The sequence below is a fragment of the Streptomyces sp. NPDC057486 genome, from assembly GCF_042802415.1.
Lineage (GTDB): Bacteria > Actinomycetota > Actinomycetes > Streptomycetales > Streptomycetaceae > Streptomyces > Streptomyces yanii.
In genome coordinates this window covers 1-53745 of record NZ_JBHVEE010000063.1, presented here as the reverse complement: position 1 = coordinate 53745, position 53745 = coordinate 1, and the positions used below count along the sequence as shown (strand labels likewise).

The following is a 53745-nucleotide window of genomic DNA, read 5'->3' as shown; positions in this document are numbered from 1 at the left end:
GGCCGGGGGGGTGGGGCGGGCCGGGTGTGCCCCCCCCTGTGGGGGAGGCAACTCGCGGACGGTGAGTCAGTTGCCGTTGTCGCGCGGGTGGCGGGCGGCCAGTGCGTGGAGCGTGCCGTCGTCGGTGAGGGCGATCACCCAGTCACCGCTGACGGAGAGCGCCGAGGCCACGCTGGCGCCGAGGTTGTACTCGGTCAGCCGCTTGCCGGTGGCACGGTCCAGGACGACCAGGCGGCCGTCCCGGGTGCCCGCATACACCAGGTCCTTGGTGACCAGGGCGTGCATCGCGGGCGAACCGGGACCCTCGGTGCACCCCTGGGCGACCCGCCACTTGTCGTCCATCGGGCTCCTGCCGGGCAGGTAGCCGACCTTGGTCTCCCAGAGCGGCTTGGACGGGTCGGACGCGCTGGTGTCGAAGGCACGGATGACGCCGTCGCGGCCCGCTGTGTAGGCGATGTCGCCCCAGATGGCGGGGCTCGTCAGCGGGGCCTTGCCGGGCTCGCAGGTCCACGGGTCGTTCGCCGCGGACTGCCACAGGACGTTGCCGGTCTTGAGGTCGTGCCCGCGGGCACCGCTCGTCGTCACCGTCACCAGCTGCGGGTCTCCCTGGGCCGGATCGGTCAGGGCCGGGGAGGAGTGGCTGTCGATGCCGCCGTCGGTGCCCTTCGCCCACAGCTGGCGGCAGCCGACGAGGTCCATGGCGACCACGGTGCTGCTGGAGTCGGTGTGCAGGTAGGCGATGTCGGAACCGGGCCGGCGGACAGCCGTGCTGTGGAACTGACCCCAGTTCGTCGCGCCGTTGAAGCCGCCCAGCAGGTCGCCGGTCTTGGCGTCACGGCACTGGATCTTGTTCCAGTCCTGGTAGACGGCGACCGTGCGCTGCGCGTCCTTCAAGTCGAAGACGGTGACCGGACCACCGGCGCGCCCATAGCGGCGGACGGTGTTGCCGTGCTGCTCCTCCTTCTCCACCGCCTGCCAGACGACGTGGCCGTCCTCGGCGTCCAGCGCGTAGATCCGGCCGACCGCGGTGGTCAGATAGACCTTGCCGTCGTGGAAGGTCGGTGCCGACTCGGCGTCACCGTCCAGGTAGGTACGCCAGATCTCGCGGCCGGACTTGATGTCGTAGGCCAGCATCATATGGTTCGGCGAGTCGAACGCCCTGGAGGAGACGATCACCTTGCCGTCCACCACGACCGACCCGTTGAGGTTGAACTGCTCGCCGGTGTTGGCCGCCCACTGCAGGTCGAGCTCGGTGCCCGGGTTGTCGCCGCTGGCGGAGCGACCCGCCTCGTCCCCGCCCTGACGCAGCCAGTCCTGACCGGTCTTCGGGGTGGCCAGCTTGCCTTCGGGCACCACCGTGAAGGTGTTGGTGATGGTGTGCCACGCCTTGCCGCGGGTGTCGACCGCGGTCATCTCGGCCGTGTAGGTGTCCGGCCGGAGGCCAGGGAGGTGGTCGCTGACCCGGGTCCAGGAGGTCCGGGTCTCCGGGCAGGGCTCGGGAGTGGTGCTACCCGGAGGCGTGTAGCAGTTCTCGATGCCGGTCTTGCGGACTCCGCTGCCGAACTTCATACGCTCCTCGTGCCAGGCGATGTGGCCGCGCGAGTCGCGAAGGGTCAGCGAGGCCGTGGCCGGGGTGCGCCCGGCGTCCTCGGCGTACAACTGGATCGGTATACCTGCGCTGTTGCCGTGCACACTGCCCTGGGCGGGACTGACCAGCGCGACAGCGTTGCGGACGTCGAACTGGCGGTGGGTGCCCATCACATAGCCGGTGTCCTCGTTGCGCTTCGTGCCCGGGTCGTCGTAGATGCCCTTGAAGTCGAGGATCTTGTAGTCCGGGTGGGAACCGTCGATGCCGTACTTGCCCTGGTTGTTGATCTCGACCGAGCGGTCGAAGGCGCCACGCCGGTACTCGGCCTGCTGGTTGTGGCCCGCGGCGAACATCCGCACGTCGTACTTGGACAGCTCGTCGATGGTCGGCTGCATGCCGGCCCCCGGACCCCACTGGGTGAACAGCGACCGGTGTGCGAAGACCAGCACCTGCTTGCCGGCCGCGTGGCGCTTGAGATCCTCACGCAGCCATTCCAGCTGCGGCTTCAGACCGCTGGAGTCGTAGTTGTCCTCAAGGACGACGATGTGCCGGCCGTTGCGGTCGAAGCTGTACCACTCCGGGCCCATGTTGCGGCGGAAGTACTCCAGGCTGCCCGCATAGCCCTGGGAGGTGGCGGTGCCGCCTATGTCGTGGTTGCCGACCACTGGGTAGAAGGGCATGCCGAGCCTGCCGTCCACCAGGCCCTTGCGCAGGAGGTCGTAGCCAACCTGTCGGCGGGGCTCCGAGGCGTAGTCGGTGACCGTCAGGTCGCCGGTCGCGATCACCATCGACGCGCCGTCGAGTTGAGACATCGCCTCGACCTGGCCGGTCCACTCCGGCAGCGTGCTGCGCGCGGCCCCGTCCGAGGTGTTGGACACCTCGCCGTCGGAGTCCATCAGCCACTTCTCGGTGGGGTTGGCGGCGTTCTTGTCCGGCACCAGGGCGAAATCGATGCCGGTGCTCGGACCGCCCTCGGGCACCTTGTGGAAGTACTCCGGGACGTAGTCGTCGCGCAGTGCGGGGGTGTAGCCGTTCGGGGAGACGATGCTGACGAGGTCGGTCTCCCGGCGGGTCGGGTCCATCTGCAGGGTGTAGGAGCCGTCGGGGCCGGTCGTCGTCCAGATGGCGCCGTCCGTGACATCGACCCCGGGCATCGCAGCCTCGCCCGCGTCGCGCTTGCCGTTGCCGTTGGTGTCCTCGAAGACGGTGCCCGTGACAGCGACCGTGTTCGCGGTCGCCGCTGCCCCCTCGGCGAGCGGCGCCGCCGAGGCCACTTGGGGAGCCAGGCAGGACAGCGTCACCGCGCCGACAGCGGCCAGCTTGACCCGCCCGCGGCCGGCGCGCACCCTGGCGACCAGCTGGGCGAACTGGAGGCGCCCGGTGCGGATCCGCCACACCACGAGCAGCAGTGCAGCGGCCGCTGCGATGCCGAGCGCCACCGCTGCCCACGGGAAGGTGGGAAGCGCGTGGGCACCCGACGCGTCGACGACGGGGGTCTGGGCGTTGGCATTGACCGTGGTGCCGTCGAACTCGGTGACGACCTGGGTCAGTCCGCCCTGCTGCAGCATTGCGCTCAGGTCGAGCTTGTCGACGTGGCAGCTCCACGCGAGCTCGACCACCACACCGCCGGGAACGCCTCCGCCGTCCCCGGCGACGCCGGAGCCGGTGGCAGGGCAGCTCGCGCTCAGCAGGTGCGACGCCCAGACACCTGCCTTCTGCGGTGACACCACGTCATGATGGACGATCAGCCGCCCACTGGTGACGTCGTCCTTGGTCGAAATGACGAGTTCGGCGTGCTCCGGTGACACATGCGCCGCAGCGGGCTGTGCACAGAAGCCCAGGATGAAGAGGAGCAGCGTAAGGCCTAGACCTGCTGCTCTGCGAAGGAATCTCATAGGCAAGGAAGCTAGCTTGACTGGACAACTTCTCGGTCTTGAAAGCGACAGTCTTCATCGAACGGTCTGCCGGAGTTCATGCGCGGGCGCGTGAGGTCTCCCATGGCGGCGCCGCTGCTCCGTTGCGGAAGACCTTGAAGGACACGCGATACCGCCCGGAGACAGGACGGAACAGCGGCGCGCATCGTGCCGACTCGGGTTGCTGCACACACGCGGGCGCAAACGCCGTCGCCACCGCCGGCAGCGGCTGGACCAGCCCGCCGAACAGGTTCCGCCCCTCCACTCCTTGCAGCAATCAACCGCGTTGCTCGGACCGCTCCACCACTGCACCCGCAGCATGAACCCCCGTGTCCGCACTCCGGGGGGCGCCTCGCAGCGGACTCACCTGCCTCAGCCACCAACTCGCAGCCCGAGCGCCGAGTTGAGCAGCAGAGTCCTCTGCAGGGGCAAATACGTCAGATCAGTGGCGTGTGGCACCGCGTCGGGGCAGGCGGGACCATCCCGTCGGCCCGGCAGTGGAGCGGTCCGCGGCTCTGGTGGCCGAGGCAGGTCAGAGCGGTCGGGTCGTGGCGACCAGGCGTCCCGCATGGTCCAGCACGGAGATGAATCGGATGTCGGGAAGATGCAGGGCGCTCGCCCCCGTCACGGCGGCGGTGCCGTTGGGGGTGATCGCCCAGGTCGCCGCCTGCTCCTTGCGGCCGTCTACCGAGGAGACCTGGAGGACGAAGGGTCCTGATGCCCCTGCGGGCAAGTCGGCCAGGGTGACGCTCACCGCGGTGCCCCAGGGCTTGGCTGTGAGCGTGGCACGGCCGGACACGGAGTACCCGGCCGCCGCGGTGAAGGCCGTGGCCGGGCCGGTCGAGTGCCGGAACGGAAGCATCAACCCCAGTCCGAGCCCGGCAACCACGATCAGGGCCGCAGCCAATGCCAGCCACTGCCGACGAGCCCGGCGCCTGCGTGCGACATCGGCGGCACGGACCTGCTCCAGCAGGCGGTCGAGCCCGCCCGACGAAGCCGGGGGCGCCGCATCGGTGTCGGCCTCGCGCGTGGCCTGGGGGCGGGTCGCGGGCATACTCGGGGCACGGCGCAACAGTCCCGCCAGCGGGGCCGAGCGCGCGAGCTCGTCACGGCATTCCTGGCACATGGGCAGGTGGGACTCCAGAACTCGGCGGTCGCTCTCGCTGAGACCGCCCAGCACATACGCGCCGATCAGCATGCGCACGTCATCGTGGTCGGTGCTCACCGTAGAACTCCCATTTCTTCAAAGGCTGCGCGCAGGTTGCGTACGGCGTAGTAGGCACGGGACTTGACCGTTCCCTCCGGGATCGTGAGCCGTGATGCGGACTCGGCGACGGTCAGCCCCTCGAAGTAGAGCGCCTGGATCACGTCACGATGCTCGCTGGACAAGCGTTCCAACGCTGCGGTAACCAGGTGCCCCTCCAGCGCCGACTCCACATCATCGGCAGAAGGTACAGCCGCGAGCGCCTCGTTGTCGTAGAGCGGTTCCGGACGCCGCTGCTCGGCGCGCCAGCCGTCGGTCAGCACGTTGCGCGCGATCGTGAAGAGATAGGAGCGGACGGTGGCGTGGCGTGGATCGATCCTGTCGATGCGGCGCCACGCCCGCAGCAGCGTCTCCTGCACGACATCCTCCGCCTGCTCAGGACTGCGCACGTACCTGCGCACGAAGGAGAGCAGCACATCGTGGTGCTCCGTGTACAACGCAGTCATCAACTGCTCGTCCGGCGTCACGCTCGATGGCCTCGTCTCGCAGGTTGGGGTCGCTTGGAGCATCGTCGGGCCCGGGCAGCGGGCGGTGGACAGTCCGCGCCCCGGGGAGGCGCGGAACCGGATCCGATCCATCCGACTCACTTCCATACCTGACCGCACCGACTGCGCCGTCTTCGAGGACGGCTGCGACGTGCGGTTTCTTGTGTCCTGAGGCACTGGTCGCGTGCCCTTGCGACTGCGTATACGACGGGCTGGGGGTTCAAGTTCACCCGCAGGCAGCGGACGAAGTCAGAATTTCGCCGTCTGCTGGAGCGAAGGCCCGTCAGCGCCCTTTGCAGCAGGGGTGTGCACGGTTGCGCTGACACGGGGGCGGCATCGAGATGAACGGGCACGCTGGTCGGCATCCTCGTCCCGCAAGCTCGGTGGACGCCGGACGATCCAACCCTGTGCTGTTGGATCCGGCAGGTTGGCAGGTTGTGGCCGGTCGGCGCAGGGTGACGAGCCCGGTCTTCAAACGCGACTGGCGGGGCTGCTTCCTCGTTGTCACCGCGGAACTGGAGCGTGTTTCACAAGCGGCGCCGTGCGACTCAGACCTCGGGAAGGGACGGATCGGGTGTCCAGGGGTTTGGTGCGGTGATGGACCAGCGTTCGTGGTCCCGCCAGCCCCCGTCGATGTAGAGGTAGGAGGGCGAAACCCCTTCGTAGCGGAAGCCCAGCCGCTGAACCAAGGCCAGGGATGCTTTGTTCGCCGGCTGAATGTTGGCCTCCAGCCGGTGGAGCCGCAGGTCGGTGAAGGCGTGCTGGAGGGTGACGGCGAGCCCTTCGGTCATGTACCCGTACCCGGCGGACGGGGCGAAGGCCGCATAGCCGAGAGACGCGCCCTGGTAGCGGCCCCGGATAATCGAGTTGATGTTGACCATGCCGGCGGCTGTGCCGGTCTCCCGGACACGGACCAGAAAGCCCCGGTTGGTGCCGTCGTCGAAGCGGCGCATCCAGAGCTGGAACTCCTCCGCGGTCGCGGGTAGCTGCATCCATGGCAGGTGCAGCTCGGAGCTGGCCCGCACGAGCGTGCAGAACTCGTCCTGGTCGGAGAGGGTGAGCGGGTGTAGTTCGACCCGTGACGGCATCTTGAGCATGCACCAACGTTAGGGCCTGCGAGGAGTGGTGACCCACGTAACAAGAACGTGCAGCCCTGGAAGCCGACATCCGAGCATGGGTCAAGAGCCGGAACGAAGGCCCCAAGCCGTTCATCTGGACCAAGGCAGCCGAGGAAATCCCCGATTCCCCCGGCCACTTCCACCGACGAATCTCCGGCGCAGAACACTCGTCGGCCTTCCGGCTGAACCGGGTGCCACAGGTGGTCGTACACATGGCCGCAAGCCTCCCAACACTCAGGAGAACAAGTCATGAGGAAGAAGAAGCTCGGCTGGTCCCTCGGCGCGGGTGCGGCCGTGATCCTCGGCCTGGGCACCGCCGCCTCCGGGCTGTTGTCCAGCGCGAATGCCTCGAGCCTTGACACGTCCGACTCCACCGCAACGCACCCGGTCGAGGTGAAGGTCTTGGCGCCCAAGCACGGCGACGACGCGGGCGTGGAGGGCAAGGGCTGGTTCGTGGACCTGAAGCTCTCCTTCCGGGGCAAGACCCTGGCCCAGACCGGCTTCAACGGGCTCCAGCTCACCGGCCCGGCCGCGCACAACAACATCGCCCCCTTCCCCGGCACGTTCTCCACCGGCCAGGACGACAAGATTCCTGGACTGGTCGTGCTGGACTCCACCACCAACAGCACCCTCCCCGGCTTCTCCGGGCCCGGCACCAACCTGGCCAACCTGTTCAACCTCTCCGGCGTCACCAACCGCACCCCGAACAAGACCGAACTGTGGGACACCTGGATCGTCGGCGCCCCCATCGTGGGGCAGGGTGTCGACACTTCCCTGAGCGTCGCCGTGGTCGACGACCTCGACCACGACGGCATCTACAACGACGCACCCAGCGTGGTGAAGGACCTCAACGGCGACGGGAAGATCGACGCCAAGGACCTGAAGCTGATGGGCGTCGCCTCCAACATCGTCACCGTCCCCTTCCACATCAACGCCGACCCCGCCTGACGCCGCCAGCTCAGAAGGGCACCGCTGCTGGACCTGTGAACTCCTGCGCGTGTGCCGCAGTGCCCCCCGGCGGCTGATGAGACGGAGCGACGCCGATGCTGTCCCGGCTGTCTTCCCCTGCTGCGTACGTGGGCCCCTGCGGACACCCACTGCTCGGCTGCAGACATGTCTGGGCACTGCCTGGACTCGCCGGCTCCCCGGATACATCACCGTCGACGCACACCCGGCCACGCCGAAGACTGCCCCTGCCCGTAGCGGCACCCCTGGTGCCGGCAAGCTTTGCCCCGTCGCGCCGCCCAGCACGCACGCTCGCCGCGTCGGCCAAAAGCCCTGGTAGCTCCGCTACGAGGACTTCCGGCCGCCTTGCGATCGCATGCATGCGATCGCACGCACTGGACGACGCTCCTCATGGGGCACACATTGCCGGTCACGGCACCGGTCGCGGGCAGGGCGTCCGGACCGACACGGCACCCGTACTCCGCAGGTTCCCGGACACAAGGCCCCACAGCCTCGGTCCGGGAACCTGCTGCGGCCAGTGCGAGGTCCTCAATTCTCCGCGTCCCGTCGCACATGACTGCCGCACGGACGTGCCAACACCTGGCCCCACCCATCATGAGGAGCTACTCCCTTGAACTCCCCGAAGACCCTTGCGGCCCTGGTGGCCTCTACGGCACTGCTGGTCGCCTCCGGCGCAGCGCCGAGCGTGGCCGCAGCCCCTCTGCCCGGGCGCGACCACACCTCCGTGGCACTCGCGTGGTACGACACCACAGCCGACGCAATCGCGACGGCCGGCTCATCACTCCCCCAGGTTTCCAACAGCCGTACCTGGGCGATCAGTTGGATCGCGGCGGCGCGGTCCCTGCAACACGTGCCGTCTGAGGTCGACCGCAGGGACTACCAGGACGCGGCGCTGGCTGCCGCGGTGCACCGCGCCCTGGTCGAGCTGGTGCCCACCCGTGCCCCGGAAGTGGATGCCGCCCTGCAGCGGACCCTGGATCAGATCCCCGACGGCCCGGCCGAGTCCTTGGGCGTCGCAGCCGGCGAACACCAGGCGCTGGAGGTCCTGCACGACCGCGAGGGGGACGGCCTGGATGCGGCCTCGGTGAACACCCCCTTCACCGTGCCGCCAGCCGCGCCAGGCGTCTGGCGACCCACCCCGCCCGCGTTCGCGCCCGCCATCCAGAACGGCAGCCGGTTCGCCCGGCCGTTCCTGCTGAAAAGCGGCAGCCAGTTCCGGCTGCCCGCGCCTCCCGCACTGACGTCCAAGCGGTACCAGGATGACCTCAAGGAGGTGCGAGACTTCGGCGAGCTGAACAGCACCGTGCGCACCGCGCAGCAGACCGACACAGCCAACTTCTGGTTCGACTCCTCGCTGGCCCTGTGGACCAAGCCGATTCGCGTCGCGCTCGCCGCCAGCTCCCACCAGCCGCTGCTCAAGCAGGCCGAACTCGTGGCCCTGGCCAACGCCGCGCTGGTGGACACCCAGATCGCCACCTCCGACAGCAAGTACACCTACCCTCTGTGGCGCCCCGTCACCGCGATCCGAACCGGCGTCGGCGAGATCCCCGCCGCCCCGTCATGGACCCCACTGCACACCACCCCGGCGCACCCGGACTACCCCAGCGGCCACAACACCTACGCAGGCGCCGCAGAAGCCGTGCTCACCGGCCTCGTAGGACCGCGCACAGCCCCGTTCACCCTGACCAGCGCCACCGCACCGGGCGTCGTCCGCACCTACACCGCATGGCACCAGCTCACGCATGAGAACACGGACGCGCGGGTCTGGCTGGGCATCCACACCCGTCTCGCGGACGAGGCCGGGGTCGAACTGGGAACCGATGTCGCCAGGTACGTCCTGGACCACGCCCGGTCGCTGTTCCAGGAGCACTGAATCGGCCGTGCGAACACCGCCTCGACTGTGCGCAAGCCGCTGCTCCGCTGCCAGTCGCCTGTGGACCCCGCCCGGCCAGAGACCGGGCGGGGTCCACCGTCAGCCGCTCCTGGCCGACTGCCCTGGCGCTCCCCCTGCGTCCGGGCGGCCACCCCAGTGGGTCCAGAACCTGCGACATGGACCAGGCGCCGTAGTTCGGGTGCTCGGTGAATGCCTCGGGCGCGACGATCCACGAGGTCTCGGGCAGTTTGCCGGCCTTCACATCGGCACGGAGGCTGTCGAAGACAGCTCTCGCGCACCTCGATAGGCGCTGCGCATCTCGAGGGAGGCCCGGAGCACGGCACTCCGAGTTCGTGAGCACCTTTCAGGAGGCCATGGGCGGGCTGGAGTTCCGCCTCCCTGAGTGAAGCGTCTCAGTTCGGTGTGCGCGGACCCGCACGCAGCAGGTCACCGATGCCACGTCGGCGTCCTGGCAGCGAGCCTGTCCATGCCCTGGCGGACGGTGTGGTTGTCGGTTGCGCTCGCCGGTGTCTCCTCCAGGGAGTGCCGGCGCGCGAATCCGGCTGCACGGGGGCGTGTCCGGCGTCGCAGGACGGGCGGGACGTCACGGCCATGCCTGGGCCCGGAGGTCGAGGCCCTGTGCGGCTCCGGTCCGGCGGCCACCGTCTGCCTTCGTCGGACTCACGTCGCGCCCGGACCCGTCTGACGGGCCAGTGGGTTGTTGCCTATCGAGTTGTGGACGCTGAAGCTCACCGCATCGGAGCGGTACCGGTCGTCGGACCACTCGACCGGGCGGCCCTCGCGGGTGGTTGTGACCCGCCGCACCCGCAGCAGCGGACTCGTGCGGCGCACACCCAGCAGTTCGGCGTCCTGCGCGCCCGCCGCGACCGCGTCGATCAGATGCTCGCCGTACGCGAATACCAGCCCCGTGTCCGCGAACAGCCGTTGCGTCACCGACGGGCAGTCCGCCTCGATGCGCTCGACAGCCGGGGCGATCCAGTCCGCGTACACCGTCCGTTCCAGGAGAACCGGTTCCCCGTCCAGGCCGCGCAGCCGCAGGACGTGGAGCACCGGAACGCCGGTCGGCGACTGGAGGCGCGCCGAGTCCTTGGCGGTTGCGGGGCGGTACTCCGAGGACACCACCCGGCCCGTCGCCGTACGCCCCATCGCGCGCGCCCATTGGGCGAAGCTGCGCAGCTCGGCGAAGCTCTGATTGCGGCGGCTGGCGAGCACCACGCGTCGCGCGCCCTGCCGGGACCCGATCAGCCCCTCCGACATCAGTGCGGCGATGGCCTGGCGGACGGTGCCGCGCGAGACGCCGTAGCGGGCGGCGAGTTCCGTCTCCGGGAGCAGTCGGCTGCCCACCGCGTATTCCTCGCGATCGATCGCCCGGCGCAACTCCTCGGCAATCTCCTCGTGTCGGGCTGTCATGGTCCCCTCTCGTGCTGTGCGCAGTGTGCAGATGAACCAGCCTAGACGAGACGGGAAGGGGACCGCTCCCCCGGAAGGGCTCCGGCGAGTGTCCAGAAGAATGGGGGTCGGAGTTGCCTCCCAGTTCACCGAGACGACATGGAGGGCGTGCCTACTGAGGTCAACTTGTTCAAACAAGTCCTCTGTCGAGCCCCCGCGGGAACCGCCGTCCGGGGCGCCACCCCAGGAGAGATCGTGACCGTGTCCCTGCCCAGGATCGCCGTCCTCACCGGCGGCCTCGCCGTCGCCGCACTCAGCCTCAGCGCCTGTGGCGCAGCCACCAGCCAGTCCGCTGCCACCCCCGACGGCAGGACGGCCGCCACCGCAACCTCCGCGACGGACTTCGGCGGCATGGACAACCTCGTCGCCGCGGCGAAGAAGGAGGGCACGCTGCACGCCATGGCTCTGCCCCGTGACTGGGCCAACTACGGCGCGCTGATCGACGGCTTCACCAAGAAGTACGGCATCAAGGTCGAGGTCGAGAACCCGGACGGCAGCAGCCAGGACGAGATCAACGCGGTCACCTCGCGCAAGGGCCAGGACCGTGCCCCCGACGTGCTGGACCTGGGTAGCTCGTTCGCGCTGAGCGGAGCCCAGCAGGGGCTGTTCGCCCCGTACAAGGTCGCCTCGTACGACGACATCCCGGCCGCGCAGAAGGACCCGCAGGCGCGCTGGTACAACGACTACGGCGGCTACGTCTCCATCGGATGCGACGCCAAGCGCGTCAAGCACTGCCCCACCACCTTCAAGGACCTCCTGAGGCCCGAGTACAAGGGCCAGGTCGCACTCAACGGCAACCCGACCAAGTCCGGCTCCGCGTTCGGCGGCGTCTACGCGGCGGCCCTGGCGAATGGCGGCTCCCTCGACGAAATCCAGCCGGGACTGGACTTCTTCGCCGAGCTGAAGAAGAACGGCAACTACACGCCGGTCGAGTCGACTCCGGCCACCGTCGAGAAGGGCGAGACGCCCATCAGCATCGACTGGGACTACCTCAACGCCGGCTACGCGGACGAGTTCAAGGGCAAGGGGGTCGACTGGAAGGTCGCCGTCCCGTCAGACGGCCAGTACGCGCAGTACTACTCGCAGGCCATCACCAAGGACGCGCCGCACCCCGCCGCCGCCCGCCTCTGGCAGGAGTACCTGTACAGCGTCGAGGGACAGAACCTCTGGCTCCAGGGCTACGCCCGCCCGGCGCTGATGCCCGCCATGGAGGAGGCCGGGACGCTCGACAAGGACGCCGCCGCCAAGCTGCCCAAGCTCTCCGGCTCGGTCACGTTCCCGACCGAGGCCCAGCAGAACAAGGCCAAGGGCATCATCGCCCAGGGCTGGGGCAAGGCCGTCTCGGGATGACCTCCGGCATGACTGTCACTTCTGTGCCTGCCCGCGTCGACGCCGCGCCCGCCGGTCGGCGGCCCCGGCGTGCCGGATGGCTCGCCGTCGTTCCGTTGCTCGTCTTCGTCGCGATCGCCTTCGGGATCCCGGCCCTGGCCATGCTGAACGGCGCTTTCACCGTCAAGGACCCGGCCACCGGCGCCACTTCCTACACCACCGCAAATCTGACCGGGTCGCTGCACGGCGCCTATCTGACGGCGCTCCTGGGCAGCGTCAAGCTGTCCGCCGTCTCGGCGGCCATCGGTATGCTCCTCGGGCTGCTGCTCGCCCAGGCCGTGGTGGTCTCCCGCTTCCGCGCACTGCGCGAAGCCGTACTCACCGCCTCCGGGGTGCTCGCGAACTTCGGCGGCGTCCCGCTCGCCTTCGCCTTCGTCGCGACGCTCGGCAACTCCGGCGTCCTGACGAGCCGTCTGGGCCTGGCCGACATGGGCTGGACCCTGTACAGCTTCTGGGGCCTGACCCTCACGTACCTCTATTTCCTGATCCCGCTGATGGTCCTCACCATCACGCCCGCCCTCGAGGGGCTGCGCTCCCAGTGGCGCGAAGCCGCGCAGAACAGCGGCGCCACGGCTGCGCAGTACTGGCGGCACGTCGCCCTGCCGGTACTCGCGCCGTCGCTGCTCGGCGGCCTGGTGCTGCTGTTCGGCAGCGCGTTCGCCGCCTACGCCACCGCCGCCGCGATGGTCGGCAGCTCGGTCCCGCTGGTCACGCTGCAGATCGCCGACGCCATCTCCGGCAACGTCCTGGTAGGCCAGGAGAACGTGGCGCTGGCACTCAGCCTCGACATGGTCCTCGTCGCGGGCCTGGTGATGGCCGTGTACCTGCCCCTGCAACGACGGAGCGCACGATGGCTCGCCTGAACACCACCTTGCGCCCCTGGCGGGTCGCGGTCCTCGGCGTCGCGGCGCTGTACTTCCTGGTGCCGCTGGCAGCGTCTGTCATCTTCACGGTCGACGTGCCGGGTCAGGGCCTGAACGTCGATGCGTATGCGCGGATCCTCGGCACCGAAGGCTTCCTGCCCAGCCTGGTGCTCTCCCTCGAACTGGCCGCCGCCACGATCGCGGTCGTTCTGCTGCTGATGGTGCCCGCCATGGTCGCGCTGCGGCTCGGCGCGCCCCGGCTGCGGCCCGTCGTCGAGGTCGTCTGCTCGCTGCCGCTGATCGTCCCGCCGATCGCGTACGTCGCCGGGATCGGAACGGTCCTCAAATGGGGGCCCGAGTACCTCTCGGCGACGCCGCTCTTCCAGACGTTCGTCACGCTCCAGAACCCGGACTTCCCGGTCGTGCTCGTCCTCGCCTACGTCGTGATGGCTCTGCCGTTCGTCCACCGTGCCCTTGACGCGGGGCTGCGCGCGGTCGACGTGCGCACGCTCGTCGAGGCCGCCCGCAGCTGCGGCGCGGGCTGGCCGCAGGCCCTCGTCCGCGCGGTGCTGCCGAATCTCCGCGGCGCGCTGCTGAACGCGGCGTTCCTCACGCTGGCGCTCGTGCTGGGCGAGTTCACGGTCGCCCAGCTCCTCGGCTTCCAGCCATTCGCCGTCTGGATCTACAGCATCGGCGGCTCGCAGGCCCAGATGTCCGTCGCCGTGTCCGTGCTCAGCCTGTTCATGACCTGGGCACTCCTCCTGGCCGTCGCCACCCTCGGCGGCCGCCGTACTCCCTCCCGTACCGCCTCCCAGGGATGACCCCCACCATGACGATCACCACGCTGGAGAAGGCCGCCACGACCGGCGCCGCAACCGTCGAATTCCGCGGTATGCGCCGGAGGTTCGGCGCGACCGTCGCCCTCGACGGCCTCGACCTGACCGCGCGGCCCGGTGAACTCCTCGCCCTGCTCGGCCCGTCCGGCTGCGGCAAGACCACCGCACTGCGCCTGCTCGCCGGGTTCGAACACCCGGACTCCGGCGAGGTCCTCGTCGACGGCGAGGACGTGACCCGGGTGCCGGCCCACCGTCGCGGTGCCGGGATGGTCTTCCAGTCGTACAGCCTCTTCCCGCACCTCAGCGCGGTCGACAACGTCGCGTTCGGGATGCGCATGCGCAGGATTCGAGGAGTCGAGCGGCGCGCTCGTGCCGGCGAGCTGCTGGAGCTGGTCGGCCTGGGGGACAAGGGCGAACGCTTCCCGCACCAGCTCTCCGGCGGGCAGCAGCAGCGCGTCGCGCTCGCCCGCGCGCTCGCGCTGCGCCCGCGAGTCCTGCTGCTCGACGAACCGCTGTCCGCGCTCGACGCCAAGGTCCGGCTGACACTCCGCGAGGAGATCCGCCGCCTTCAGCAGGAACTCGCCATCACCACAATCTTGGTGACGCATGATCAGGAAGAGGCGCTGTCGATGGCCGACCGGGTCGCCGTGATGCGCGCGGGGCGGCTCGAGCAGTGCGCGGCCCCCGCCGAACTGTACGCGCGACCCGCCACTGCCTTCGTCGCTGAGTTCGTCGGCACCATGAGCCGGATCCCGGGCGTCCTCGACGCCGAACGCACGACGGTGGCGGTCCTGGGACGACGGTTGCCCGTGGAGGGCGAGCCGGGCGGAAGCACCGACGTGCACGTTCTCGTACGACCCGAGGCCGTCCAGCTCACCGCAGACGACACCGGCGATGCCCAGGTCGTCGCCACCGCCTTCCTCGGCGCCGTCACTCGCGTCACCGTCCGCCTCGCCGACGGCACCGAGATCAAGGCCGACCTGCAGACGCACGAGGCAGCGGCACTCGCCCCGGGCGCCGCCGTGACCGTGGCCCTCCCGGACCGGCCGGTGCTGGTCGCGGCGCGACGCGGCTGAGACCCGGCGCCCGCCGCATCCGGAATGCCCGCCGGACCGCTGGTGCTGCGACCGGAAAGATTCACCGGCTCGCGACGCCCGGAACGGCACCTCGCCGCGTTGTCGCCTCACCCGAGCACGTCCGGTGCGCGGGCAATCCTCCGCCCTGCGATCCACCGCGCCGGACGCCGCGAGCTTCCCGGCAAACCTTTCCGGTCCGCAGCACCAGGTAGTTCTGCCCTGCCATACGCCAGCACCCGCACTACGCCGAACCTCTGAAAGAGACCTCCGTGAAGCACTCCCGCGCCACCCCCGTCCAGTCACCCGCGCTGGGGGCCGTGCTCTTCGACATGGACGGCACCCTCGTGGACACCGAGCAGCTGTGGTGGGGGGCCGTCGACGAGGTGGCCGCCGGGCTGGGGTACGCGCTCACGGCAGTCGACCAGCCGGATGTGCTGGGCCGCCCCGTGGAGCACACGGCGATGGTGCTGGGCCGGGCCGCCGGCGCGCCGGTCGGCGCGGTCGCCGCTGAGCTCCACCGGAAGTTCGCGGCCCGGGTGCGTGCCGACGTCGTGCCGCGCCCCGGCGCAGTCGAACTGCTCGTGGCACTGCGCGGCGAGGGCGTTCCCACCGCCCTTGTCACGGCCTCACCGCGGCACGTCGCCGACACTGTCGTGAAGGCCCTGGAGTCGCTGGGCGCAGGCCGGTTCACCACCACGGTCACCGCCGACGACACGCTCCGCACGAAACCCGACCCCGAGCCGTACCTCGCTGCCTGCCAAGCCCTGGGCGTGGTCCCGGCCGCCTGTGTAGCCGTGGAGGACACTCCCACGGGCGTCGCTTCGGCGGAGGCGGCGGGCTGCCACGTCCTCGCGGTCCCGTCCGTTGCACCGATCGAACCGGCGGCCCGGCGCACGGTTCTCGGGAGCCTCAAAGAGGCGTCCCCGGGTCTGCTGACTGCGCTGGTGCGCGCCGGGGTGCCGGGGCCGCGTGCGCTCGGCGAGCCGACGCCGGTTCAGGGGACGCATGTCCCGGGCGGGCCCGACGACGGATCCGCCCCTGCCCCTACCGCAAGGCGACGGCAGGCCCCGCCACCGCACCCGCGGCCGCGAGTGTGACCCGGCCTTCGACGCCGCCCTCCCCCGGTGCCCGCGCTTCCTCGACGACGAGCTCACCACCCGCAGGCATGGCGCACTGCCCGAGCAGCGTACGTCTGCGCAGTTCGACCGACGCGGCTCCGGGTTACGAGCGCTGACCGATGCCCGCGACGCCGCGGTCGTCGCGGACGCCACCCGCACCATGCCCCACGCCCTGCGCTCGCCGGAGCTCGGCGACGAGGTCACCGCCGAGCTGACCGTCCTCGTCGGCTTCGACCAGGACTTCGCAGCCGAGGCCACCCGCACCAGCAACCGCATCCGCGGGATTGCCCCCGCATCACCGAGTCCCGCTCCGGGGAGCCCACGCGTCCCTCGGCACATGGCGACACCGCACACCCCCCCGACCCGCATCTATGGCTGTCCGCCCCATGGGGGAGCTCTCCCGCACCGCCCTACTGTGGCGGACCTGGACCACCGAGCCCGCCCCTGACCGGAGAGCCGCGATGCGCAGAGTAACGAGCACCCTGCTCGGCCTGCTTCTCACACTGCTGAGCCTCGGAGCAGCCACCACACCGGCCCACGCCGCCCCACCCACCTACCTCACCCTCGAAGCCACCTACACCACCGTTGCCAACGGCTGGGATCGCGTCGACCGCTACCTCGACACCACCAGCGGTTTTCATTCCGAGCAGTACCCCCCGGACGGCCGAGGCGACCAGGACGGCCAGCGACGCACCTTCTTCAACGGCGTCAAGCAGCCCTACTCCGGCCGTTTTCTCCTCTACTCCGCCCCCGGCTGGAACAGAGGCAGTCACCCGACCCCCGTCCTCCTCGTCCACGGCGCCAACGACAACGCCGACCGCGCCTGGGCCAACCCCGGCGAATCCGGTGGCTACGGCTGCGGCACCATCTCCTGCCCCAGCACCGGACTCATGCAGTACCTCGCCGACCGCGGCTACCGCGTCTTCGCGATCAACTTCGCCCATAAGCAGGGCGACAACCTGATGCAGGCACAGCAGGTCGGCGACGCCATAGCCGTCATCAAGGACCGGCTCGGCGTCAGCCAGGTGGACCTCGTCGGCTGGAGCAAGGGGGAGATGTCCACCCGAGCCTACGTCTCCTCGGTGCACCCCACTTGGGGACGTCCCTACGCCGGAGACGTACGCCGCCTCATCACTCTCGGCGGCCCCAACGGCGGCTACGACTACCCCTACGCCCACGGCTGGGCCCACGACTTCAGCGTCTGGCCCCAATGCGGCGGCAGCGTCAACGCCCCCTCGCCCCACCTCTACATGACCTGCTACGGCACCTACACCGCCCACCCCGAATTCGCCTTCGCTCCCACCAACGGCTACGACGCCTATCCCGGACAGCGCCAGATGCTCGCCCGCTGGGACACCGCCTACGGCATCGACATGACCCAACAGGACTGGTACACCACCTACTACGGTGGCCAGGGCTTCTACACCTCCGGCAGTGGCATCCAGGCCGCCATCGACGCCGGCTCCCTGATCACCCCCCTCCACAAGGCAGGCATCCCCGGCACCGTCGCCACCTATCTCCTCGCCGGCGGATCCCCCAACGTCCTCGGCATCTACAACGAGAACCGCGGCCCCAGCGACGGCGTGGTCTTCATCAACAGTGCCCTCGACCGCACCGGCATCGCCAACGTTGCCGGCACATCCCTCATCACCACCGCCAACCACCTCCAACTTGGCTGGCACTCCTCCGCCTGCGCCCAGATCGCCGCCTGGCTCGGCTGACCTGCCACTCCTCAAGGACGGACCATGACCGCGCCCGCACTCCTCCCCGGCATCCACGCTCGACTCATCACCACCCCCCGGCTCACCCTCAACCTCCTCGAACTCCCCGACCGGACCGGTGAACCCGTCCTCTTCGTCCACGGCAACGTCTCCGCCGCCACCTTCTGGCAGCAGGCCATGCTCGACCTGCCCCATGCCTACCGCCCCCTCGCCGTCGACCTCCGCGGCTTCGGCGGCACCGACCCCCTTCCCATCGACGCCACACGCGGCCTCCGGGACTACAGTGACGACCTCACCGCCCTACGCGACGCCCTCGCCCTCGACCGCATCCACCTCGTCGGCTGGAGCATGGGCGGCGGCATCGCCCTCCAGCACCTCCGCGATCACCCCACCGCCGTCCGCAGCCTCACCCTCGTCAACCCCGTCTCCCCGTACGGCTTCGGCGGTACCCACGGCCCCGACGGCCGACTCAACCACCGCGACGGCGCCGGCTCCGGCGCAGGCACCGTCAACCCGGAATTCGTCCGGCGCCTCACCGAAGGCGACCGCAGCGAGGACTCACAGCTCTCCCCCCGCGCCGTCCTTGCCTCCAGCTACGTAAAGCCGCCGCTCCGCCCCGCACTCGAGGACGCCTTCGTCGACGCCATGCTCTCCACCCGCACCGGTGACGACCACTACCCCGGCGACACCCGTCCCAGCGACCACTGGCCCGGCACCGCCCCTGGCTCCCGAGGTGTCCTCAACGCCATGGCCCCCACCCACTTCCGTATTGACGACCTGCACCGGATCGACCCCAAACCGCCCATCGGCTGGATCCGCGGCACCGACGATCTCATCGTCTCCGACACCTCGCTCTTCGACCTCGCCCACCTCGGTGCACTCGGCGCCGTACCCGGCTGGCCCGGCGCCTACCACTGCCCTGCCCAACCCATGCTCGCCCAGACCCGCCACGCACTCGACCACTACGCCGCCGCGGGCGGCCACGTCCGCGAAACTGCCATCCCTGACGCCGGCCACGCCGTACACATCGACAAACCCAAGGAGTTCACCGCCGCCCTTCTGGACACCCTCACCGCGGGCCGGTGAAGCGGCCGAGGGATTGCCTTTCAGCCAGGCGGTCCCCATGCCGTTGAGCGCACCCCAGACGATTACGGTCGGCGGCCGGCGTACGAGGACCGACAGCAGGAAGATCACGCCGAGGGCGAGGCTGCTCAGCGTTCGGACGAGCACTGTGACACCCCTGCGACACGAGTGAAACACGTTTCGCACACAACTCCCGCGCATCTATATATGGTTAACCGTGTTCACATCGCAATGCGCTTGTTAACGGTTAACAAAAAAAGGGGGGTCAGGTGTCCCATCACCTGCGCACAACCAGCCGTACCCGGCGAACCCGCTCCACCGCCACCGCCGCAGCCATCGCCGCCGTCCTTGCTGCGGGGCTGACAACCGTACTGCCAACCACGGCTCACGCGGCTGAAGCGATCGAGCTCCTCATACCCGCGCCCGATGCCTACAACAACGGGACCGAGACGTTGCTGGCCACCGGCAGCCAGGGCATCTTGCACCGCGAGGGCGGCGGTTACCTCTGGACAACGACGTACAACCGCACAACCAAGCCTGTACCGGCCCTCGACGGCGTTCCGCAGGACGCCATCGTGCCCACCCACGACGAGTTCGACCGTGTCATCTACACCAAGCCACGCGAGGACGGCGGCACGGACGTCGTGCGGGTCGGTATCGAGGACCCCGGCTTCACCAACACCATCAGCCTGCCCGCCGGATACCTCAACCCGCGCGTCGCCAACGGCTGGGTGCTGGCCACCGTCGACCAGGGCGACGGCACGTACCAGCTGCGCGTGGCGCGCGGCGGGGCCCCGGCGAACGACCCGGTCGTGCAGCTGCCCGCCGGAGCCACCTCCGGCGCCGAGCCCGTGCTGCTCGGCGCCTACTCCAACCAGCTCGTCATCGGCTACCGCACGGCCGACGGCACCCCGGGCTACGGCATCCTCACCGCGTACAACGGCAGGGTGGCCCCGCTGGCGGTGACCGGCGAGGCGAGCAGCTTCCGGATCACGCAGAACACCGTCAGCTGGTTCTCCCGCAGCGGGGAGCCAGGCGTGCGTGTCATGCCGCTGGGCAGCACAGCCGTCCCACGTATCGTGCCGCTCGCCACGCAGTCCCCCGACAGCAAGGTCACCTCCTTCGTGGTGGGCGACAACGTGCTCTGGTACGAGGGCGACGGCGGCCGGCTGCACCTCACACCCTTCGCCGGGGCGGAGACCGAGCGGACTCTGCTGAGCGACGTCGAGCAGGCGTTCCTGCGCTCCGAGGGCTCCGGTTCGCTGGTTGTGGTCGGCAAGGACACCGACGGGAAGCGCGCCGTGCACCTGTTCAGCGTGGATGGCCTGGGGCTCGTCGCCGATCTGCCGTTGCGGGAGGTGCCGCAGGTCAAGACGGCGGACGGCGCGATCGAGGCGCTGAGCCTCGACCGCGGGAGGCTGCGGTACGTCAACTCCCTCGCCGGTACGAAGACGTTGCACGGCAAGGACATCGGCACCGGGCTCGACCCGGCGGACGGCGCGGAGCTTGCCGACTTCCCTGGCATCGCGGCGGGCCGCTTTGCCGACGGCACCGACGAAGGGCTGGCCAGACTGGTCGCCGACCCGGACACGGGCGTCGACGTGCTGGTGACCGGTGACGACCCGGAGCACCCGACGGACAGCTTCCCGCTGCCCGGCACGGACGGCCGGATCCTCGATACGGCACCGGAGTTCGTGCTGTACGAGGCAGGCGGACACCAATTTGTCGTGGACACTGCTCGCGACCTCATCGTCCGCGAGCAGCCGGCGCAGGCCGCCGTACTGGAGCAGAAGAGGCTGTTCAAACCGGCGCTGAACAAACCTGGCACCGTGAAGACGATCAACCTGCGCTCCGGCAAGCTGACCGGGACCATTGATCTCGGCTCCGCCTGCATCCCCAACGAACTGCAGTACAGCGGCTCCCTGCTGTACTGGAGCTGCGCATCGCAGGAGACGGCCGGTGTACGCGACCTGGCGACCGGGCACACCTACCCCGCCCCGACGTCCGGCGTGCTGCTGGGCGACCGCTTCCTGGCCCACCGCGACGCGTCCGGCGATCTAGGCCTCACGGCCCTGCAGACGGACGGCAGTACGGCCGACCTGGGCACCGTCACGGACCTGAAGCAGCCTGCGGACGGCGACGGTCGCGGCACCACCTGGACCCTCGACGCGGGCCTCGGCAAGCTCGTCTGGGTCGACGCAGACGACACCGTTCACGTCACCGCGCCGCAGCACGCGGTTTCTCCGCTGCGCGTCGCCCGCACCGCAGCACCCCCAACGACGGCCGGTGAGTGGGCTGCCGCGTGGTGGCTCTCCAAGCCCGCAGCGTCCTGGCAGGTGACGCTCACCCACCGCGCGACAGGCGAGATCGTCCGCACCTGGACGGGCAAGGACACTCTCAGCGCAGTACGGGTCGCCTGGGACGGTACGTCCGAGTCGGGCACCCCGGTGGCGACTGGCGCCTACACCTGGCAGCTGACCGCCACCCCGGCGGACGGCACGGGCCCGGACGCGACGGCCTCGGGCGTCGTGAAGGTCACTGGCTGAGCACAGCGCCGCACGGAAGTCGGCTCCTTCCCCGAGGCCGCCTCGGGGAAGGAGCCGGAGCCCGGTACACCGTCAACCCCCACGCCGACGGGTGGCGGTGCTCGTCCTTCGGGCGCTCTGCTCCCCTGACCTGAGGATGTCCAGGGGGTCTACCCCACCCCACTCCAGGGGGCTTGTCGGAGTGCCTGGGACCAGCGTCTCGTGATCCGCTGTCCGCACGGACAACATGCGGCAGAAGGTGGAGAGTTGAGGCATCGGATCGGGTACTCCGCGTGGATCGTGGGTGTAGTGCAATTTTTCGTCATCCACGGGATTGCGGAGTCGGCTTGGGCAAGACCGTACAGCTGGGCGCGGAACAACATCAGCGACCTGGGTAATGCTCACTGCGCCCTGCAGACGGAGCCCGAGCCGCGGTACATCTGTTCCCCTGAGCACGACCTGATGAACGTTTCGTTCATTGCTCTGGGGACGCTGCTCGTCGTCGGTGCTGCCCTGACCGGTGGTTCTCTGTGGCGCAGAGGTTCGGCCGCGACCGGGGCCCGCTTGCTGCTGGCCGGTGCCGGTGTGGGATTCGCGTTGGCCGGGCTGGCCCCTGCGGACATCAACGAGAACCAGCACATCCTGGGTGCCATCCTCATCATGGCAACGGGCAACATCGGCCTCCTCCTGGCAGGATTCGGCTTGACCGACCGCGTTCCGAATCCACTGCGCCGGGTGACCACCCTGATGGGTATCACAGCGATCACGGCCTTCGGGCTCTTTCTCTCCCACCACTACCTCGGGCTCGGTATGGGGGGCATGGAACGGGTCGCGGCGTTTCCCCTCTTGGTGTGGGCGCTGGCAGTCGGCGTTCTTGGACTGATCCGTCAGGCACCCGCACGCCGGACGCCATGGCCGTAGGCCCAGACCTTGACCTCTTGCCGGCAGGCCTTCTGATGGATCTCGGTGAAGTTGAGCGTGCCGGTGTGCCCGGAGACGACCAGGTCCCATATGTCCGGCGTGCTCCTGGGAGTGCGCCGGACCCAGGCCAAGAGCCACGCCAGTCGCTCCGAGGATCCGCACGGCTGTCCTCGATCCCTTGGCAACTCCCCCTCACCAAGAGCTGCACCGCATCGGTGTCGGGGGTGAATCGGCCTACCGCTCCTCACCCGGCCGCTCCTCGGTGAACGTCAGCAGCGTCTCGACGAACGCCTGCGGGTTCTCCTCCGCGATCCAGTGGGCGGTACCGGGCACGATGGCTCCGGTCACGTCTTCGGCCACCTCACGCATCATTTCCTCGACGAGCGCCCCGGTCGTGCTCATGACGCCACCGACCGCGAGCACCGGAACGGTCAGCCTGCCGTCCCGCTTCAGCGCCGCGCGGTTGTCCGCAGCGTCCTGGTCGAAGGCCCGGTACAGCTCGAAGCCCGCGCGCATCGCTCCCGGCGCGGAATAGGCGGCGACGAAGACGTCGAAGTCGTGTGTGCCGATCGCCGACGGATCGGAGTTGCGTACGGCGAAGAAGGCCTGGAGATACTCCCGTTCACGCCCGGCGACCAGCATCTCGGCCACGTCGCGTGCGCCGTGGAACGCAAAGTGCCAGACGCGCGGATCAGTACGGACCCGGTCGAACACTTCGGTGCCCGGCAGCGGCGCGTCCATCACCACCAAGTGGGACACGTCGTCGCGGAACTGACGTGCGTAGGCATGCGCGACCATCAGCCCGATGTCGTGGCCGACGAGGACGAAGGGGTCGTGGACTCCGAGGTGCTCGTGGAGCAGCCGGTGGAGGTCGCGCGCCATGGTCTGCTTGTCGTAGCCGCCGGCGGGGCGCGAGGAGTGGCCGGCACCCCGGTAGTCGGGGGCGATGATCCGGTAGCCGTTCTTCACCAGGGGCCCGATCACACGGTGCCACTCCCACCAGGTCTGGGGAAAGCCGTGCAGGAGCACGACTGTGCGCTCGCCCTGCCCGGCGGTCACGCAGTGCAGGCGGAGCCCCGGCTCGATGTCGGCCATTTTGTGCGTGACGAGGGGGATCTGTGGGTCCTGGAGGTCGTGGTCGAAGGGCACGATCGGTTCTCCGTTTTCTGGGCCGGGCGGGCGGTCGGGGTGGTCGGTGGCGGTGCTGGTGGGAAGGGGCCGCTTGACTCGTACGTGCTTGGTGTTGCGCCTCGGCCCAGCGGGCACCCCCTTGGGGACGACTCTGCTCGGCAGGTCCTCCCCCTTCAGAGGCTTGGCGCCCGGGCGCCGAGCCTTGCCTCGTTCCTCAACGGTGCGTCAGAAGACACAACAGGACAAGTGAAATGATCTACAGCGGTTGTTAACCTCTCCTGCATGCTTGATGTGAGGCGGATGCAAGTCCTGCGTGCGGTCGTCACCAGTGGATCGGTCACCGCGGCCGCGGCGAATCTCGGCTATACCCCGTCCGCCATCAGCCAGCAGGTCGCCGCGCTGGAGAAAGAGGCGGGGACAGCGTTGCTCGAACGGGTCGGGCGAGGTGTCCGGCCCACCGAGGCCGGCCGCCTGCTGACCGGGTACGCCGCCACCATCAGCAAGGTCGTCGCCGAGGCCGAGACATCACTGGCCGATCTGCGCGAGGGACGCACCGGATGCCTGACGGTGCGCTACTTCGGCACGGCCGGCGCTGCCCTGGTGGCCCCCGCACTGGCCCGTCTGCGGGTCACGCACCCGGGCATCCGGATCGACCTCGCCGTGACCGACCGGAACGACCCGCTGCCCGAGGTCAAGGAGGGCCGCGCCGACCTCGCCGTCGTCGTGCGGCCACCGGACCGGGTCCCGTCCGGTCTCCGGCTCGACCACCTGCTCGACGATCCGTACCGCATCGTGCTGCCCCGGGGGCACCGGCTCGCCGAGCAGGAGGTGATCGACCTCGGCGATCTCTCGGACGAGGCCTGGGTCGGCAGTGAACGGGCGTCGGACCCTTGCCTCGGCATCATCCTCGACGCCTGTGCGGCGGCTGGTTTCAGCCCTGGATTCGTGGTCGAGAGCGGTGACTACGCCACGGCGCTGGCCTTCGTCGCGGCCCGTCTCGGTGTCGCCCTCGTTCCACGGATGGGGCTGGGCGGCGGTCACCCCGACGTCGTGGTGTGCAAGGTCCGGGGGCCCGAACCGGTCCGGGCCATCTGCGCTGCCGTCCGCGAGGCGACGTGGGACCAGCCCGCCTTGCGCGGCCTGCTCGACGCGCTCGCCGCGGCCTCCGCGCCGGCCCCGGCCCGGACCTGACCACAGGCGTCGGTGGGTGCGGCCAGGACTTGCTCGACGACTGCGGTCCGGACCTCCCGGAGGCAGCCGTTCCTGCCGGTGAACAACGGTTGGTGCGGACGGTTGCGTGATCACCGGCAGGTGATCGACAGGGTCTTGCACCGGGTACGGACCGGCATTCAATGGCGCGACCTGTCGGATCGGTTGGGACCGTGGAAGTCGGTCGAGGAGCGTCACGACCGCTCGACGGCCTGACGCCACTGGCCGGCACGGCAGTGGCGCCACGAGCGAAGCGCTTGACCCTCACGTGGCGTCATGCCGCATGATCGAGCGCGTGGAAGAGCACCTGACCGTGGGACGTGTGGCCGAACTGGCCGGCGTGAGCGTCCGCACGCTGCATCACTATGACGGGATCGGCCTCGTGCAGCCGTCCGCGCGGACCGCGGCCGGGTACCGGGCCTACTCGGCGGGCGACGTGGAGCGACTGCGGGAGGTGCTCGCCTACCGGCGGCTGGGCTTCGGATTGCGCGAGATCGCGGATCTGGTCGACGACCCGACCACCGACGCGGTCGCGCACCTGCACCGGCTGCGTGGCCTGCTGCTGGAACAGCGCGACCGCGCTGCTGCCATGGTGACGGCCATGGACAGGGAACTGGAGGCACGGGCCATGGGGATCAGGACGACGCCGGAGGATCAACTTAAAGTGTTCGGCGCGCAGTTGTACGAAGCCATCGGGTCCGCTTACCCAGCGACGCGGCGCACCGAGCCGCGCATCGCCGCGAGGATCTGGGATGCGCTTGGGGACGCACGGACGGTATTGAACGTCGGGGCCGGCACCGGCTCCTACGAGCCCTCCGACCGCGACGTGACCGCGGTGGAACCGTCGGCGGTCATGCGGGCACAGCGTCCCGCGGGCGCGGCGCCGTGCGTGGCCGCCAGTGCGGAGAGCCTCCCCTTCGAGGACCAGTCCTTCGACGCCGCGATGGCGGTCAGCACCGTTCATCACTGGCCGGACCCGGTCGCCGGGCTGCGCGAGATGCGGCGCGTGGCCCGCCGGGTGGTGGTGTTCACGTACGACGCCAGTGCCACCGGCTGGCGTGAGCGGTTCTGGCTCACCCGCGACTACCTGCCTGAATTCGCCGACCTTCTCGTCGACTGGCCTTCACTGGCCGACCTGACCTGCGCGATCGGGGGCCGCGCGGAGCCGGTGCTCATCCCGTGGGACTGCGCTGACGGCTTCTTCGAGGCCCACTGGCGCCGGCCCGAGGCGTACCTGGACGAACATGTGCGCCGCGCGGTGTCGGTATGGACGAGAGTCGGGCGGGGGGCAGAGGAGCGGGCGGTGAACAGTCTCCGCGACGACCTTTCCTCAGGCCGGTGGGCCGAGCGCAACCGCGACCTCGTCGCCCTGGACGCGGCAGAGCTCGGCCTCCGCCTGCTCGTAGCCTGAACCATCGCGCGCGAGAACGCCGCAAAGCCGCTGACCCGCCGGAATCAGTGGACGTTGCCGCATGGGGGCAGTCCCGTCATGCTGTCAGCGGCGGTTGGTGGCCTGAGCGCCCCATGGCTTCACGTTGATCGCGTCCACGAAGACGACCGAATGGACGCGGTCGACCGGATGGGAGTGCCGTGCGGTCGTGCCGTCGATCACCGAGTCGGTGATCGTGGACACCGTCTGCTGGGACACGCTCGAGCCATGGACCACCGCCGAGTGTGTCTCGAGCCATGGACCACCGCCGAGTGTGTGGAGATCCCCCACGGGCGAGTCTCTACGAGGACAACCGAGGACGCATACCGGGTGGTACGGAGTGTGTGCCTTGCCCGCCTCCACTGCCTCACTATCGCACCTCACTTTCTGGGATGGGTCTGTGACCGTGCGCATACGATCAGCCCAGGATTTGAAGAGCAAGCGCAAAATTGACCTATGCGCGGATTTCGAATCCGACCCAGTCCTTCCCCGGACGCTCGGTTCATGGGTGGTGTCGCCGGCAGCCGGCGAAGGGGGCCGTCTTCGGTGCTGAGTGTCCGTAGCGTCGTCGGCCAGATGTTCGTCCTGCAAGTGGCGGTCGTGGTGCTGCTTGCCGTCGGGGCCGTCGTGATGCTCGCGCTGACGTCCCAGCGCGAGAGCACCCGCGCAGCCGGCAATCAATCACTCGCCGTCGCGCAGGGCTTTGCCAGCTCTCCGGGGCTCGTGGGAATCCTGAAGTCACCCCACGCCACCGCAGTGCTGCAGCCGCGGGTCGAGGAGGCCCGGCAGGGCTCCGGCGTGGACTTCGTGGGCGTTCTGAACCGGGACGGAATCTACTACGCCCTTTCCTCCCGTGCGGGTCGCCCTGGCAGCCACACCGCTACGGACATGGCTCCTCTGTTGGCCGGCCGAACCGTACGGGAGGAAGGTGTCGGCTCTCTCGGCCCTCAGATCCGGGCCTATGTCCCCATCAAGGAACCGACCGGGTCGGTGGTCGGCGCGGTCGGAGCCGGGATTACGGTTGAGCACGTCAGCGCCATGGTCACAGCGCAGTTGGTAGCCGTGGTGGGCGCTGCGGCCGGCGCGGTGGCCGTCACCACGGGCGGAGCGGCGGTGCTCAGTCGACGGTTGCTGCGCCAGACCCGCGGCCTCGGCCCGGCCGAGATCACGCGCATGTACGAGCACAACGACGCGGTACTGCACTCGGTGCGGGAGGGCGTGCTGATCATCGGTGGGGACGGGCAGCTGCTGCTGGCCAACGACGAGGCACGACGCCTGCTCGACCTGCCTGCGGACGCGGAACGCCGCCATGTCACGGCTCTCGGCCTGGAGCCGTCCCTGGCCGCATTGTTGATCTCCGGGCGCGGGGCGACCGATGAGGTGCATCTGGCGGGCGACCGTCTGCTGGCGGTGAATGTGCGGCCGACCGCCCCCTACGGAGGGGTTGCCGGGAGCGCGGTGACGCTGCGGGACACCACCGAGCTGCGGGCGCTTGCAGGCCGGGCGGAGGCGGCCCGGGAGCGTTTGAAACTGCTCTACGACGCGGGAGTGCGGATAGGCACCACACTGGATGTGGCGCGCACCGCCCAGGAGCTCGCCGAGGTGGCGGTCCCGCGCTTCGCCGACGTCGTCACCGTCGAGCTGCTGGAGCCGGTTCTGCGGGGCGAGGAACCCCCCGAGGGGAGCACCGCAATGCGGCGCGCGGCCGTCAGCGGCGTCCGGCAGGACTCGCCGTTCCGCCCGGTGGGTGAGCTCATCACACTCGCGCTCGTCGCTCCGGCGGTGTCGGACGTGGCGAGCGGCCAGGCGGTCCTCGAGGTCGACCTGCGCACGGCGTACAGCTGGCAGGCACGGCATCCCGAGCGGGCCCGGCAGATCCTGGACTACGGCGTCCACTCGCTGATCAGCGTGCCGCTGCGGGCCCGCGGCGTGGTGCTGGGGCTGGCCGACTTCTGGCGCGCCGAGACCCCCAAGGCCTTCGGGGAGGACGATCGGTCCTTTGCCGAGGAGCTGGCCGCCCGGGCGGCGGTGGCCATCGACAACGCCCGTCGCTACACCCACGAGCGCACCATGGCCGTCGCCCTGCAGCGCAGCCTGCTGCCGCGGGGGCTGCCGGACGTGAGCGCGCTGGAAGTCTCCCACTGCTATCTGCCCGCGCAGGCGGGGGTGGGCGGGGATTGGTTCGACGTCATCCCGCTGCCCGGCGCCCGGGTGGCCCTCGTCGTCGGCGACGTCGTAGGTCACGGGGTGCACGCGGTGGCCACCATGGGCCGCCTGCGCACCGCCGTGCACAACTTCTCCGCCCTGGACATGGCCCCTGACGAGCTGCTGGCCCACCTGGATGAGCTGGTCGCCCGAATCGACGCCGACGAGGCCGCCGAGGAGGAGGGACAGCAGATCACCGGCGCCACCTGCCTGTACGCGATCTACGACCCGGTCTCGGGTGTATGCACCCTCGCACGCGCCGGCCACTTCGGTCCTGCCGTGGTCCAGCCCAACGGCACTGTCGCCTTCCCCGACACCCCCGTCTCGCCGCCCCTCGGCCTCGGTGGCACTCTCCCGTTCGAAACCGCCGCACTACGGCTGCCCGAGGGCAGCCGGCTGGCCCTGTTCACCGACGGGCTGCTCGAGGACCACAACCGCGATCTCGACACGAGCCTGGGCCTCCTGCGGGACGCCCTGTCCCACCGCGACCGCACCCCGGACCAGACCTGCCAGGCAGTCATCGACGCCCTACTGCCCGAACGCCCCCGCGACGACGTCGTCCTGCTCATCGCCCGCACCCGGCTGCTGAACCCCGACCAAGTCGCCGACTGGGACATACCCTCCGATCCGAAGGCCGTCTCCCGCGTCCGCGCCGGCGTCACCCATCGGCTGGAGACCTGGGGCCTGGACCAGCTGACCTTCACCGCCGAACTGATCGTCAGCGAGCTGGTCACCAACGCCATCCGGTACGGCATCCAGCCCATACGCCTGCGCCTGCTGTACGACAGCAGCAATCTGATCTGCGAGGTCGCCGACGACTCCAGCACCTCGCCGCATCTGCGTCGAGCGGCGGCCACCGACGAGGGCGGCCGGGGGCTGTTCCTGATCGCCCAGTTCGCTCGGCGCTGGGGCACCCGGTACACCGCCCACGGCAAGATCATCTGGGCGGAGCAGGCCTTGCACGACGGATCCGCAGAACCCGGCACCGACCTGGCCGACCTCCTCCTTGACCAATGGGACGAATGAGCAGGCCCAGCCGCACAGGCGGCAGCGGTCGCCTCGTGAAGCGGCCCGTCGCAGTAGCAGCGCCCGCCCGCGTCCTGCTTCGTTGCGGTCTGACTCCGCACGTCGAACGGACAGTCCCGCCCGCAGTGCCATCCGAAGAGACCCACCGGCCACCCGTCACCCAACAGCGGCGGGCAGACGGGGGTGGACCACCCGCAGTTCCAGTGCCCCTCCCGGCCAGCTTTGCCCCGTCGCGCCGCCCGGCACGCCCTCCTCCGCCCCTTCCCCACGCTCTCAAATTCGTTCGAGCGGGGCAGACCTCATCCAAGGACGTCCGGCCGCCGTGCGATCGCACGCACCGGACGACGCTCCTCGCGGGGCAGACATGGCCGGTCACCGCACCACGGCTCGCCCGAGCGCCCAGCCGTTCGGCGGACATGGGGGCGTGATGCCGTGAGGATCGGGCAGTCGGGCGGGCCGCAGAGGAACGCGTTCGCCATAACCCGGGGTGCGGCTATGCGTGCGCCTCATCCGGCTCTCCGCCGGGTCCCGCCACTGCAGGTCCTTGTCGAGATCGGGTTCGCGTGCCCCAGCGTTCAAGCGCTGGACCGACGGCGCCCACAGCGGCGAAGAACGCGCCGAGGAGCAGCCAGCCGGCCGTGCCCAGTCCGAGCACGACGGTGGTGAGGATGGCGGGGGCGAGCGCCTGGCCTGCGCTGAAGCCGAGCCCGAGAAGCCCTTGGTACTGGCCTTGGGCATGGTCCGGTGCCAGGCCGAAGCCAAGGGCGAAGCCTGCGGAGGACTCCCATATCTCCCCGAGGCTGTGGACGAAGATCGCTGCGACCACGAGGCCGGCGGCCGCCCACATGGGAGCGTGCGCGGTCAGGGCCGTCATCGGACAGCTGAGGATCCACGACCAACGTGAAGTAGAGCGCCGACGCCGTGTTGAAGAGCCCATTGCCGACCCGGTTCACGAAGCTGGCCAGGATCAATACACGCTCTGACCTGTTGCCCCCGCTATGTGAGCTATTCGGCCGGGCGATCTCCCCTTGATCATGGGCGCAGGCTAGCAGCGGTCGCACACACCGTCAGAAGTGCGAAGTTGCCGGCCGTCCACGACACCGCCTCCGCGCCCTTCAAGATCCAGGATGCGGCTTTTCGTTGCTCGGCATCCAGGTGATCCATTTGCTGGGGCGGCGATCTTCGGCATGCTCCGTAAGGGCACGCTCCCCCGGATCCCTCAGGAGCACTGCAGGAGCCGGGGCTGGAGGTTTCGCTCTTCCCCCCGCTTGAAGCCCCCCCGGAGCACGGCCGACGAAAACTCCGTGCCGCGCCCGCCCGTGCCGGTGCAGAATCGCCCCATGGCTGACATACGAGCGTTCCGGGACGCGGTCACCGGCTGGGCGGCGGGCGGCCCCGGCGGGCCGGCGAGTGAACTGGCCGTACGACTGCGCGTGCGGACCGTGGTGCTGCTGGAAGGACCGAGCGACCTCGCGGCCGTCGAGACGCTGGCCGCGCGCAGTGGCCGGGACCTGCCCGCCGAGGGGGTGTGCGTCATGCCCATGGGCGGAGCGATGAGCATCGGCCGCTACGCCGGCCTCCTCGGGCCGCCGGGGTTGGGTCTGCGGCTCACCGGACTGTGCGATGAGGGCGAGCAGCGCTTCTACGACCGCGGTCTTGAGCGGGCCCGCGCGCCGCGCCAAGGGTTCTTCGTGTGTGTGACGGACCTGGAGGACGAACTCATCCGCGCGCTGGGCGTGGCACGGGTTGAGGAGATCGTCCGGGCTGAGGGCGAACTCCAAGCCTGGCAGACGTTCGTGCGCCAACCCGCACAGCAGGGCCGGCCCCCGCACCAACAGATGCGGCGCTTCCTCGGCACGAAGAAGGGCCGCAAGATCCGCTACGGTCGCCTCCTGGTCGAGGCCCTCGACTCCGAGCGGGTACCTGCTCCCCTCGACAATCTGCTCGCGAGCCTGTGACCGAAGCACGGATCGAGGTCGGCAGCAGCGGCAGGTCCGGCGCCAAGAACGCAGGCTCCACAAAATATCGAGCAGCATCACCAACGCCCGTTCGGCATTCGTCACGCAGGCCAACGACCGGCCCGACGAACCGGCAAGCCACGTCTCAAGCCGGCCGCCGTCGATCCGCTCCCTCAGGACCTCGAGTGCCGCCCCGGACGACACCCCCAACCCGTGTCACTTCAGGCCCGTATGCGCGAGTCCCTCCACGAACTGGCGCTGGGCGAAGACGAACACCACGAGTACCGGCAGTGCGGTGAGGGAGGCTGCGGCCAGTTGGACGTTCCACATGGGTCCTCCGTAGGCGTCGACGTACTGGGTGAGGGCCTGCGGCAGGGTGAACATGTCCGGGGTGGAGAGGTAGACGATCGGCTCCAGGTAGAGGTTCCAGCTGTGCAGGAAGGTGAAGATGGCGACCGCCGACAGGGCTGGGCGGGCCAGTGGCAGGGCGATCCGCCAGTAGATGGCGAAGCGGCCCAGGCCGTCCATCCGCGCGGCCTCCTCCAGTTCGTGGGGCAGCGCGATGAAGAACTGCCGCATGATGAACGTCGCCAGCACACTCGGTGCGCCGAGGACCGGCACCAGGATCAGCGGCCAGTGGGTGTCGATCATCCCCCAGTCGTGGAACATCTGGAACAGCGGGACGATGGTGACCTCGCTGGGGATCAGCAGACCGGTGAGGACCACGAGGAACAGGGCGTTCTGCCCGGGGAAGCGGATGCGGGCGAAGGCGTATCCGGCCAGCGACGAGATCGCGAGCGTGCCCAGGGTCACCACGATCGCGATGTACATGCTGTTGAAGTACTGCTGGCCGAACGGCTGGAGTTCGAAGACCTTGCGGTAGGCGTCGAGTTCCGGATCGTCGGGGAACAGCTTCGGGGGGAAGGCGAAGATGTCACCGGCCGGCTTCAGCGAGGACGTCGCCATCCACCAGGTGGGGAAGACGAACGGCACGCACAGCACGATCAGGACGCCGTAGAGCAGCAGCTTGGCACGAGTGGACAGCTTACGACTCATGGAACACCCACTTCTTGCGCATCTGCCACTGGATGACGGTCAGCACGAGCACGATCACGAACAGCAGGACCGAGAGTGTCGCCCCGTAGCCGAAGTGGTGGAAGTTGAAGGCCTGTTGGTACAAGTAGTAGACGAGCACGGTGGTGGAGCCGGACGGGCCGCCCTGGGTGAGGACAGCGATCTGCGCGAAGACCTGAAGTGAGCCGACGACCGTGATGATCGAGGTGAGCAGGATGGTGGGGCTGATCAACGGCACCGTGATGCGCGAGAACTGCCGCCATCGCCCTGCGCCGTCCACGGTTGCCGCCTCGTACAGCTCGCGAGGCACTCCCTGCAGGGCGGCCAGGAAGAGCACCATGTTCAGGCCGACGTTCTTGAAGCACTGCACGACGATGGCCGACAACATCGAAGTTCCCTCGCTGCGCAACCAGTTGGGCCCTTTGACGCCGATCAGGTCCAGGCCGGCGTTGATGCCGCCGTTCTTCTGGAGCAGGAAGCCCCACACGATGGTCCAGGCGACGAGCGAGACGACGACCGGTGAGAAGAACAGGGTGCGGAAGACGACGCTGCCCCGCAGCTTCTGGTTGAGCAGCACTGCCAGCGCCAGCGCGAGGGAGAGGTTGAGGACCACCAGGCCGACGGAGAAGTAGGCGGTGGCCCGCAGCACGCCCGGCAGCTTCGGATCGTCGAACAGCTTCCGGTAGTTGTCCGTTCCCACCGAGTGGAAGGTGCCGGCCAGCACGTTCCACTCGTGGAAGCTGTACCGGACGACCAGGACCAGCGGGATCAGCACGAAGACGACGGTGCCGACCAGCTGCGGGGCGATGAACAGGTAGCCGGCCAGCTGGTCCCGGCGCCGGGAGGTCCAGAAAGGCTTCCCGGCGCGGGTGCCGTCGCCCGGCGGACCGGCGGCCGTGCTACGGGAGCGTTCGAGGGACTTCATGACGCCGTCACTGCTCCAGCTGCGGCTTGATGGAGCTGCAGACCCCCGTCAGGACCTTCTGCACGTCGGCTTGCGGCTTCCACAGCGCGTCGAGGCCGGAGCGTACGGCCGAGTAGATCTCGGCCTGGCCGATGTGGACGGGCTTGACCTTGCCGTTCTTGATTCCGTCGATGACGACGCCGGACAGTTGCTCCTCGCTGAGCTTGGCGTTGCTCTTGGCGAGCGTGGCGGCGTTCAGCTGGGAGGTGCGGGCCTGCGGGAAATAGGCGCCGAGCTTCGCAGAGTTCTCCTTGTTGGTCATGAACGCCTGGAAGTCGGCGGCAGCGGCGGCGTGCGCGCTCCTGGCGAGCACCGCGATCCCGGCCTGGCCGATCACGGCGTACTTGCCCTTGGGCCCTTCGGGCAGCGGGACGAAGTCCCACGTGAACTTGTCCGTGAGAAGGGAGGCGCGGCTCATCTGGGTGACGGTCATGGCGGCCTCGCCTGCAAAGAAGTCAGCGGCGGTGCCGGGGGCGAGCATCGCCTCCTCGTCGAAGATCGCCTTGTGCAGGCTGGTCATCGCCTCGACCATCTCCGGCTTGTCGAAGCCGCAGGTCTTGCCGTCGGCGGACCAGGCCTCGGCGCCCCAGCCGTCCCAGTAGGTGGCGAGGTTGTCCCAGGCCTTGTAGTCGAAGTCACGGATGACCATGCCGGTCTTGCCTGTCCTGGCATGGACCGCGGCGCCCGTCCTGGTGACCTCGTCCCAGTTCCACTTGCCCTGTTTGATCAGCTCGGCGGGGCTCGGCCGGCCGGCCTTCTTCAGCATGTCGAGATTGACGAAGACGCCGAAGGGCGAGGTGGAGAAGGGGTAGGCGTAGAGCTTGCCGTCCTGCTGCCAGATCTTCTTGGCGGCGGGCAGCACGTCGGGGTCGTCCTCGACCTCCTTCAGGGCGCCGGAGGAGACGAAGTCGAGGGAGGAGTTCTCGAATATCCACGCCAGGTCCGGCGCCTTGCCGCCGGCCATCTGGGTGGTGAGGGTCTCGGTGTAGTTCTCGACCGGGAGGACATCGAACTTGATCGACTTCACCTCGGGATGGGACGTGCGGTACGCGTCGGCGATGCCGTTGAGCAGCTTCAGATGCTCCGGGGCGCCGGACCAGACCGTCATACGCAGGCTCACGGGCCCGTCCTCGGAGCCACCGCTGTCGCCGCCGCTTCCGCAGGCGGTCAGGGCGAGGACTCCGGTGGCGGCCAGGGCGGCGAGCTTGGTCGTGCGCTGCTGTCGGTGGGAGTTCATACGGGTGTCTCTCCTGGTCAGTAGCCACTGATGTCGGGCCAGCGCAGCTCGACGCCGTGGGCGCGGAGCAGGTGCTGGAAGGTCTCGAGCCGGGCAGGGGTGTTGCGTACGCCGCGGGGGGTGAGCTTGTGTTCGACGCAATGGGCCGCGAGCAGCCCGGCGACCTCGCCGGTGTTCCACTCGACGGGGTGCAGGCGGTAGCAGCCGTTGGTGATGTGGGTGGTGCCGAGGTTCTTGCCGGCGGGCAGCAGGTTCTCCATCCGGGTCGGTATCAGCGCGCCGAGCGGTATCTCGAACGGGCTGGAGGGGACGTCGATGTAGGTGTCGCCGCCCGTGGAGGGGTGCAGGTCGAGGCGGTACATGCCGATGCCGACCGAGTCGCGGTAGTTCACCGCACCCTTGCCGCCGCGCGCATCGAGGGAGAGATCCTGCTCGACGACGGTGTACTCGGCGCGGATACGGCGGGACTCACGGATGTAGGGCGCCTGGGCGAGGCCGTCCGCGCCGCCGGTGATGTCGCCGCGCAGCCGCAGCCCGGGGAAGCCTGTGCCGCCGTCTGCGCGGGGGGCCTCGGTCTGCATCCAGTACAGCAGGGAGTACGAAAGCTCCTTCGCGGCGGCCAGATGCGCCTCCGCGTCGGGGACGTCGATGACCGGTCCCTCCCAGTAGTCGATCATCGGCCAGTTGACCAGGGTGATGTCGCTGGCGTACGCGCCGGGGACGAAGTTGTCGCGGGCCGCGATGCGGCGGAAGGTCCACAGATTCATGTCGCCCCCGCTGACCCGCTGGTCGGCGACGACCTCGGCGGGGTCGTCGCCGGGGTTGGGGGTGAAGCCGCGTTCGACGACTTCAAGGGTGCGCGGGTGAGGGGCGGACCAGGACAGCAGCGGGGCGCCCCAGAAGGACGGCCGGTAGGAGCGCCAGAAGTCGTAGGAGGCGGGGCGGTCGATGGTGTGGTCGCCGTCGACGTGGTCGAGGGCGAAACAGTAGGAGACGGCCTGCATGTTCAGCGGCTGGGCGACTTCCGGGGCGGAGGGCTCGCCGGTTTCGCTCTGCGCCTCGAAGCCGGTGACGTACTCGGTGCCGGTCATCGGCAGCAGCTCACCGGTCTCGGTGGCGTCCAGCACATAGGCGGCGGTGGCGGTGATCTGCTCGCCGCTGTCACGGTGAGCGAGGGTCACGGCGGCCACCCGGTCGCCGTCGGTGGCTGCCGCCACGGGACGGTAGGGCTGCAGGACGGTGAGCCGGCCGCTGCCGCGGTACGGGGCGAGCATCGCGTCGATCACGGCGACGCCCACTCGCGGTTCGTGACACAAGCGGCTCACCCAGCCCGCGCCGGGGTTGAGGTCACGGCGGGCGCGGGCCCGGGCCGTCAGAGGGTAGTGACGCCGGTAGTAGTCGCGGATGCCGTCGCGCAGCGCCCGGTAGGAGGCGGTGGCGCCGAACTGCTCGATCCAGGTGTGCTCGTCCGGCGGCACGGCCTGGCTGGTGAGCTGACCGCCCAGCCAGTCGTACTCCTCCGTGAGGATCACACTTCGGCCGGCGCGCAGCGCGCCGAGCGCTGCCGCGACACCGCCGGTGCCGCCACCGACCACGAGAACGTCCGCGTGCATGGGTCTCCTTGCTCAAAGGGGCGTTCGGTTGTCAGGGATGTTTCGGAACGGAGCGACCCTCCGCCCGTGCTCTCCGGCCCGCCGGGGCGTCAGGACGCCGGCGGGCCGAGGGTCTCCCCGTGCGTCAGCTCGCAATCGAGCAGCCGCTGGGTGACGGACGTCTGTCCGTGCAACACGTCGACCAGCAACTCCACCGCCTGCTGCCCCATCTGCGGCCGGGGGATGTGGAATCCCGTGAAGTCCAGGGACGATTCGACCGGGATGGTCGGGTCGCCCAGGGTGACCATCGACAGGTCGCGCGGTACCGACAGGCCGTGTGCCGCCGCGGCCGCCGCCAGGGCCACCGCCTCGGCCTCCACCTCCACGAACACGGCGGTGACACCCGCCTCCAGCAGCCGGGCCAGCCGCTCGGCCGGGTCCGGCGTCTCGACTGAGAGGAACGGCGCCTCGGTTCCGACCGCCCGGCGGAAACCCGCGAGCCGGTCCGCGGAGGACTCCGCCCCCGTGCCGGGTCCCACGAAGGCGAAGCGCCGATGGCCGCAGGCACGGGCCCGGTCGACGAGCTGCACGGTCGCGTTCACATAGTCGGCGCCCACGTACGGCACCGGCCGGCCGTGGGCGTCGTCTCGGCGGCCCACGCAGACGAATGGATAGCCTTCCGCCACCAGCCGGCTGAGCTCGGCCGTCGGGATCTCACGTCCCAGCAGGACACAACCGTCCGCGACCCGCAGCCGGTTGTTCTCGTGGAAGATCCGCCGCTGCCCGTCGCGCACCGGTGCCGAGGTGAACAGCAGCAGATCGCAGCCGCTGCGCTCGGCGCTCTCCTCGATGCCCCGCAGGAACGGGTGGTAGAAGTCGGCGCTGGTGCTGGGGAAGACCGGTTCGTAGGTGAACACGCCCAGGATCTGGTTGAGTTGCTTGAGCATCCGGCGGGCCAGCGGATCCGCCGCGTACCCGGTCTCCCGGATCACCTGCAGCACCCGGTCCCGTGTCTCGGGGGCGATCCGCGCACCGGCGTCCCCACGGTTGTTGAGCACCAGCGAGACCGTGGTCTGGCTGACGCCCGCAAGCCGGGCGATGTCACGTTGAGTGAGCCTTCCTGGAGCCTGGCCCATGAGTGATCGCCCCTTATCGATGGTGCTAATACGCATTGCTTGTCAGGTGAACGGACCGTAGAGCGCGTGCCGCAAGTCCGTCAAGAGGTTCGACCACAACACCAAATGCCTGAAGTAATTCGCATTAGCACCTTGACGGCGGCTCCGGATGAGGCGACTGTGTCCGATCAACCGAACGGTCACGCACCGTCGGCGGTCATCGCCGCCTTCCATCACCGCTCGTGCACTCACCGCTTCATTCACCGCCCAGGAGCCGCCTTGTGAAGTACGGAACCTCCCTGTCGCGCCGCACCCTGCTGACGGCCGCCGGGGCCGCGGGCCTCGCAGCCGCCCTGCCCGCGCCCGGTGCCCTGGCCGCGGGCAGCCTCCCGGATCTCGCCCCCCTGCCCGCGGGCACACCGCCCCGGCGCGCCTTCGCCGCCGAGGAACAACGCTTCGCCCCCTACCTGGTGAGCCTCGCCCGGATGGTCAACGACATCGAGGGCAACGACTCGTCGACCTTCGGTTTCATGGGCGGCGGATGGTGGCGCACGCCGTCGGCGCCGTACAACGCTCGGGTGCAGGAGCACGTGTACACGCTGGCCTGGTTCCTCACCAAGCCCCGCTCCTGGAACCCGTATGCGGGCGACGCGGCGCTACTGGCGGGCCTGGACGCAGCGCTCGGCCACTACCTGAGCCTCCAGCACTCCGACGGCTCGTGGTCGGAGTACAGCGCCGGCGAGCGCTCCCTGCCCGCCACCGGCTTCGCGCTCGGATACCTCAGCAAGACCCACGTCCTGCTGAAGGACGCGAACCTGCTGCCGGCCCGACGCACTCAGATCGCCCAGGCGCTGCACTCCGCGATGACCTGGCTTCTCGACCCGTCCAACGGTGGCGTGTGGGAGACCCCCATCACCTTCGCGAACCAGGTCACCGCGGGCCTCGCGGGATCGGCCCTGGCGCTCAGAACCAACCCCGACGCGGGCCTGAGCGCGCAGCTGAACAGCGCCTTCGCCCGCCTGGCAGAGAACGGGCAGAGCCCGGCCGGCTTCTTCTACGAGAAGGGCGGCACGGACATGAACTACAACTTCGAGGTGATGCTGCCGGAGATGGCGGACGCATGGCGCCAGTCGAACGACAGCCGCCTCGTGACGATGGCCGAGAAGTACACGGACTGGCTCGGCTACAACCTGCTGCGCGAACCCGACGGCTCCGGCTGGTTCAGCAACATCGCGCCGTCCACCCGAACCAGCACCCTCGCCTACGCCAACACCCGCCCCGACCCGGAACGCACCGCTCTCAACGCCCAGTTCGTCCCCGCGGTGCCGGCACTGGGAGCGTTCATGTCCGCACGCGAGGACCTCGCCGCCGCCCGCGGCGCCTGGGCCGCGGACACCTCGCCGGTGCCCGGCCTGGTCAAGCAGGACACCTCCCCGCGGATCCTCAGCCACGCGATCTACGGCGAGCACTACCCCACCAGGCAGGCGAAGAACGCAGCCATCGCGGCCGTGCCCTACATGGCCTCGAAGAACTTCACCGAGCACCGCACCGACCGCGGCCAGGACTTCCTCTACATCCGCCGCCCCAACGTCTACCTGGGCGCCTACCTCGGCACCAGACCGACCACGTTCGCACGCACCGGCCTGACGTTCCTCTGGCACCCGGTAGCAGGCACGCTCATCCAATCCCTGAACGACAACAACTACGGCCTGTGGTCCACCGTGCTGCCCGGCCAGGCCCCGGACTCCAACGGCCCGCAGGCCGGCCAGTTCTTCGGCGGCAAGCCCTACGCCTTCCGCTTCTCCACCCCCAGCGGATCCGTCGTCACCGACGTGAAGGTCGGCAACGGCCTGGTGGAGCGCTCGGTGCGGGCCACCTCATCCGCGACGGAGACGATGCCGCTGATCCTCAAGGAGTCCGACCGGGTGGTCTTCTCCAATGGCACCACCGTGCCGTGGGGCGGCTCGGCCTCCGCCACCGCAACCGGCATCGACCTGCACCGCGGCCCCGGCGTCGTACACATCCGCTGGGGCGAGCCCCACGCTGCCACCATCGCGGCGGCCTCGGTCACATACCTGGGCGAAACCCGGAGGATGCACATCCTGAAGGTCCCCCACGCCGGCACGATCGACGTGACCATCAGACTCGCCTACTGACAACCGGCCGCTCTGCACTCCGCGACGTGGAGGACGTTCGGCGCAGGCGGAATGAAGTCCGTGACGGACGGATCGCGGTCCTGGAAGGCAGCGCGGCCGGCCCGCCACTGTGCGGTCAAGCGGACAACGGTCGCTGGGGAGAGCCCGGCGGAGCTGCCCAGGAACTGCTCCGGTGCGGGCACGCAGTCGCCCGTGGACAGGTGATCCTTGCTCTTCCGACGGCCATCACCAGGCTCTCCGTCGCTGTGGTCACGACGAGCCTCCGGGAATCACGCCCAGCTGTCGCAGCTGCGAGAAGACGTCGACGACCCCCCAGATCTCAGCGATCCGACCGCCGGCGAAGCGGAAAATGAAGATCTCGTTGTACCTGACGGACTTGCCGGTCGGCGGGAGATCCCTGTACTCGCCCAGGTGGGTCCCGGTAACCGTGTTCCTGCAGACGACCTTGTCCCCCTTGGCAATCACATCCTCGACCGCAACGTGAAGGTCGGGGAACGCGCGAAGGAGCACCGCCCACACGTGCTTGAGTGCCTGCGCCCCCGTCGCACCAGTCGGTACTGGCGCGTGGAACAACACGTCCGGCGCGACGACCTCGTCGACGGTCTTCGAGATGACCTCTGCATCGCCGGTGTTCAGGGCGTCATGCAAGCGGCTGAGCGTCGTGCTGCTGCTTGTTTCCTGAGCTGTTGACATGTGGCTCCTCCTCGGGGCGGCTTGAACATTCAGGCGGTCGTCGCTGCTGAGATCGTGGGCCGGGAGACCCTCTGCCGTTGTCAGTGGTGACACAGCTATGACGGAACGGCTCACCACGATGTGACATGAACGGATGTGATGTGCGCCTCGCTTGCCTCGCGGCACGGGAGGGACTCGTACTTCGGTATCCGACCACGGTGCGGTGGTGGGTGTTCCGGGCCGCATTCACCGCCCGGAGCACCCACGACGCCGGAGCGGCAGCGGGCTGTGCGCACAGGCCCCCGGCCACTGTCCGGTCTGCGCCTACTCGACCCACAGCCGATGACGGCCACATCGTGATCACTCGGAGACCGGCAACAACGTCGTCAGCAGGCCGCTCGTGACGACGCGGTTCGGCGTGACAGTTCGGCACGCTGCTGGACTGCTCGTGTCACGGGAAGCGATCATCCCGGGCATATCGTGTCGTCATGGCACATGCCGGTAGTCCCCAGGCCGATCGACCGGATGGGCTTACAACTTCGGGTCGGCTCCTGGCACCGCTTCTCGCGGTCTGCGCGGGCTACTTCATGGTCATCCTGGACGTGACCGTCATCAATGTCGCCGTTCCGGTGGTGGGACGCGAACTGTCGGCCTCGCTCACCGGGATCCAATGGATCACGGACGGCTACACCCTGATCTTCGCCGGCCTGCTGCTCACCGGCGGCGCGCTGGGGGACCGGCTCGGCAACCGCCGGATCTTCTGTACCGGGGTGGTGGTGTTCACCGCCGCCTCGGCCGGCTGCGGGCTGGCACAGAGCACCGGGACCCTGGTTGCCGCCCGGATGGCGGAAGGGCTCGGCGCGGCACTGATCGTGCCCGGCTCCCTCGCCCTTCTTCAGCAGGTCTACCCCTCACCCGCCGAGCGCTCCCGGGCCTTCGGCCTATGGGGCTCCATGGCGGGCGTCGCCGCCTCCGCCGGACCCCTCCTGGGTGGCCTCCTAGTCACCACCGTGGGCTGGCGCTGGGTGTTCTTCATCAACCTGCCCGTCGGATGCGCCTGCCTGTTGCTGACGCTGCGCCACGTACCGGCGTCGGCCCGTCGCACGGACCGCGCCGTGGACTGGCCTGCCCAGTGCGCGCTGATCGCGACGGTCGCCCTGCTGATCGCCGTCCTCAACGAAGCCGGACGGCGTGGCTGGGCGGACCCTCTGATCCTCACCGGCGCCGGCCTGTGCCTGCTTGCAGCCGTCGCGTTCGTCCTTCGCGAGCGCCTGGCCCGCAATCCTGTACTGCCCTTGCGACTGCTGCGCTCACGCCCGATGAGCGGTGGAGCGGCCGTCGGCCTGCTGTTCAACTTCGCCTTCTACGGCATGATCTTCACCGCCAGCCTGTACTTCCAGCACCAGCGCGGCCTGAGCGCACTGCGCACCGGCGTCGCCCTCTTCCCGGCGGTGGCGATGACCATGTTCGCCTCCGTCCTGTCCGGGCGACTGGCACGCCGCACCGGACACCGACCGCTTGTGGTCTCGGGCATGGTTCTGGGAGCGGCAGGTCTGGCCGGCTGGGCCGCCGCCGGACCGAACCCGGACTACCTCCTTCTCGTGGTGCCGATGATGGCTGCGGGCTTCGGCACATCCTTCGCCCTCACCGGATCAACCGCCACCGTGATGTCAGCCGCCCCGGACGCGTACTCCGGCACCGCCTCAGCCCTGTTCAACACCACCCGCCAGATCGGCAGCGCCGCGGGGGTCGCGCTGGGGGGCTCGCTGCTGGCCGCCGCAGCCAGTTTCACCACCGGGCTGCGGACCAGCATGGCCATCGGCGCGGCCGCGTACCTGACGGCCGCCACCCTCGCGCTCTTCTGCATCCCGCGGAAGACACCTCGCGACGTCGTCGGCTGAGTGACGGGTCCCCTGATCCAAACCCGATCCCGATGGGATCGAGCTTGATCGGCCCGGTGCCCGGTGCGGAGAGCCGGCCCACGGATTGGCACTCCGGCGCATCTCGGGCCCTGCACAGGAAAAGAGCCCCACCGCTGACTGACGCACCGATGGCCGCCGATGATTACAGGTGACGAAGCCGGAACGGCGGCCATCACGTGCCGGTATGTCAGGAATGAGCCCCGGAGAGGACGGGACGTTCGGCATCATCCAATCGCGCAATGAGTGCGATCCGGGCACGGGCGACCCGTGAACGTACTGTTCCCACCGAACAGTCGCTGACGAGAGCTGCCTCCGCATAGGACAGACCGAGGAGTTGGGTGAGGACGAAGGCCTCACGCCGCTCGTGCGGAAGACCTGCGAGCAGGTCCGACAAGGCGATCCCGTCGTCGAAGCCGGGCAGGCCCCGTGGCTGAACGCGTTCGACGGCGCGCTCCCAGTCATCGGTGCGCGAAAGGCGAGGCCGTGAAGCGCTGTAGCGGATGCTGTCGACCACTGCCCGGCGGGCGATGGACAACAGCCACGTACGTGCTGAGGACCGGCCTTCGAAGCGATGCAGGCTACCGAGGGCTCGCAGGAACGTGTCCTGGGTCAAATCGTCGACCGCTTGTGGATCGGCGCCGAGGCAGGCGACGTAGCGGCGTACATCTCGATGCAGGGCATGGACGAAACGCTCGATGGCGACAGGGTCGCCGCCACGGGCGGCGAGCGCCCAGGCTGTTATCGCTTCGTCGCGCGACCGGGGCAGGGCAGGAGGGCTCACCTGGTGTCCTTCGCAGGATGCTGGTCCGGGCCGCGCGTGAAGTCGCCGGGCCCGGTGATGGAGGTACAGCCGTGCGCGCACGGCCGATGCCCGCGACCGGTGAACGCCGAGGAGACATCCTTCAACGGTGCGGGGATACGGCTGTCGTCAGAGGACAGCGATCCCGCAGGGCGGCCCCCGAGAAGTGATCGCGTGTGCGAGCAGGAACTCACGTGGTGTGCGCGCCGAACTGTCTCGGGCCGTGCGCATACGTGGGCGATGCGGTGGACGGGGCACCACGAACGGGAGCCGCAGGGGTACAACGAGCCACCCAGGGGCCGCACGCAGGATGCGGAAGGCGGCCCGCTCGCCGTGGGCGAGCCACAGGGCGCCGAGCAAAGCTGCCAACAGATGGGCGGCGACCATGCCGCCCGGCGACATGACACTGCTGCCGTGTCCGAGGAGTGCCGTGTGACTCATCGGGTGCATGGCAGCCATGTCGTGGCTCATGTACTCCGAGAGTGGAGGAGCTTGCACCGTGCCTGTCGGCGGTGTGCGGAGAACGTGACCCAGTGCCATGTTCACGAGTCCGGCTCGGGCAAGTGGCTCCGACGGCGGGTTGCGACACAGGAGGTGGTCGGCCCACCGCTGCAGAATCGAGGCGCCATTCGGGAGCGCGGGCTGCACGGTTGCCTGGGCGAGGGAGAACGCAGAATGAAGGACGGCTTGGGCCGCGATCGAGGCACCCAGGACGGGAAGAAGTCCCTGCTCTCGGGCGGTGAAGAGCCATGCGGTTGCGCCGGTCACCGCGGCCCCCAGAACCACGGCCCACCACGGCACGTGGGTGCCGGACATCAGGACATGCCCCAGGGAGGTGAGCAGCACACAGACGGCTGCGAACATCGCAGCCCGTAATGCTCGGCAACACCGCCCAGCAATCATGGCAGGCCTCATCCTTGCACTGGCGCCCTGGTTTCACCGGTCGATACGGATAGTGCCTAGGTGTACAGCTCAACACACATCATGTGACCCGCGTCACTTCTCCTCCTCGTTGGGGACGCGAAACGTGAGGCCCCCGTCCGTGGCGCCGCAGCAGCGAGCAACACGCACACCGCGGCGAAGACGGCGGCGCGCAGGCTGCATACAGCCCACGAAGCACTCGTAGTGCCCGGATGCCCCCCATAGGAGCGACGGATCAACTCGACGGCCTCGAATACGGGCATCGGTGAGGCGGAGTTCAGCACCCGCCCGCTCAGGCGTAGGTGCGCCCACGACGCCGGTACGCGATCTCGCCGAGCACGATGTCCACGGCCATGAAGGCGGCCAGTGGAATGCCGAGGAGCGGCACGAAGTAGCCGAGCACGGCGATCAGCACCATCAGCGGAACCAGCACATACGACGGGACGTGTTGCCACGCCCCGCGCGGCAGAGGACGCCCGAAAGCGGCACCGCGCCCGCGCTGCCACCACATGCGGTAGCCCCACACGATCAACAGGATCAGGCAGAGAGCGAGGCCGGCCAGAGCGATCTGGTTGACCAGTCCGAACAACACCCCCGTGTGGGCGTCGATGCCCCAGCGGGTCAGCTTGGCCAGCACCGGGTAGTCGGCGAAACGCTGCACATCGGTGACCTTGCCGCTGGCCGGATCGACGGCCACCGAGTCCTGTTTCTCCGGCCAGCTCCGCTGGATCTGGCTGACCACGTAGGCGGAGGAGGCGTCCGCAGGCGGGACGATCTCCACGGGGTTCGAAAGGCCCTCGGCGCGGGCGGCCTTGAGCACGGCGTCGATTCCGGCGCCGCCGTCCAGCACGCCGTGATCCGCCCCGGACCCGCCAGGGCCTGTGTGCTCACCGTGCCCGGCCGACTCGCCCCCGGAGGTGAGGCTCGACGTCACCGTGGGGGTCGTCTGTCCGACCGCGTCCCGCAGGTCACTGACGCTCGCGCCCGCGTAGGTCGACCAGGTCAGCCCTGTCGCGGAGAGGAAGATGAGCCCTACGGCGGCCCACACGCCCACCGAACCGTGCAGCGCGAGCGTGCGGCGACGCCCGGTGGTCCCCCGCAGCTTGCGCCGGGCGCGTCGACGCGAGAACCACAGCACCAGGCCGCCGCCGGCGATCACCCACAGCCAGCTCGCGGCAAGTTCGCTGTACAGACGGCCGGGCTGCCCCAGGTGCAGATCGCGGTGGAGCTCGTCGATCCAGGTGCGCAGCGGCAGGGCACCGGTCGAGCCGTACTGCTCCAGCGCGCCACGGATTTCGCCGTTGTAGGGATTCACGAAGACGGCCAGGGTGTGATCGCCGTCCACACCCGGCACCCCGGACAACAACACCCGCGTCGTCGCACCGGCCTCCGGTGAGGGCCGCACCGCGCTGATCGCTCCTTCGGGATGCGCGTTGCGGGCGGCGGCGACTTGCTGCGAGACCGGCAGCTCGCGGTTTCCGACGGGCACACGCAACTCGTCAGCGTAGACGACCTTCTCGGCCTGGAACGAGCCGGCGTACAGCAGTCCTGTGGTGGCGGCGACGAGCAGGAACGGCGCGACGAACACTCCCGCGCAGAAGTGCAGACGCAGCACCAGCGGACGCAAGGACGCCCACACGGACCGCGCCACGGCGGGCTGTGCCGCGTCACTCTCCCGGCCGTCCTGCTGTACGTCATCGGGGTCGAGGACCGTTGGTTCGAAGGACATGGGCTGATCTCCCCAGGATCGGTGTACTGCTCGGCCGCCTTGGCCAGAACCATGCGGTCCAGTTGTCGGTTCGCGAGGCGAGGGAGTTCCCAGCGATTCATGTGACGTACGCCACACCGGAGAATCGGCGCGGCCGGCGACGGCTTCGCCCATTGCGACGCCGGACCCCCGCCGCACGTGTGCCACTCGCTGACGGAGCTGGGCCGCGAGGCGGCCGAGCAGGTGTGGGATCCGGCGCGCTGGGCGCAACCGGGGCCGGACGCCGCATTTCGCGGCTCGCGAAGCGTACGACGTGGCGTGGACGTCCGCACTGCCGCCCGTGCCGCAGCTTGTGATGCGACCCGCGCCGGCCCCCACCCACGACGAAGCCCGAACCCCCTGAGCAGCGGTCGGACCTCCTCACCGGCACCGCTCGCTCGCGGCTCGACTCGGCCACCGAGGCGCGCCACGTCCGCCGTTGGGGCCGCCCGCTTCCTTCACGACCGCGAACACGTCGGCGCAGAGGCGCCGTTGGCGCACTCCCCCGTGGGCCAATGGGTGGCCCATCGACCTTTCCGCCGTCGTCGCACATCTTTTGATGAATCATTAGAAAGTTCCAGAGATTCGTACCGAACCTCTGGACAGCCCCCACACGGCGCCCTAATGTCTCGGCCCACCGAGACATGTCTGTCGTCGCGGTAACACCGCAGCCGATCAGCTTTCACACGAACGCCGTTCACCTCAAGGGTCTTTCCACGTCTCTCCCCCATGGCCGGGCCACCGCCCGTCACGAGGCGCTGCGCGATCGCACTCGAGGCCGCTCACGCACCGTGCAGGACCCCCGTCGAAAGAAGAGAGCGCCTCCGTGTACCTGGGGGCGCCTCCCCCGTCCGCTTCCTACTGTCAGCGACCGAGGAGACGCATCACCGTGCACCGCACCCTGAGACGCCTGATCACGGGGGCCCTGCTCGTGGCACTGCCCGCGCTGGGCGGTGTGGCCGTCGCGCCCGCCGCCCAGGCGCACCCGGACCACGAACACGCCCTGGACTGGTCGAACTACGAGAAAGTCACCCTGACGAAGGACACCGGCGAGCCGATCGACCTCGCCGTCCTGCCCGACAACCGCGTTCTGCACACCGCCCGCAACGGCGACCTACGGCTCACCGACCCCGGCACCGGTGTCACGAAGGTCGTCAACCATGTCGATGTGTACCAGAACTCCGAGATGGGGTTGCAGACGGTCACCCTGGACCCGGACTTCGCCACCAACAAGTGGGTCTATCTCTACTACTCACCGCCGCTGAACACCCCGGCCGGCTCCGCCCCGCTCCAACTGCCCGCCGGGCAGAACGACTCGTACTGGAAGCAGTGGGAAGGGTACGACACCCTGACCCGCTTCAAGTGGACCGGCGACAAGCTGGACCTCTCCACCGCGCAGGAGATCATCCGGGTCGACACCAACCGCGGGCAGTGCTGCCACGTCGCCGGTGACGTCGACTTCGACAGCAAGGGGAACCTCTACCTCTCGACCGGCGGCAACACGCCGGCGTCGGGCCCGAACGTCAACGGCTACACCCCGATCAACGACGCGGCCGGCTACAACCCGGGCCTCGACGAGCGCCGCGGCGCGGGCAACACCAACGACCTGCGGGGCAAGATCCTGCGGATCGACGTCCAGGAGGACGGCAGTTACACCATCCCGGAGGGGAACCTCTTCGAGCCGGGAACGGCCAAGACCCGCCCCGAGATCTTCGTGATGGGTCTGCGCAACCCCTTCCGACTGGCGGTGGACCGCAAGACCGACGCGGTGATGTGGGGCGACTACGGCCCCGACGCCGGTACCGCCGACCCGAACCGCGGGCCGATGGGATACGTCGAGTGGCAGACCACCACCAAGGCCATGAACAGCGGCTGGCCGTTCTGCACGGGTGACAACAGCAAGCCCTACCGGGACTTCGACTTCGCCACCCTCACGCCCGGCCCCGCCTTCGACTGCGCGGCGCCGGTCAACGACTCCCGCTGGAACACCGGTCTGACCGAGCTTCCCGCGTCCACGCCGGCCACGCTCTGGTACGGCGACAAGGACAGCGACCAGCCGTGGCCCGAGCTGACCGCCTTCCGCGGTCCCGGCGGCCCCGGCGGCCAGGCCCCGATGGGCGGTCCGGTCTACCACTACGACGCGGACAACCCCTCGCCGGGCAAGTTCCCCGAGTACTGGGACGGCAAGGCGTTCATGGCGGAGTTCTCCCAGGACTACGTCGCAGCGCTCACGCTCGACGGGCCGAACGGCCCGGTGAGCAAGCTGGAGAACCTGCTTCCCAACAGCGAGCGTTCGCAGAACGGGATCCCGCAGTGGGACAACCCGATGGACCTGGAGTTCGGCCCCGACGGCGCGCTCTACGTCCTGGACTACGGCGACGGCTTCTTCCGTCAGAACCCCGACGCGGGTCTGTACCGGATCGACTACGCCGAGGGCAACAAGGCACCCACAGCCGTGATCAAGGTCGACAAGACGTCCGGTCAGGCCCCGCTGGAGGTCTCGTTCAGCGCGACCGGGTCCAGCGACCCGGAGAACGGCGAGCTGACGTACCAGTGGGACCTCGACGGTGACGGCACCTTCGACGCCACCGGCCCGACGGCCAGCCGTACGTACCCGGAGAACGGGCAGTTCCAGGCCCGGCTCAAGGTCTCCGACCCGCAGGGGAAGTTCGGTCTGTCGAGCCGTCAGATCACCGTGGGCAACACGGCGCCGACGGTACGGATCACCTCACCGCCCAACGGCGGGTTCTTCAACTGGGGTGACGCCGTGCCGTACAACATCGCTGTCGAGGACCCGGAGGACGGCGCCACGCCGGACTGCGCCAAGGCCGCCTGGACCTTCGGTCTCGGGCACAACCAGCACGGTCACCCGGTCAACAGCGGCACCGGCTGCACGGGCGGCGTGGCGACCCCGACCGACGCGGGGCACGGGGACACCGAGAACGTCTTCGGCGTCCTCGGGATCACCTACACCGACAAGGGCGCGGGCGGCGTTCCGCCGGCCACCGGTGACGCCCAGGTGGTGCTCAACCCGTCCGTCATGCAGGCCGAGCACTACGACTCGGCCGAGGGCGTGACGGTCACGGACGACACCACGGCGTCCGGTCAGCGCAAGCTGACCTCGTTCGACGCGGGCGACTGGATCGCGTACGACCCGGTGTCGTTCGCCGGGATCACCGGGGTGAAGACCCGTGCGAGCGGCGCCGGCACACTGGCGCTGCGCTGGGGATCGGCCGACGCCGAGCCGTTCGCCACGGTGAAGGTCCCGGCCGGGGAGGGTTGGCAGACCGTCACCACCGCGCTCTCCAACGCGCCTTCGGGCAGCGGCGAGGTCTTCGTCACCAGCTCCGGCGGTGTCGAGCTGGACTCGCTGACCTTCCAGGGCGCGGGCGTCGCGGACAAGACCGCGCCCAAGGTCACCGCCACCCTCAATCCGCCCCAACCCAACGGTGACAACGGCTGGTACACCAGCAACGTGTCGCTCACGGTCTCGGCGACCGACAACGGGACGGTGTCCAGCCGTCAGTACTCGGTCGACGACGGGGCGACATGGCAGTCGGCCAACGCGGCCGTCACGCTGTCCAAGGAGGGGGCCACGACCGTCCGCTACCGGGCGACCGACAATGGCGGCAACGTCTCCGAGGTCGGCTCGCTCACCGTACGGATCGACCGCACCGGTCCCACGGTGACGGCCACCGGTCTCGACGCCGACGGCGTCTACGGCGACTCCAAGCGCCCGACGCCGGTCCTCTCGGCGGAGGACACGGTGTCCGGCGGGGCGACCGTGACAGCCACGGTGGACGGCAAGGCCGTCACCTCCGGCCAAGCACTGGAGCTGTGGCGGCTGCCGCTGGGGAACCACGACCTCACGGTCAAGGCCCGCGACAAGGCCGGCAACGCCACCACGAAGACGGTGACGTTCACCACCCGTACCTCCTACGCGGACATCCGCGCGCTGATCACCCAGCTGCGGGCCGACGGCCTGATCACGGCGCAGGGCCAGAAGCGGCTGACCGTACGGCTCGACCTGGCCGAGGCGCATGCCAAGGCGGGCCGCACCAGCCTGGCCAAGGCCGCGTTGGAGACGTTCGCCGGCTATGCCTCCGACACCGCCCTGGTGCCGGACAGCGCGGCGGGCGCGGCCCTGGCACGGGACGCGCGGGCGCTGAAGGAAGGCACCACCGGCTGACGCCGGGACTGACGGAGCTGCCCCGCTGTCACCGGCGGGGCAGTTCCGTGTCCCGCCGGACTCCGTCAGGGGCCCGTTTCCGGGCAGCGTGGTCCCTGCCCAAGCGGGCTCCGCCAACGAGGCGGCAACTTTCGACGTTCTGTGAAAAAGTTGCCGGAATCCGCCCGCGCCCCTGCCCCCGAAGGCGTCCAGAGGAAGTGAGTCCGTGAACATCCAGTACCGCGTGTTGAGTCTGCTGCGTGACAACGGCCCGCTGTCCCGCGCCCAGCTCGCGGACCGGCTGGAGATTCCGCGCCCGCGGCTGCTCGGCGAACTCGACCGCATGGTCGCCGCCGGACGGGTGCGTGAGGCGGGCCCCGCCGCGTCGCGCGGCGGACGGCGCTCCACTCTCGTCCAGCTCGACCCCGGTCTGCGGTTCGCCGCCGTCGATCTGGGGGCCAGCTCCGTCGACATCGAGATCACCGACGGCGCGCTCGCGCCGGTCGCCTCCTGCTCCGAGCCGGCCGACATCCGCTCCGGACCGGTCGACGTCCTCGGGCGCGTCAGCGAACTCCTGCGTGCGATGGCCGACCAGGGGCACTACACGCGGCTCGACGCCATCGGCATCGGTCTGCCGGGGCCGGTCAGCTTCCGGGAGGGCGTACCGGTCTCGCCACCGATCATGGTGGGCTGGAACCGTTTTCCCGTGCGGGACACCCTCGCCCGCGCGCACGGCTGCCCCGTGGTGGTCGACAACGACGTCAACGTGATGTCGCTCGGTGAGCAGCACAGCGGGGTCGCGCGGACCGTCGACCACCTGCTCTTCGTGAAGATCGGCAGCGGTATCGGGTCCGGCATGCAGCACCACGGCCGTATCTACCGGGGCGCGGAGGGCTGCGCCGGCGACATCGGGCACGTCCAGGTGGAGGCCGAGGGGGACGGGCCCGTCTGCTCGTGCGGGAACACCGGCTGCCTGGAGGCATACTTCGGCGGGGTGGCGCTGGCCAGGGATGCCACGGAGGCCGCGAAGTCCGGCAAGTCGCCCGCTCTGGCCGAACGGCTGGCCGAACGGGGAGTGCTGACCGCCCTGGATGTCGCGGAGTGTGCGGACGGCGGCGACAACACATGCGTCAATCTCATCCGGGCGGGCGGCCACCGGGTCGGACAGGTCCTCGCCACCCTGGTCAGCTTCATGAACCCGTCGATGATCGTGATCGGCGGCGGTCTGACCGGGCTCGGCTATCCGTTGCTCGCCGAGATCCGCAGCGTCGTGTACAAACGCTCGCTCCCCCTCGCCACGGGCAATCTACCGATCGTCATGTCCCAACTCGGTTCCCGCGCGGGGGTGGTGGGCGCGGCGCTGCTGGCGAGCGAACTCGCGTACGGCGAGGAGTCCTGACCGGGCAGGACAGCCCCAGGCACGGGTACGAGGCACCGCCGCCGTGCCGGTGGGGTAAGCCACCAGCACGGTATCGCCTGCACAGTGAGTCGAGCTGCAGACCGTTGGACGGGCTTGCCGCCGTTGGACGAGTGCATGACGACGTGGGCGCCGGCCGAGAGGGTTTCGAGGATCTCCGGAGTCATGCGCACGCCACCGGCCGGGGCGCGGGTCCAGTCGTCGGCGCGGCCGAGCCCCGCACGCGGCCGACCGCCTACTGCGACTGAGTCGCGATCTGGATCAGATTGCCGCAGGTGTCGTCGAAGACGGCGGTGGTGACGACGCCCATCTCCAGAGGCTCCTGGGTGAATCGCACGCCGAGGCCGCGCAGGCGCTCGTACTCCGCGTTCACGTCGTCGACACCGAACTGAGCGAGCGGGATGCCGTCCTTGACGAGCGTGTCGCGGTAGGTCTTGACGACCGGGTGGCCGACGGGCTCCAGGAGGAGTTGGGTACCGCCCGGCTCGTCGGGCGAGACAACGGTCAGCCACCGGTCCTTCTCGCCCACCGGGACGTCGTGCTTCTTCACGAAGCCAAGGGTCTCGGTGTAGAAGCGCAGGGCCTTGGCCTGGTCGTCGACGAAGACGCTGGTCAGATGGATCTTCATGGGGTGCTCGCTTCCGGTCCGGATGTGTCGGGCATGAGCCATCGCTCGGTGATCTGCCGCAGCGGGGCTGTGTTCAGGTCGTGGAACTTGTAGCGGCCCTCCCGCCTGGTCTCGACGAGCCCGGCGCCCTCCAGCACGGCGAGGTGCTGGGAGACCGCCTGGCGCGAGATACCGAGCTGATGCTTCATGCTCAGCCGCGAGCAGATCTCGAACAGTGTCTGTCCCGACCTCTCCGCAAGCTCGTCGATAATGGTGCGGCGAGTGGGGTCGGCCAAGGCTTTGAAAAGGTCGTCGACCACGACCACAGGATAGGCAAGTACTCACTTGCCCATCAAGTCGAGGCGTGGCCGCGTCCCGAGGCGTTTCACCGACCACGCGAGTTGGCACATGCCGTCCCTGCCATGGGGGCCGCGGCGTCGAAGGCGGAGTCGCGCCGTCGGCCGGCCCGAGCCCCGTCGACGTGTGGAGGCTGTGGGGACGACGGGGATCTCACCCGCCCGGGCGTCGCGGCCGGATGCCCCGGCCGGCGGTGGCAAAGGAGTGGGACGCCGGCACGTCCAGCCATGACGTATCACGAGTAGCGGCGGACACGTGTTTGCTGCTTCAGGTTCTTGCTGCCCCGCGATCGGGCGACCCGGTCGCGCGAAATGACCAACCATTGACGGCGCAGATCGTGCCAGGATGCTCGCCATGTCTGGACGCGCACTGAGCTTCGGAGTGATGGCGGAAGCGTACGAACGGTTCCGGCCGGGGTATCCCGTGGAACTTTTCGACATGGTGATGGCGTATGCGGGTCACCCGATTCCGACTGCCCTCGAGATTGGCGCCGGGACAGGCAAAGCAACCCGACTGCTCGCCCAACGGGGGGTCAGGGTCACCGCGACTGAACCTGACGGGGCCATGCTTGCCGAGCTGCGCAAGCACGTACCCACAAACGTCAGGACGGTGCAAGCCGCGTTCGAGGACCTGCGACCGGGCGAGAGGTACGGGCTGGTCTATGCGGCAGCAGCGCTGCATTGGACGAACCCGGAGGGTCGATGGTCGCGCATGGCCGAGCTGCTGGAGCCGGGGGGCGTGTTTGCGTCTTGCGGCGGGCCGATCCGGCCGGCTGACCCGGCTGTGGCGGAAGCTGTTCGCGCGGCACGGGCACCGTTCTTGGAAAGCGACGAGATTCCGTCCCCGGACGGGACTCCGGAAGGGCATGACATGCAGTGGCCGGGTACAGAGCTCCAGCGTTCTGAGTGGTTCACCGGTGTTCAACAGTCAGTGGTGGAACGGCGCTTGACGATGAGTGCTCGCGACTATGTCGGCCATCTCTCGACCATCTCGGCCTATCTCGTATTGCCGGCCTTGGAGCAAGAGCAGGTACTTGGCCGTATCATACAGCTCCTGCCCGAGACGGTCGAGATTGTCGCCGACATCACCGTCCATATCGCGCGTCGGCGCTACGACCAGTAGCACTTCGACGAACAGATGTCCGCCTCTGCGAACGGCCATCCGCAACCACCGCAGGCGACGTGCGGCCATCGGCGCCGACATCTCCACGTCAGGGCGCCAAGGGGCGGAGCGTGCACGTGGTGACGTGGGGGAACCGTGGGCTGCTTGTCATCGCCTGAGTGGGGTCGGCTTCGACCGCCCGGCCGGAATGGAGCCCCACCTCCTGTTCAGCTCCCCTACGGAGAGGCTGCGCCGAACCGCGTGCGGCAGGGACGTCCGGGCAGGAACCGAAGCTCCGCGACGGCGTTCGTGACAGTTCGACGGGCCGGACGGATCAGCACGCGCGGGGTGTGCGGCCCCGCGTTACTCACTCAGTCCTACGACGCCCCAGCCCCGCCGGGCAGCCTCGGTCAACACGCGCCCCCAGTCCTCCAGCAGTCGGTGAACGCGTCGAAGTGCCCGACCCGCGCACCAAGTACGGCTGCGTGCTCGGTGAAGGCCCCGCGCAGCCCGGGCGAATTCGAGGGGCCTTTTGACCCTGCATGGGAACGCATGGGAACGCGCCGTCAGGCAGCGTCCTCCGTAGGAACGCCGGGCGTCTCCTCCGGTTCCTGGGCGGCACACGTCACCACACGCCAGCATGCTCCGACGGGTATGAAGACGTGCCGGATGCGGGGGTGGTCCTCGAGCCAGGCCCGGGTGGACAGGCTGTTGTGTGAGGACAGGTTG

Annotated in this window: 39 protein-coding genes and 4 pseudogenes; 22 read left to right on the top strand and 21 right to left on the bottom strand. The window is 69.3% G+C overall.

Annotation, left to right across the window (positions count from 1 at the left end; genetic code table 11):
- Positions 1-66: 66 nt before the first annotated feature.
- The 4 genes from ACFU6I_RS26805 to ACFU6I_RS26790 all read right to left on the bottom strand — a co-directional run bounded on the left by ACFU6I_RS26805 (position 67) and on the right by ACFU6I_RS26790 (position 6347).
- A complete protein-coding gene (locus ACFU6I_RS26805) occupies positions 67-3483 on the bottom strand; it encodes a PQQ-binding-like beta-propeller repeat protein (protein ID WP_384371322.1) in 3417 nt (1138 codons plus the stop codon).
- A 550-nt stretch (positions 3484-4033) separates the two neighbouring features.
- Positions 4034-4726: an anti-sigma factor family protein gene (locus tag ACFU6I_RS26800; RefSeq protein WP_384371320.1), complete on the bottom strand. Its 693-nt coding sequence runs from the start codon at positions 4724-4726 to the stop codon at positions 4034-4036.
- Positions 4723-5232 (bottom strand): sigma-70 family RNA polymerase sigma factor, encoded by a 510-nt coding sequence (locus ACFU6I_RS26795; protein ID WP_384371318.1) that lies wholly within the window; start codon positions 5230-5232, stop codon positions 4723-4725. Before ACFU6I_RS26795 ends, ACFU6I_RS26800 begins: the two co-directional genes overlap by 4 nt.
- Before the next feature lie 566 nt (positions 5233-5798).
- Positions 5799-6347, bottom strand: coding sequence for a GNAT family N-acetyltransferase (locus ACFU6I_RS26790; protein WP_384371316.1), 549 nt, complete (start codon positions 6345-6347; stop codon positions 5799-5801).
- A gap of 270 nt (positions 6348-6617) precedes the next feature.
- Here ACFU6I_RS26790 and ACFU6I_RS26785 point away from each other — a divergent pair, with 270 nt between their 5' ends.
- Both ACFU6I_RS26785 and ACFU6I_RS26780 read left to right on the top strand, forming a co-directional pair.
- Positions 6618-7316 carry a hypothetical protein gene (locus tag ACFU6I_RS26785; RefSeq protein WP_384371314.1) on the top strand — a complete coding sequence of 233 codons (699 nt, stop codon included), beginning with the start codon at positions 6618-6620 and terminating at the stop codon, positions 7314-7316.
- Positions 7317-7944: 628 nt separating this feature from the next.
- Complete coding sequence (locus ACFU6I_RS26780; protein ID WP_384371312.1) at positions 7945-9207, top strand: vanadium-dependent haloperoxidase; 1263 nt, start codon at positions 7945-7947, stop codon at positions 9205-9207.
- A 142-nt stretch (positions 9208-9349) separates the two neighbouring features.
- Here ACFU6I_RS26780 and ACFU6I_RS26775 read toward each other — a convergent pair.
- Both ACFU6I_RS26775 and ACFU6I_RS26770 read right to left on the bottom strand, forming a co-directional pair.
- A pseudogene (locus ACFU6I_RS26775) lies at positions 9350-9568 on the bottom strand (alkaline phosphatase family protein); the annotation flags it as partial.
- A gap of 320 nt (positions 9569-9888) precedes the next feature.
- Positions 9889-10638: a GntR family transcriptional regulator gene (locus tag ACFU6I_RS26770; RefSeq protein ID WP_384371310.1), complete on the bottom strand. Its 750-nt coding sequence runs from the start codon at positions 10636-10638 to the stop codon at positions 9889-9891.
- A 234-nt stretch (positions 10639-10872) separates the two neighbouring features.
- Between ACFU6I_RS26770 and ACFU6I_RS26765 the strand changes: the two genes are divergently transcribed.
- From ACFU6I_RS26765 to ACFU6I_RS26720, 10 genes and pseudogenes are all read left to right on the top strand, one after another.
- Complete coding sequence (locus ACFU6I_RS26765; RefSeq protein WP_384371308.1) at positions 10873-12027, top strand: ABC transporter substrate-binding protein; 1155 nt, start codon at positions 10873-10875, stop codon at positions 12025-12027.
- A gap of 8 nt (positions 12028-12035) precedes the next feature.
- Complete coding sequence (locus ACFU6I_RS26760; RefSeq protein WP_384371306.1) at positions 12036-12929, top strand: ABC transporter permease; 894 nt, start codon at positions 12036-12038, stop codon at positions 12927-12929.
- Positions 12917-13750: an ABC transporter permease gene (locus ACFU6I_RS26755; protein ID WP_384371303.1), complete on the top strand. Its 834-nt coding sequence runs from the start codon at positions 12917-12919 to the stop codon at positions 13748-13750. The genes ACFU6I_RS26760 and ACFU6I_RS26755 overlap by 13 nt, the downstream gene beginning before the upstream one ends.
- A gap of 8 nt (positions 13751-13758) precedes the next feature.
- Positions 13759-14841: an ABC transporter ATP-binding protein gene (locus ACFU6I_RS26750; RefSeq protein ID WP_384371301.1), complete on the top strand. Its 1083-nt coding sequence runs from the start codon at positions 13759-13761 to the stop codon at positions 14839-14841.
- Positions 14842-15095: 254 nt separating this feature from the next.
- Positions 15096-15788 (top strand): annotated as a pseudogene (locus ACFU6I_RS26745) (HAD family hydrolase); the annotation flags it as partial.
- Between the two features lie 260 nt (positions 15789-16048).
- Positions 16049-16245: pseudogene (locus ACFU6I_RS26740) on the top strand (transposase); the annotation flags it as partial.
- Between the two features lie 175 nt (positions 16246-16420).
- Positions 16421-17680 carry an esterase/lipase family protein gene (locus ACFU6I_RS26735; RefSeq protein WP_384371299.1) on the top strand — a complete coding sequence of 420 codons (1260 nt, stop codon included), beginning with the start codon at positions 16421-16423 and terminating at the stop codon, positions 17678-17680.
- A gap of 24 nt (positions 17681-17704) precedes the next feature.
- Positions 17705-18766, top strand: coding sequence for an alpha/beta fold hydrolase (locus ACFU6I_RS26730; RefSeq protein ID WP_384371297.1), 1062 nt, complete (start codon positions 17705-17707; stop codon positions 18764-18766).
- A 266-nt stretch (positions 18767-19032) separates the two neighbouring features.
- A complete protein-coding gene (locus ACFU6I_RS26725; protein WP_384371295.1) occupies positions 19033-21309 on the top strand; it encodes a FlgD immunoglobulin-like domain containing protein in 2277 nt (758 codons plus the stop codon).
- A gap of 288 nt (positions 21310-21597) precedes the next feature.
- On the top strand, positions 21598-22209 hold the full coding sequence (locus ACFU6I_RS26720; RefSeq protein WP_384371293.1) for a DUF998 domain-containing protein: 612 nt from the start codon (positions 21598-21600) through the stop codon (positions 22207-22209).
- 234 nt (positions 22210-22443) lie between these two features.
- Here ACFU6I_RS26720 and ACFU6I_RS26715 read toward each other — a convergent pair whose 3' ends face one another.
- Entirely contained in the window at positions 22444-23358 is a 915-nt protein-coding gene (locus ACFU6I_RS26715) for an alpha/beta fold hydrolase (RefSeq protein WP_384371291.1), read from the bottom strand.
- A gap of 264 nt (positions 23359-23622) precedes the next feature.
- Between ACFU6I_RS26715 and ACFU6I_RS26710 the strand changes: the two genes are divergently transcribed.
- The 3 genes from ACFU6I_RS26710 (at position 23623) to ACFU6I_RS26700 (ending at position 25960) form a co-directional block, all read left to right on the top strand.
- Positions 23623-24531, top strand: coding sequence for a LysR family transcriptional regulator (locus ACFU6I_RS26710; protein ID WP_384371289.1), 909 nt, complete (start codon positions 23623-23625; stop codon positions 24529-24531).
- Between the two features lie 12 nt (positions 24532-24543).
- Positions 24544-24765 (top strand): transposase, encoded by a 222-nt coding sequence (locus ACFU6I_RS26705; RefSeq protein ID WP_384371287.1) that lies wholly within the window; start codon positions 24544-24546, stop codon positions 24763-24765.
- Between the two features lie 67 nt (positions 24766-24832).
- On the top strand, positions 24833-25960 hold the full coding sequence (locus tag ACFU6I_RS26700; RefSeq protein ID WP_384371285.1) for a methyltransferase domain-containing protein: 1128 nt from the start codon (positions 24833-24835) through the stop codon (positions 25958-25960).
- 84 nt (positions 25961-26044) lie between these two features.
- Here ACFU6I_RS26700 and ACFU6I_RS26695 read toward each other — a convergent pair whose 3' ends face one another.
- Positions 26045-26197, bottom strand: a complete 153-nt coding sequence (locus ACFU6I_RS26695) for a hypothetical protein (RefSeq protein WP_384371283.1) — start codon at positions 26195-26197, stop codon at positions 26045-26047.
- A gap of 285 nt (positions 26198-26482) precedes the next feature.
- Between ACFU6I_RS26695 and ACFU6I_RS26690 the strand changes: the two genes are divergently transcribed.
- The gene (locus ACFU6I_RS26690) at positions 26483-29209 is read left to right on the top strand and encodes a SpoIIE family protein phosphatase (RefSeq protein WP_384371281.1); all 2727 of its coding nucleotides are present in this window, start codon (positions 26483-26485) and stop codon (positions 29207-29209) included.
- 493 nt (positions 29210-29702) lie between these two features.
- On the opposite strand, the gene ACFU6I_RS26685 is transcribed toward ACFU6I_RS26690, so the two are convergent.
- Positions 29703-30083, bottom strand: a complete 381-nt coding sequence (locus ACFU6I_RS26685) for a hypothetical protein (RefSeq protein ID WP_384371279.1) — start codon at positions 30081-30083, stop codon at positions 29703-29705.
- A 466-nt stretch (positions 30084-30549) separates the two neighbouring features.
- Between ACFU6I_RS26685 and ACFU6I_RS26680 the strand changes: the two genes are divergently transcribed.
- Positions 30550-31167, top strand: a complete 618-nt coding sequence (locus ACFU6I_RS26680; RefSeq protein WP_384371277.1) for a TOPRIM nucleotidyl transferase/hydrolase domain-containing protein — start codon at positions 30550-30552, stop codon at positions 31165-31167.
- A gap of 216 nt (positions 31168-31383) precedes the next feature.
- Here the strand turns inward: ACFU6I_RS26680 and ACFU6I_RS26675 are convergent, their stop codons facing one another.
- The 5 genes from ACFU6I_RS26675 to ACFU6I_RS26655 form a co-directional block, all read right to left on the bottom strand.
- A complete protein-coding gene (locus ACFU6I_RS26675; protein WP_384371275.1) occupies positions 31384-32223 on the bottom strand; it encodes a carbohydrate ABC transporter permease in 840 nt (279 codons plus the stop codon).
- Positions 32213-33166 carry a carbohydrate ABC transporter permease gene (locus ACFU6I_RS26670; RefSeq protein WP_384371273.1) on the bottom strand — a complete coding sequence of 318 codons (954 nt, stop codon included), beginning with the start codon at positions 33164-33166 and terminating at the stop codon, positions 32213-32215. Before ACFU6I_RS26670 ends, ACFU6I_RS26675 begins: the two co-directional genes overlap by 11 nt.
- Positions 33167-33173: 7 nt before the next feature.
- Entirely contained in the window at positions 33174-34442 is a 1269-nt protein-coding gene (locus ACFU6I_RS26665) for an ABC transporter substrate-binding protein (RefSeq protein ID WP_384371271.1), read from the bottom strand.
- 17 nt (positions 34443-34459) lie between these two features.
- Positions 34460-36055: an FAD-dependent oxidoreductase gene (locus ACFU6I_RS26660; RefSeq protein ID WP_384371269.1), complete on the bottom strand. Its 1596-nt coding sequence runs from the start codon at positions 36053-36055 to the stop codon at positions 34460-34462.
- Positions 36056-36144: 89 nt separating this feature from the next.
- Positions 36145-37170, bottom strand: coding sequence for a LacI family DNA-binding transcriptional regulator (locus ACFU6I_RS26655; RefSeq protein WP_384371267.1), 1026 nt, complete (start codon positions 37168-37170; stop codon positions 36145-36147).
- Positions 37171-37430: 260 nt separating this feature from the next.
- Between ACFU6I_RS26655 and ACFU6I_RS26650 the strand changes: the two genes are divergently transcribed.
- The gene (locus ACFU6I_RS26650; RefSeq protein WP_384371265.1) at positions 37431-39305 is read left to right on the top strand and encodes a hypothetical protein; all 1875 of its coding nucleotides are present in this window, start codon (positions 37431-37433) and stop codon (positions 39303-39305) included.
- 74 nt (positions 39306-39379) lie between these two features.
- On the opposite strand, the pseudogene ACFU6I_RS26645 reads toward ACFU6I_RS26650, so the two are convergent.
- Both ACFU6I_RS26645 and ACFU6I_RS26640 read right to left on the bottom strand, forming a co-directional pair.
- Positions 39380-39505, bottom strand: a pseudogene (locus ACFU6I_RS26645) (IS256 family transposase); the annotation flags it as partial.
- A 49-nt stretch (positions 39506-39554) separates the two neighbouring features.
- Positions 39555-39953 (bottom strand): ester cyclase, encoded by a 399-nt coding sequence (locus tag ACFU6I_RS26640; RefSeq protein ID WP_384371263.1) that lies wholly within the window; start codon positions 39951-39953, stop codon positions 39555-39557.
- Positions 39954-40465: 512 nt separating this feature from the next.
- On the opposite strand from ACFU6I_RS26640, the gene ACFU6I_RS26635 reads away from it, so the two are divergent.
- Entirely contained in the window at positions 40466-41878 is a 1413-nt protein-coding gene (locus ACFU6I_RS26635; protein ID WP_384371261.1) for an MFS transporter, read from the top strand.
- 208 nt (positions 41879-42086) lie between these two features.
- Here ACFU6I_RS26635 and ACFU6I_RS26630 read toward each other — a convergent pair whose 3' ends face one another.
- The 3 genes from ACFU6I_RS26630 to ACFU6I_RS26620 all read right to left on the bottom strand — a co-directional run bounded on the left by ACFU6I_RS26630 (position 42087) and on the right by ACFU6I_RS26620 (position 45348).
- Positions 42087-42680, bottom strand: a complete 594-nt coding sequence (locus ACFU6I_RS26630) for a sigma-70 family RNA polymerase sigma factor (RefSeq protein ID WP_384371259.1) — start codon at positions 42678-42680, stop codon at positions 42087-42089.
- Positions 42681-42827: 147 nt separating this feature from the next.
- Positions 42828-43169 carry a hypothetical protein gene (locus ACFU6I_RS26625; protein ID WP_384371257.1) on the bottom strand — a complete coding sequence of 114 codons (342 nt, stop codon included), beginning with the start codon at positions 43167-43169 and terminating at the stop codon, positions 42828-42830.
- A 742-nt stretch (positions 43170-43911) separates the two neighbouring features.
- Entirely contained in the window at positions 43912-45348 is a 1437-nt protein-coding gene (locus tag ACFU6I_RS26620; RefSeq protein WP_384371255.1) for a PepSY-associated TM helix domain-containing protein, read from the bottom strand.
- A gap of 907 nt (positions 45349-46255) precedes the next feature.
- Here ACFU6I_RS26620 and ACFU6I_RS26615 point away from each other — a divergent pair.
- Both ACFU6I_RS26615 and ACFU6I_RS26610 read left to right on the top strand, forming a co-directional pair.
- Positions 46256-49555, top strand: a complete 3300-nt coding sequence (locus ACFU6I_RS26615) for a PQQ-dependent sugar dehydrogenase (protein WP_384371253.1) — start codon at positions 46256-46258, stop codon at positions 49553-49555.
- Between the two features lie 205 nt (positions 49556-49760).
- Positions 49761-50933 carry an ROK family transcriptional regulator gene (locus ACFU6I_RS26610; RefSeq protein ID WP_384371251.1) on the top strand — a complete coding sequence of 391 codons (1173 nt, stop codon included), beginning with the start codon at positions 49761-49763 and terminating at the stop codon, positions 50931-50933.
- A gap of 253 nt (positions 50934-51186) precedes the next feature.
- On the opposite strand, the gene ACFU6I_RS26605 is transcribed toward ACFU6I_RS26610, so the two are convergent.
- A complete protein-coding gene (locus tag ACFU6I_RS26605) occupies positions 51187-51579 on the bottom strand; it encodes a VOC family protein (RefSeq protein ID WP_384371249.1) in 393 nt (130 codons plus the stop codon).
- The gene (locus ACFU6I_RS26600; RefSeq protein ID WP_384371247.1) at positions 51576-51878 is read right to left on the bottom strand and encodes an ArsR/SmtB family transcription factor; all 303 of its coding nucleotides are present in this window, start codon (positions 51876-51878) and stop codon (positions 51576-51578) included. The genes ACFU6I_RS26605 and ACFU6I_RS26600 overlap by 4 nt, the downstream gene beginning before the upstream one ends.
- A gap of 382 nt (positions 51879-52260) precedes the next feature.
- Between ACFU6I_RS26600 and ACFU6I_RS26595 the strand changes: the two genes are divergently transcribed.
- Positions 52261-53037 carry a class I SAM-dependent methyltransferase gene (locus ACFU6I_RS26595; RefSeq protein ID WP_384371245.1) on the top strand — a complete coding sequence of 259 codons (777 nt, stop codon included), beginning with the start codon at positions 52261-52263 and terminating at the stop codon, positions 53035-53037.
- Positions 53038-53745 lie beyond the last annotated feature (708 nt).

Excerpts from the sequence above, each read along its gene's own strand:
- ACFU6I_RS26785 (WP_384371314.1), top strand. The coding sequence starts at position 6,618 with ATGAGGAAGAAGAAGCTCGGCTGGTCCCTCGGCGCGGGTGCGGCCGTG.
- ACFU6I_RS26685 (WP_384371279.1), bottom strand. The coding sequence starts at position 30,083 with ATGACGGCCCTGACCGCGCACGCTCCCATGTGGGCGGCCGCCGGCCTC.
- ACFU6I_RS26730 (WP_384371297.1), top strand. The coding sequence starts at position 17,705 with ATGACCGCGCCCGCACTCCTCCCCGGCATCCACGCTCGACTCATCACC.
- ACFU6I_RS26690 (WP_384371281.1), top strand. The coding sequence starts at position 26,483 with ATGGGTGGTGTCGCCGGCAGCCGGCGAAGGGGGCCGTCTTCGGTGCTG.
- ACFU6I_RS26625 (WP_384371257.1), bottom strand. The coding sequence starts at position 43,169 with ATGAGCCACGACATGGCTGCCATGCACCCGATGAGTCACACGGCACTC.
- ACFU6I_RS26710 (WP_384371289.1), top strand. The coding sequence starts at position 23,623 with ATGCTTGATGTGAGGCGGATGCAAGTCCTGCGTGCGGTCGTCACCAGT.
- ACFU6I_RS26595 (WP_384371245.1), top strand. The coding sequence starts at position 52,261 with ATGCTCGCCATGTCTGGACGCGCACTGAGCTTCGGAGTGATGGCGGAA.
- ACFU6I_RS26620 (WP_384371255.1), bottom strand. The coding sequence starts at position 45,348 with ATGTCCTTCGAACCAACGGTCCTCGACCCCGATGACGTACAGCAGGAC.
- ACFU6I_RS26655 (WP_384371267.1), bottom strand. The coding sequence starts at position 37,170 with ATGGGCCAGGCTCCAGGAAGGCTCACTCAACGTGACATCGCCCGGCTT.
- ACFU6I_RS26770 (WP_384371310.1), bottom strand. The coding sequence starts at position 10,638 with ATGACAGCCCGACACGAGGAGATTGCCGAGGAGTTGCGCCGGGCGATC.
- ACFU6I_RS26660 (WP_384371269.1), bottom strand. The coding sequence starts at position 36,055 with ATGCACGCGGACGTTCTCGTGGTCGGTGGCGGCACCGGCGGTGTCGCG.
- ACFU6I_RS26755 (WP_384371303.1), top strand. The coding sequence starts at position 12,917 with ATGGCTCGCCTGAACACCACCTTGCGCCCCTGGCGGGTCGCGGTCCTC.
- ACFU6I_RS26670 (WP_384371273.1), bottom strand. The coding sequence starts at position 33,166 with ATGAAGTCCCTCGAACGCTCCCGTAGCACGGCCGCCGGTCCGCCGGGC.
- ACFU6I_RS26805 (WP_384371322.1), bottom strand. The coding sequence starts at position 3,483 with ATGAGATTCCTTCGCAGAGCAGCAGGTCTAGGCCTTACGCTGCTCCTC.
- ACFU6I_RS26665 (WP_384371271.1), bottom strand. The coding sequence starts at position 34,442 with ATGAACTCCCACCGACAGCAGCGCACGACCAAGCTCGCCGCCCTGGCC.
- ACFU6I_RS26700 (WP_384371285.1), top strand. The coding sequence starts at position 24,833 with ATGATCGAGCGCGTGGAAGAGCACCTGACCGTGGGACGTGTGGCCGAA.
- ACFU6I_RS26750 (WP_384371301.1), top strand. The coding sequence starts at position 13,759 with ATGACGATCACCACGCTGGAGAAGGCCGCCACGACCGGCGCCGCAACC.
- ACFU6I_RS26675 (WP_384371275.1), bottom strand. The coding sequence starts at position 32,223 with ATGAGTCGTAAGCTGTCCACTCGTGCCAAGCTGCTGCTCTACGGCGTC.
- ACFU6I_RS26680 (WP_384371277.1), top strand. The coding sequence starts at position 30,550 with ATGGCTGACATACGAGCGTTCCGGGACGCGGTCACCGGCTGGGCGGCG.
- ACFU6I_RS26760 (WP_384371306.1), top strand. The coding sequence starts at position 12,036 with ATGACTGTCACTTCTGTGCCTGCCCGCGTCGACGCCGCGCCCGCCGGT.
- ACFU6I_RS26735 (WP_384371299.1), top strand. The coding sequence starts at position 16,421 with ATGCGCAGAGTAACGAGCACCCTGCTCGGCCTGCTTCTCACACTGCTG.
- ACFU6I_RS26790 (WP_384371316.1), bottom strand. The coding sequence starts at position 6,347 with ATGCTCAAGATGCCGTCACGGGTCGAACTACACCCGCTCACCCTCTCC.
- ACFU6I_RS26605 (WP_384371249.1), bottom strand. The coding sequence starts at position 51,579 with ATGAAGATCCATCTGACCAGCGTCTTCGTCGACGACCAGGCCAAGGCC.
- ACFU6I_RS26635 (WP_384371261.1), top strand. The coding sequence starts at position 40,466 with ATGGCACATGCCGGTAGTCCCCAGGCCGATCGACCGGATGGGCTTACA.